The sequence below is a fragment of the Candidatus Methylomirabilota bacterium genome, assembly GCA_036002485.1.
GTDB lineage: Bacteria > Methylomirabilota > Methylomirabilia > Rokubacteriales > CSP1-6 > AR37.
Genome location: DASYTI010000251.1, coordinates 1 through 55,307, shown reverse-complemented (window position 1 = coordinate 55,307; position 55,307 = coordinate 1). Strand labels below are relative to the sequence as shown.

54 protein-coding genes and 2 pseudogenes (1 of these 56 running past the window's edge) are annotated in these 55,307 nt (G+C 68.3%); 28 read left to right on the top strand and 28 right to left on the bottom strand.

What is annotated here, in order from left to right:
• Positions 1 to 554: the 3' portion of a urate hydroxylase PuuD gene (locus VGT00_21775; protein HEV8534060.1), read on the top strand. It extends 148 nt beyond the left edge of the window; 554 of the gene's 702 nt are visible here — the last part of the coding sequence; the start codon falls outside the window, past its left edge; its stop codon occupies positions 552 to 554.
• A gap of 223 nt (positions 555 to 777) precedes the next feature.
• Here the strand turns inward: VGT00_21775 and VGT00_21770 are convergent, their stop codons facing one another.
• Positions 778 to 2,037 carry an anaerobic glycerol-3-phosphate dehydrogenase subunit C gene (locus VGT00_21770; protein ID HEV8534059.1) on the bottom strand — a complete coding sequence of 420 codons (1,260 nt, stop codon included), beginning with the start codon at positions 2,035 to 2,037 and terminating at the stop codon, positions 778 to 780.
• Positions 2,038 to 2,101: 64 nt separating this feature from the next.
• A pseudogene (locus VGT00_21765) lies at positions 2,102 to 2,407 on the bottom strand (rubrerythrin family protein).
• A gap of 330 nt (positions 2,408 to 2,737) precedes the next feature.
• On the opposite strand from VGT00_21765, the gene uvrA reads away from it, so the two are divergent.
• The 5 genes from uvrA to VGT00_21740 all read left to right on the top strand — a co-directional run bounded on the left by uvrA (position 2,738) and on the right by VGT00_21740 (position 8,857).
• Complete coding sequence (uvrA, locus tag VGT00_21760; protein HEV8534058.1) at positions 2,738 to 5,569, top strand: excinuclease ABC subunit UvrA; 2,832 nt, start codon at positions 2,738 to 2,740, stop codon at positions 5,567 to 5,569.
• Positions 5,566 to 6,846: a LytS/YhcK type 5TM receptor domain-containing protein gene (locus VGT00_21755; protein HEV8534057.1), complete on the top strand. Its 1,281-nt coding sequence runs from the start codon at positions 5,566 to 5,568 to the stop codon at positions 6,844 to 6,846. The genes uvrA and VGT00_21755 overlap by 4 nt, the downstream gene beginning before the upstream one ends.
• Positions 6,843 to 7,037 (top strand): hypothetical protein, encoded by a 195-nt coding sequence (locus tag VGT00_21750; GenBank protein ID HEV8534056.1) that lies wholly within the window; start codon positions 6,843 to 6,845, stop codon positions 7,035 to 7,037. Before VGT00_21755 ends, VGT00_21750 begins: the two co-directional genes overlap by 4 nt.
• Positions 7,037 to 8,251, top strand: a complete 1,215-nt coding sequence (locus VGT00_21745) for a hypothetical protein (protein ID HEV8534055.1) — start codon at positions 7,037 to 7,039, stop codon at positions 8,249 to 8,251. The genes VGT00_21750 and VGT00_21745 overlap by 1 nt, the downstream gene beginning before the upstream one ends.
• 102 nt (positions 8,252 to 8,353) lie before the next feature.
• A complete protein-coding gene (locus VGT00_21740; GenBank protein ID HEV8534054.1) occupies positions 8,354 to 8,857 on the top strand; it encodes an OB-fold domain-containing protein in 504 nt (167 codons plus the stop codon).
• Between the two features lie 125 nt (positions 8,858 to 8,982).
• On the opposite strand, the gene VGT00_21735 is transcribed toward VGT00_21740, so the two are convergent.
• The 7 genes from VGT00_21735 to VGT00_21705 all read right to left on the bottom strand — a co-directional run bounded on the left by VGT00_21735 (position 8,983) and on the right by VGT00_21705 (position 15,548).
• Positions 8,983 to 9,510 carry a UGSC family (seleno)protein gene (locus VGT00_21735; protein HEV8534053.1) on the bottom strand — a complete coding sequence of 176 codons (528 nt, stop codon included), beginning with the start codon at positions 9,508 to 9,510 and terminating at the stop codon, positions 8,983 to 8,985.
• 217 nt (positions 9,511 to 9,727) lie between these two features.
• Positions 9,728 to 10,696, bottom strand: coding sequence for a hypothetical protein (locus tag VGT00_21730; protein HEV8534052.1), 969 nt, complete (start codon positions 10,694 to 10,696; stop codon positions 9,728 to 9,730).
• A complete protein-coding gene (locus tag VGT00_21725) occupies positions 10,693 to 11,736 on the bottom strand; it encodes a hypothetical protein (protein HEV8534051.1) in 1,044 nt (347 codons plus the stop codon). Before VGT00_21725 ends, VGT00_21730 begins: the two co-directional genes overlap by 4 nt.
• A gap of 7 nt (positions 11,737 to 11,743) precedes the next feature.
• Positions 11,744 to 12,388: a DUF3047 domain-containing protein gene (locus VGT00_21720; GenBank protein ID HEV8534050.1), complete on the bottom strand. Its 645-nt coding sequence runs from the start codon at positions 12,386 to 12,388 to the stop codon at positions 11,744 to 11,746.
• 14 nt (positions 12,389 to 12,402) lie between these two features.
• Positions 12,403 to 13,812, bottom strand: coding sequence for a VWA domain-containing protein (locus VGT00_21715; GenBank protein HEV8534049.1), 1,410 nt, complete (start codon positions 13,810 to 13,812; stop codon positions 12,403 to 12,405).
• A 271-nt stretch (positions 13,813 to 14,083) separates the two neighbouring features.
• Entirely contained in the window at positions 14,084 to 14,629 is a 546-nt protein-coding gene (locus VGT00_21710) for a hypothetical protein (protein ID HEV8534048.1), read from the bottom strand.
• A 4-nt stretch (positions 14,630 to 14,633) separates the two neighbouring features.
• Positions 14,634 to 15,548, bottom strand: a complete 915-nt coding sequence (locus tag VGT00_21705; GenBank protein HEV8534047.1) for a MoxR family ATPase — start codon at positions 15,546 to 15,548, stop codon at positions 14,634 to 14,636.
• Between the two features lie 112 nt (positions 15,549 to 15,660).
• Here VGT00_21705 and VGT00_21700 point away from each other — a divergent pair, with 112 nt between their 5' ends.
• The 4 genes from VGT00_21700 (at position 15,661) to VGT00_21685 (ending at position 20,187) form a co-directional block, all read left to right on the top strand.
• Positions 15,661 to 15,984 (top strand): PilZ domain-containing protein, encoded by a 324-nt coding sequence (locus VGT00_21700; protein HEV8534046.1) that lies wholly within the window; start codon positions 15,661 to 15,663, stop codon positions 15,982 to 15,984.
• A gap of 523 nt (positions 15,985 to 16,507) precedes the next feature.
• A complete protein-coding gene (locus tag VGT00_21695) occupies positions 16,508 to 17,734 on the top strand; it encodes an ATP-binding protein (GenBank protein ID HEV8534045.1) in 1,227 nt (408 codons plus the stop codon).
• A gap of 97 nt (positions 17,735 to 17,831) precedes the next feature.
• Positions 17,832 to 19,001, top strand: coding sequence for a M20 family metallopeptidase (locus tag VGT00_21690; GenBank protein HEV8534044.1), 1,170 nt, complete (start codon positions 17,832 to 17,834; stop codon positions 18,999 to 19,001).
• Positions 18,991 to 20,187, top strand: coding sequence for a M20 family metallopeptidase (locus VGT00_21685; GenBank protein ID HEV8534043.1), 1,197 nt, complete (start codon positions 18,991 to 18,993; stop codon positions 20,185 to 20,187). The genes VGT00_21690 and VGT00_21685 overlap by 11 nt, the downstream gene beginning before the upstream one ends.
• A gap of 12 nt (positions 20,188 to 20,199) precedes the next feature.
• On the opposite strand, the gene VGT00_21680 is transcribed toward VGT00_21685, so the two are convergent.
• Together VGT00_21680 and VGT00_21675 are read right to left on the bottom strand one after the other, a co-directional pair.
• A complete protein-coding gene (locus VGT00_21680) occupies positions 20,200 to 20,772 on the bottom strand; it encodes a DinB family protein (protein ID HEV8534042.1) in 573 nt (190 codons plus the stop codon).
• The gene (locus VGT00_21675) at positions 20,769 to 22,352 is read right to left on the bottom strand and encodes an FAD-dependent thymidylate synthase (GenBank protein HEV8534041.1); all 1,584 of its coding nucleotides are present in this window, start codon (positions 22,350 to 22,352) and stop codon (positions 20,769 to 20,771) included. Before VGT00_21675 ends, VGT00_21680 begins: the two co-directional genes overlap by 4 nt.
• 86 nt (positions 22,353 to 22,438) lie before the next feature.
• Between VGT00_21675 and VGT00_21670 the strand changes: the two genes are divergently transcribed.
• From VGT00_21670 to VGT00_21650, 5 genes are all read left to right on the top strand, one after another.
• Positions 22,439 to 22,768, top strand: coding sequence for a hypothetical protein (locus tag VGT00_21670; GenBank protein ID HEV8534040.1), 330 nt, complete (start codon positions 22,439 to 22,441; stop codon positions 22,766 to 22,768).
• A 12-nt stretch (positions 22,769 to 22,780) separates the two neighbouring features.
• The gene (locus VGT00_21665; protein ID HEV8534039.1) at positions 22,781 to 22,966 is read left to right on the top strand and encodes a tautomerase family protein; all 186 of its coding nucleotides are present in this window, start codon (positions 22,781 to 22,783) and stop codon (positions 22,964 to 22,966) included.
• Positions 22,967 to 22,976: 10 nt separating this feature from the next.
• Positions 22,977 to 23,966, top strand: a complete 990-nt coding sequence (locus VGT00_21660) for an LLM class flavin-dependent oxidoreductase (protein ID HEV8534038.1) — start codon at positions 22,977 to 22,979, stop codon at positions 23,964 to 23,966.
• 101 nt (positions 23,967 to 24,067) lie between these two features.
• The gene (locus VGT00_21655; GenBank protein HEV8534037.1) at positions 24,068 to 25,420 is read left to right on the top strand and encodes a mandelate racemase; all 1,353 of its coding nucleotides are present in this window, start codon (positions 24,068 to 24,070) and stop codon (positions 25,418 to 25,420) included.
• Positions 25,387 to 26,487, top strand: a complete 1,101-nt coding sequence (locus VGT00_21650) for a hypothetical protein (protein HEV8534036.1) — start codon at positions 25,387 to 25,389, stop codon at positions 26,485 to 26,487. Before VGT00_21655 ends, VGT00_21650 begins: the two co-directional genes overlap by 34 nt.
• 185 nt (positions 26,488 to 26,672) lie before the next feature.
• On the opposite strand, the gene VGT00_21645 is transcribed toward VGT00_21650, so the two are convergent.
• Entirely contained in the window at positions 26,673 to 27,230 is a 558-nt protein-coding gene (locus VGT00_21645) for a hypothetical protein (GenBank protein ID HEV8534035.1), read from the bottom strand.
• Positions 27,231 to 27,562: 332 nt separating this feature from the next.
• Here VGT00_21645 and VGT00_21640 point away from each other — a divergent pair, with 332 nt between their 5' ends.
• Positions 27,563 to 28,555, top strand: a complete 993-nt coding sequence (locus tag VGT00_21640; protein ID HEV8534034.1) for a glycosyltransferase — start codon at positions 27,563 to 27,565, stop codon at positions 28,553 to 28,555.
• Between the two features lie 9 nt (positions 28,556 to 28,564).
• Entirely contained in the window at positions 28,565 to 29,791 is a 1,227-nt protein-coding gene (locus VGT00_21635) for a pyridoxal-phosphate dependent enzyme (GenBank protein HEV8534033.1), read from the top strand.
• On the opposite strand, the gene VGT00_21630 is transcribed toward VGT00_21635, so the two are convergent.
• Genes VGT00_21630 through lgt form a run of 3 tightly spaced genes read right to left on the bottom strand, consistent with a single transcriptional unit; the run spans position 29,788 to position 32,044 of the window.
• Entirely contained in the window at positions 29,788 to 30,477 is a 690-nt protein-coding gene (locus VGT00_21630; protein HEV8534032.1) for a site-specific DNA-methyltransferase, read from the bottom strand. The genes VGT00_21635 and VGT00_21630 overlap by 4 nt on opposite strands.
• Complete coding sequence (locus VGT00_21625; GenBank protein ID HEV8534031.1) at positions 30,474 to 31,253, bottom strand: MBL fold metallo-hydrolase; 780 nt, start codon at positions 31,251 to 31,253, stop codon at positions 30,474 to 30,476. The genes VGT00_21630 and VGT00_21625 overlap by 4 nt, the downstream gene beginning before the upstream one ends.
• 5 nt (positions 31,254 to 31,258) lie before the next feature.
• On the bottom strand, positions 31,259 to 32,044 hold the full coding sequence (lgt, locus tag VGT00_21620; protein HEV8534030.1) for a prolipoprotein diacylglyceryl transferase: 786 nt from the start codon (positions 32,042 to 32,044) through the stop codon (positions 31,259 to 31,261).
• Between the two features lie 142 nt (positions 32,045 to 32,186).
• Here lgt and VGT00_21615 point away from each other — a divergent pair, with 142 nt between their 5' ends.
• The 6 genes from VGT00_21615 to VGT00_21590 all read left to right on the top strand — a co-directional run bounded on the left by VGT00_21615 (position 32,187) and on the right by VGT00_21590 (position 37,021).
• Positions 32,187 to 32,912 (top strand): MotA/TolQ/ExbB proton channel family protein, encoded by a 726-nt coding sequence (locus VGT00_21615; GenBank protein HEV8534029.1) that lies wholly within the window; start codon positions 32,187 to 32,189, stop codon positions 32,910 to 32,912.
• Positions 32,913 to 32,914: 2 nt separating this feature from the next.
• Positions 32,915 to 33,352, top strand: coding sequence for a biopolymer transporter ExbD (locus VGT00_21610; protein ID HEV8534028.1), 438 nt, complete (start codon positions 32,915 to 32,917; stop codon positions 33,350 to 33,352).
• Between the two features lie 71 nt (positions 33,353 to 33,423).
• Positions 33,424 to 34,170: a TonB family protein gene (locus VGT00_21605; GenBank protein ID HEV8534027.1), complete on the top strand. Its 747-nt coding sequence runs from the start codon at positions 33,424 to 33,426 to the stop codon at positions 34,168 to 34,170.
• The gene (tolB, locus tag VGT00_21600; GenBank protein ID HEV8534026.1) at positions 34,170 to 35,510 is read left to right on the top strand and encodes a Tol-Pal system beta propeller repeat protein TolB; all 1,341 of its coding nucleotides are present in this window, start codon (positions 34,170 to 34,172) and stop codon (positions 35,508 to 35,510) included. Before VGT00_21605 ends, tolB begins: the two co-directional genes overlap by 1 nt.
• Before the next feature lie 87 nt (positions 35,511 to 35,597).
• On the top strand, positions 35,598 to 36,164 hold the full coding sequence (pal, locus tag VGT00_21595) for a peptidoglycan-associated lipoprotein Pal (protein HEV8534025.1): 567 nt from the start codon (positions 35,598 to 35,600) through the stop codon (positions 36,162 to 36,164).
• A 17-nt stretch (positions 36,165 to 36,181) separates the two neighbouring features.
• Positions 36,182 to 37,021: a tetratricopeptide repeat protein gene (locus tag VGT00_21590; protein ID HEV8534024.1), complete on the top strand. Its 840-nt coding sequence runs from the start codon at positions 36,182 to 36,184 to the stop codon at positions 37,019 to 37,021.
• A gap of 191 nt (positions 37,022 to 37,212) precedes the next feature.
• On the opposite strand, the gene VGT00_21585 is transcribed toward VGT00_21590, so the two are convergent.
• Positions 37,213 to 37,734, bottom strand: coding sequence for a zf-HC2 domain-containing protein (locus tag VGT00_21585; GenBank protein HEV8534023.1), 522 nt, complete (start codon positions 37,732 to 37,734; stop codon positions 37,213 to 37,215).
• Positions 37,735 to 37,809: 75 nt separating this feature from the next.
• On the opposite strand from VGT00_21585, the gene VGT00_21580 reads away from it, so the two are divergent.
• Positions 37,810 to 38,442 carry an alpha/beta fold hydrolase gene (locus VGT00_21580; protein HEV8534022.1) on the top strand — a complete coding sequence of 211 codons (633 nt, stop codon included), beginning with the start codon at positions 37,810 to 37,812 and terminating at the stop codon, positions 38,440 to 38,442.
• On the opposite strand, the gene VGT00_21575 is transcribed toward VGT00_21580, so the two are convergent.
• On the bottom strand, positions 38,443 to 39,054 hold the full coding sequence (locus VGT00_21575) for a DUF502 domain-containing protein (protein ID HEV8534021.1): 612 nt from the start codon (positions 39,052 to 39,054) through the stop codon (positions 38,443 to 38,445).
• A gap of 9 nt (positions 39,055 to 39,063) precedes the next feature.
• Here VGT00_21575 and VGT00_21570 point away from each other — a divergent pair, with 9 nt between their 5' ends.
• On the top strand, positions 39,064 to 39,822 hold the full coding sequence (locus tag VGT00_21570; protein ID HEV8534020.1) for an SDR family oxidoreductase: 759 nt from the start codon (positions 39,064 to 39,066) through the stop codon (positions 39,820 to 39,822).
• Between the two features lie 138 nt (positions 39,823 to 39,960).
• Here VGT00_21570 and VGT00_21565 read toward each other — a convergent pair whose 3' ends face one another.
• Genes VGT00_21565 through VGT00_21535 form a run of 7 tightly spaced genes read right to left on the bottom strand, consistent with a single transcriptional unit; the run spans position 39,961 to position 47,866 of the window.
• Entirely contained in the window at positions 39,961 to 40,635 is a 675-nt protein-coding gene (locus tag VGT00_21565; GenBank protein HEV8534019.1) for an MBL fold metallo-hydrolase, read from the bottom strand.
• Between the two features lie 8 nt (positions 40,636 to 40,643).
• A complete protein-coding gene (locus VGT00_21560) occupies positions 40,644 to 42,413 on the bottom strand; it encodes a DUF4340 domain-containing protein (protein HEV8534018.1) in 1,770 nt (589 codons plus the stop codon).
• A 9-nt stretch (positions 42,414 to 42,422) separates the two neighbouring features.
• Positions 42,423 to 44,033: a Gldg family protein gene (locus tag VGT00_21555; protein HEV8534017.1), complete on the bottom strand. Its 1,611-nt coding sequence runs from the start codon at positions 44,031 to 44,033 to the stop codon at positions 42,423 to 42,425.
• A gap of 4 nt (positions 44,034 to 44,037) precedes the next feature.
• Positions 44,038 to 44,805 carry an ABC transporter permease gene (locus VGT00_21550; GenBank protein ID HEV8534016.1) on the bottom strand — a complete coding sequence of 256 codons (768 nt, stop codon included), beginning with the start codon at positions 44,803 to 44,805 and terminating at the stop codon, positions 44,038 to 44,040.
• A complete protein-coding gene (locus VGT00_21545; protein ID HEV8534015.1) occupies positions 44,805 to 45,782 on the bottom strand; it encodes an ATP-binding cassette domain-containing protein in 978 nt (325 codons plus the stop codon). The genes VGT00_21550 and VGT00_21545 overlap by 1 nt, the downstream gene beginning before the upstream one ends.
• 49 nt (positions 45,783 to 45,831) lie before the next feature.
• The gene (locus VGT00_21540) at positions 45,832 to 47,478 is read right to left on the bottom strand and encodes a formate--tetrahydrofolate ligase (protein HEV8534014.1); all 1,647 of its coding nucleotides are present in this window, start codon (positions 47,476 to 47,478) and stop codon (positions 45,832 to 45,834) included.
• Positions 47,450 to 47,866, bottom strand: a complete 417-nt coding sequence (locus tag VGT00_21535; GenBank protein ID HEV8534013.1) for a thioesterase family protein — start codon at positions 47,864 to 47,866, stop codon at positions 47,450 to 47,452. Before VGT00_21535 ends, VGT00_21540 begins: the two co-directional genes overlap by 29 nt.
• Positions 47,867 to 48,153: 287 nt before the next feature.
• Here VGT00_21535 and VGT00_21530 point away from each other — a divergent pair, with 287 nt between their 5' ends.
• A complete protein-coding gene (locus VGT00_21530; GenBank protein ID HEV8534012.1) occupies positions 48,154 to 50,412 on the top strand; it encodes a fused MFS/spermidine synthase in 2,259 nt (752 codons plus the stop codon).
• 207 nt (positions 50,413 to 50,619) lie between these two features.
• Here the strand turns inward: VGT00_21530 and VGT00_21525 are convergent, their stop codons facing one another.
• The 3 genes from VGT00_21525 to VGT00_21515 all read right to left on the bottom strand — a co-directional run bounded on the left by VGT00_21525 (position 50,620) and on the right by VGT00_21515 (position 53,404).
• On the bottom strand, positions 50,620 to 51,600 hold the full coding sequence (locus VGT00_21525) for an ATP-binding protein (protein ID HEV8534011.1): 981 nt from the start codon (positions 51,598 to 51,600) through the stop codon (positions 50,620 to 50,622).
• A gap of 4 nt (positions 51,601 to 51,604) precedes the next feature.
• A complete protein-coding gene (locus VGT00_21520) occupies positions 51,605 to 52,132 on the bottom strand; it encodes a bifunctional nuclease family protein (GenBank protein ID HEV8534010.1) in 528 nt (175 codons plus the stop codon).
• Between the two features lie 66 nt (positions 52,133 to 52,198).
• Positions 52,199 to 53,404, bottom strand: a complete 1,206-nt coding sequence (locus VGT00_21515; GenBank protein HEV8534009.1) for an MFS transporter — start codon at positions 53,402 to 53,404, stop codon at positions 52,199 to 52,201.
• A 149-nt stretch (positions 53,405 to 53,553) separates the two neighbouring features.
• On the opposite strand from VGT00_21515, the gene VGT00_21510 reads away from it, so the two are divergent.
• Positions 53,554 to 54,411 (top strand): hypothetical protein, encoded by an 858-nt coding sequence (locus VGT00_21510; GenBank protein HEV8534008.1) that lies wholly within the window; start codon positions 53,554 to 53,556, stop codon positions 54,409 to 54,411.
• A 171-nt stretch (positions 54,412 to 54,582) separates the two neighbouring features.
• A pseudogene (locus VGT00_21505) lies at positions 54,583 to 54,853 on the top strand (hypothetical protein).
• A gap of 86 nt (positions 54,854 to 54,939) precedes the next feature.
• On the opposite strand, the gene VGT00_21500 reads toward VGT00_21505, so the two are convergent.
• The coding region (locus VGT00_21500; GenBank protein HEV8534007.1) for a DUF1841 family protein at positions 54,940 to 55,307 on the bottom strand (368 nt) is incomplete at its 5' end.

Below are 55,307 nucleotides of genomic sequence, written 5' to 3'. Positions count from 1 at the left end.
CGCAGCAGAAGCTGCTGCCCCGCGCCCTTTGGTGGTTCCGCTGGGCCGCCATGTTCACCTTTCTCAGCGGCTGGATCTACTTCCTGCACTACTGGCTGGGCAAGCGCGGCCTCCCCGACCCGCAAACATGGGTCATCCTGGTGGGCGGCCTTCTCGGCACCATCATGTGGGCCAATGTCTGGTTCGTGATCTGGCCCAAGAACAAGATCGTGATTCAGAACGCCATCGACGTGGCCGCCGGTAAGCCCGCCAACCCTGGCGCGGCCGCCGCCGGCGCGCGCGGCGGCCTCGCCTCACGCACCAATGTCGCCTTCTCCATTCCCATGCTCTTCTTCATGGGCTCGGCCAGCCATCTGCCCCTGCCCATGCCCAGCTCGGGCGCGATATTCTGGGCCCTGACCCTCATCGTGATGGCCCTGGTCGAGATCAATGCCCTCACGGGCACGCCGGGCAAAGGCGCCGCCAAGCCCCTCGCCACCGTCAAGGGCACCCTCTGGTTCGGCTTCATCCTCTCCGTCGTCTTCTATCTGCTCTTCGTGGTGCTGGGCAAGTAGGGGACTTCGACCGCACGCACAGGCCGGAGGGGACATAGTCCCCTCCGGCCTTGGTGCGTCAGCCTCTGAGATCCCGGAGCAGCTCGGCCACCGTCGGGGCCACAGTGGGCCCCACGTCGATGCCCATGAAGCGATCGAGGACGGACTGGATCTGGTCCTTCTCGGTGATTTCGATCGCCGCTCTCCTCGCCTGCGGCTCGTCGGCAGCGTCTCAGCTCGAAAATCAAACTTCGAGTCCGTAGGCCTCGGCGAGGATGCGGATCGGATGGCGGGCCTCCACGCCGGTGCCCTGCCTGATCTGGAGGGCGGCGAGCGGGCAGTCGGTGGCCACGCGATCGGCGCGGGCTTCGCGTACGGCCGTGAAGAGCGGCTGGGCCAGCTTCATGGACAGCGCGAAGTACTCCTTCTTCATTCCCCAGGTTCCATCCACGGCCGAGCACTTCTCGATGGTCTCCACGGTGGCCCCGGTGAGACGGAGCACGTCGGCGGACTTGGTGCCCATGTTCTGGGCCTTGAGATGGCAGGGGAGCTGGTAGGCGACCTTGGCGGGCGGATTCGGGAAGCGCGTGTCGAGCTGGCCGGCGGCGTGCAGGCCCGCGAGGTACTCGAAGAGATCGCGCGTGTGGCTCGCGACCAGATTGGCGTCCTCGGAGCCGTCGAGCCAGGGGTACTCCTGCTTCAACATGTAGGAGCAGGTGGGACCCGGCACCACGATGTCGCGCCCCTGCCGCACCTCCTCGGCCAGCGTCTTCACGTTGGCGGCGATGAGAGCCTTGGCCTCCTTGACCGCGCCGCCATCGAGGTACGGCATGCCGCAGCAGCGCTGCGCGGGCAGCGAGACATTCAAGCGGTTCCGCTCGAGCACGCCCACGGCGGCCTTGCCGGTCAGCGGATCATTGAACTCGACAGAGCAGGTGGCGAAGAGGGCCACGCGCCCCCGCGGCGCGAAGGGCGCCGGCTTTCGCCGGTCGAACCAGGCGGAGAACGTTTCGCGATGGAAGGCGGGCAGCTGCCTCTCCCTGTGGATGCCCACCACCGCCTCCATGATCGCGCGATGCGGCGGCAGCGAGGTCGCCCAGTTGGACAGGGGCGCCGTCAGGCTGCCCAGCCGGCCCACGAGTTCGGTATTGCCGAGAAAGCGATCCTGACGCGTCACGCCCTTCTGCCTCGCCTCCGCCGAGCGAGCGCGCAGCATGAGCCGCGGGAAATCGACCTGCCAGCGGTGGGGCGGCGTATACGGGCAGTGGTTGTAGCAGAGCTTGCACTGGTAGCAGAGGTCCACGACCTCCTTGACGTCCTGGGCGGGCAGCTTCTCGACGTCGCCGTCCACCGCCTCGGTGTCGAGCCGCTCGAACAGGACCTTGAACGACGGGCAGAGGGGCAAGCAGCGGCGGCACCCGCTACAGACGTCATAGACGCGGCGCAGCTCCTGGTCGACCGCGTCGAGCTTCCAGAACTCCGGCTGCCTGATGTCGAGGGTCATGCGGGGCGGCCTTTCCTGACGCGGCGGGGCGGCCGCCACCCGACCGCCCCGCGCGTCGGAAGTATCAGATGGCTTCGGCGGGGTCTTTGCCGGCGATCTGCTTGAGTCCCTTGGTGAAGCGGCCGGCGTGCGACCTCTCGGCCTTGGCCAGCGTCTCCAGCCATTCCGCGAGCTCGGGGAAGCCCTCGTCACGCGCCGTCTTGGCCATGCCCGGGTACATCTGCGGGTACTCGTACGTCTCGCCCGCGATGGCCGACTTGAGGTTCGTCTCCGTCTTGCCGATGGGCTCGCCGGTGGCGGGATCGCCCACGTCTTTCAGGAAGTCGAGATGCCCAAAGGCGTGGCCCGTCTCGGCATCCGCGGTGTCCTTGGAGCTTTTAGGAATGGTTCTCATTACGAAGTGGAGCCTACATGCCCGCCCCCGACCTGTCAAGGGCACTGGGTCAATTTGCTTCGCCATACTTCGTTGCGAGCCGATCCGGCAACCCTCAACGTACACCCACGTACGCCTCGGGCTGCCGGGCCCGCTCGCGCGTGGCGGTTCGAGCTGAGGGCCAAGCCCGAGGCGAGGGCTGAGTTGATCTGGCTCGCACCTTGCCCCAGTGCCTGTGCCCAAACTGACCCGCTACGGTCAAGGGGCATCGGGTTGCCGGGTGCAGGCAAGGTCAGGTAGACTTTCCATCTCAGGAGGACGGACCGAATGGCGCAGCCCCTCTGGCTCCGGATCGAGGGAGCCAGGCAGAACAATCTGAAGAACGTCTCCCTGGCTATCCCCCACGACCGCGTCACCGTCATCACGGGCGTCTCGGGCTCGGGCAAGTCCTCCCTGGCCTTTGACACCGTCTTCGCCGAGGGGCAGTGGCGCTACATCGAGTCGCTCTCCGCCTACGCGCGCATGTTCCTCGAGCGTCTCGACCGGCCCGACGTCGACCGGATCGAGCACATTCGCCCCGCCATCGCGCTGGAGCAGAAGAACCCCGTGCGGACCGCGCGCTCCACCGTGGGCACGGCCACCGAGCTTCACGACTACCTGCGTCTGCTCTTCGCCAAGGTCGGCCGCGTCCACTGCCCCCGCTGTGACAGCGAGGCCCGCAGCGATTCGGCGGAGCGCGTGGCCGACGATCTCGTCCGTGACCATCCGGGCGCGCGCGCCATGGTCTGCTTCCCCTTGCCCCTCGAGCCGCGCCCGGACCCGCGCGCCTTCATGGCCGCCCTGCTCCAGCGGGGCTTCGCCCGCATCAAGATCGGCGAGACCGTCGTGGACCTCGCCCAAGCGCAGGGCGAAGCCACCCCCGCCCTCGATGGCCAGCTCGTGCAGGTCGTGCTCGACCGCGTGGTGGTGGGCCCGGAGGCGCGGCGGCGACTGACGGAGTCGCTGGAGACCGCCCTCGCCGAGGGCAACGGCCGGGCCGTCGTGGACGTGGTGGGACGTGGGCCCGTGACGGTCAGCCGGGAGTTCCGCTGCCCGCGGTGCGAGGTCGCCCTGGCCCGGCCGCAACCGTTGCTGTTCTCGTTCAACCACCCGCTGGGAGCCTGCCCGGAGTGCAAGGGCTTCGGCAATATCCTGCGCTATGACGAGGCCCTGGTGGTGCCCGATCCCACCGTGAGCCTGGCCGACGGCGCCGTCGAGCCCTGGTCGCACCCCTCGGGACGCTGGTATCAGAAGCAGCTCCTCAAGCACGCCAAGAAGCGCGGGGTGGACGTCACCCGTCCGTACGCAGATCTCCCCGAAACGGACCGCGAGTGGATCTATGCGGGGGGCGGCGGCCTCACGGGCATCCAGGGATTCTTCGAGGAGGTCGAGTCCTACCGGTACAAGCTGCACGTGCGCGTCTTTCTCTCGCGCTATCGCAGCCAATCGCCCTGCCCGCGCTGCGCGGGGGCCCGCCTCAAGCCCGAGGCGCTCACCGTCCGCGTGGGAGGCGCCACCATCGCGGAGTGGAATGGCAAGACGGTCGAGGAGCTCCACGGCTTCCTCTCCGGCCTGGGCTTCTCGGCGTGGGAGGAGGTGGTGGGGCGAGAGGCCCTCAAGCTCCTGCGCGCCAAGCTGTCGTTCTTGATTCGCGTGGGGCTCGGCTATCTCACCCTCGGCCGACAGACGCGCACGCTCTCCGGAGGGGAAGCGCAGCGCATCAACCTCGCGAACCAGCTGGGCGCCCAGCTCGTGGGGACGCTCTACGTGCTGGACGAGCCCTCCATCGGGCTTCACGCGCGGGATACGGAGCGGCTGGCCGAGCTGTGTCGGGAGCTGGCCCAGGCCGGCAATACCGTTCTCATCGTCGAGCACGACCGCACTTTCATCGAGGGCGCCGACTACCTCGTCGAGATGGGGCCGGGCTCGGGCGAGCGCGGCGGCGAGGTAGTCTTCGCGGGCACCCAGGCCGAGTTCGCCAAGGATCCGCGCTCGCTCACCGCGCGGTACATGACGGGCCGCGACGGCATCCCCCTGCCCCTCTCGCGCCGCGAAGGACGACGAGCGCTCGTCATCCGGGGCGCGCGCCAGCACAACCTGAGAAACCTGACCGTGCGGCTCCCCCTGCACACCCTGACCTGCATCACCGGCGTCTCGGGCTCGGGCAAGTCCACCCTGGTCCACGATACGCTCTACCGCGCCCTCGCCCGCCACTTCAAGGTCGAGCTGGCGCGCGCGGGCACTCACGACGACATCGTGGGCCTCGAGTTCTTGAAGGGCGTGCGCCTCATCGACCAGGAGCCCATTGGCCGGACGCCGCGCTCCAACCCCGTCACCTACGTCAAGGCCTTCGACGAGATCCGGAAGCTGTTTGCCGGGCTCCCGCGGGCCAAGGCGGCCAGCCTCTCCCCCGGCGCTTTTTCCTTCAATGTGCCGGGCGGTCGCTGCGAGGCCTGCCAGGGCGACGGCTTCCAGAAGCTCGAGATGTACTTCTTCGAGGACGTCTACGTCACCTGCCAGGAGTGCGAAGGGCGACGCTATCGTCCGGAAGTCCTCCAGGTCACCTACAAGGGCCGTCATATCAGCCAGGTCCTGCAGCAGACCATCGACGAGGCCGTCGAGTTCTTCGCCGCCCAGCCGGTCCTGGCCCGCCGGCTCAAGGTGTTGCAGGAAGTGGGGCTCGGATATCTGCGCCTGGGCCAGCCCGCCCCCACGCTGTCCGGCGGCGAAGCCCAGCGGCTCAAGATCGCCGCAGAGCTCTCGACGCGCCTGGCCTCGGACTTCCTCTACATCCTCGACGAGCCCACCACCGGCCTGCATCTCGACGACGTCAAGAAGCTGCTCGTGGTCCTGAACCGCCTGGTGGATTCCGGCAGCACCGTCCTCGTGGTCGAGCACCACCTCGACGTCATCAAGACGGCGGACTGGGTCATCGACCTCGGCCCCGATGGGGGCGCCGCGGGGGGCGAGATCGTGGCCGAGGGCACCCCGGAGCAGGTCGCCCAGACCGACGGCTCCTATACGGGCAAGTTCCTGCGCGATCTCCTGCCCCGCTTCGAGTCAAAGCAGAACGGGGCGAAGCCCCGCGAGGGGAAGCGAGGGGTGAGGCGCGAGGCATGAACGTCCACGAGATCTTCGAGGCCATCGGCCTTCTCGTGATCGGCGTCGTCTTCTATTCCTATGTCCGCGGGGTGTTCCAGCGTCAGCCTCCCGCGGTGCGGCGCTGGCGACCGATTGCCCTGGGCACGGGCTTCGGCATTCTGTCCGTGATCCTCATGCGCTCCGGCATCCAGCTCGAGCCCGGGGTCTTCATCGACGCCCGCAACACCTCCATCGCGCTCGTCGGGCTCTTCGAAGGCTGGCCGGCGGTCCTCATCGCGGCCGGCATCACGGCCGCCGCGCGCCTCTGGGTCGGAGGAGCCGGCGCCTGGGCGGGCGTGGTCAGCATCGTCCTCGTGACCGTCTCGGCGGGCCTCGTCCACGCGTGGGCGCGCCACGACGGCGGCGTGGGGCCGAGACATGCCCTCGCCCTCGCCGCCTTGTCGGCCCTCGCGCTGCTTCCGGCCCTGGCCATGCTGGGCCCGCGGGGACTGCAGCTCTTCAGGCAGGTGTGGCTGAGCTACGCCATCCTCGCCGTGCTGAGCGTGGGACTCATGGCCCGGCTCTTCCACGATGTGACGGAACAGCAACGACTCATGGAGGATCAGGAGCGATTCCGCGCCATCATCGACGAGGCGGCGGCCGTAGTGCGCGTGGTAGATGCCGAGACTCTGAAGATTCTCGAGACCAATCGAGCGGAGGTCGAGCTCTCCGGCTATTCGCGCGAGGAGATCATCGGCAAGAGCATCAGGGACTTCTGGCCCGACGGACCCGCCGGCCGACCGGAGCGCGAAGCCATGCTGGCGGAGGCGTTCAAGCAGGGCCGCATGCACGCCCAGAACCTCGGCTACCGGACGCGCGCGGGCGACGTCATTCCCGTCGACATCACCTACCGCTTCGTCGACTATCGCGGGCGGCGGTTCATCATCGCGCTCTTGACCGACGCGCGGCCCCGGCTCCAGGCCGAGTCCGCGCTGCGGGAGGCGGCGGAGCTGCGGGCGGCTCACCTGACGGTGGGCGCGGCCGCCCACGAGATCAACAATCCCCTCTCCATCGTGATGGGATCGCTCCAGCTCATGCTCGAGCGGTTTCCCGAGGGCAGCCAGGAGCAGCGCTGGACGTCCGCCGCCTTCAAGGCCGGCGAGCGCATTCGCGACGCGGTGGCCCGGCTCTCGAGCCTCGTTCGCGTCACCAGCGTCGAGCCGTCCGGATCCCTCGCCCCCATCCTGGACACGGTTCGCTCGAGCGAGCCAGAGAAGGCCGGGACTCCCGCTCCTCCGCCCGTCCAACCCCGGTGACGTCCGGTCCGTTCTACGGCTGGGTGGGCGCGCTCGGCGCGGGATTCATCTATGATCGGACGGGCAGTCACGACCTCGCCTGGTGGCGGGCCGCCGCCCTCAACGTGGTGGCCCTGACTTTGCTCGGCCGGGCCCGGCCGCCTCGGCGCGCGTCAACCACCGGCTGGGAACCTCTGTTCAAGGAGGCGTGATGGCATCGCTCAAGGACAAGTACTGCATCGTGGGAGTGGGAGAGACGGAGTACAGCAGGCATTCGGGCCGGAGCACCCGCGCCATGGCCGTGGAGGCGGCGCGGAAGGCCATGGCCGATGCCGGGCTCGCGGCGGAGGGCGTGGACGGGATGATGTCGTACCAGGGCGGCGACTCGACGCCCGCCAACTGGGTGGCGCCCGATCTCGGCATCCGGCTCAATTTCTACATGGACGTGGTGGGGGGCGGCTCCTCGACGGAGGCCCTGGTGGGACTCGCCATGGGCGCCATCGAGGCCGGCATGTGCAAGACGGTGGCGATCTTCCGGTCCATGAACGGCTACTCGGACTTCCGCATCGGGGGCACGGGGGCCCGGGCGGCCCAGCCCGTCCGGGGCCTCGATCTGGCCCAGGTGCCCTTCGGGATGCGGAGCGCGGGGCAGGCGTTCGCCCCCACCTTCATGCGCCACATGTACGAGTACGGCACGACCTCCGAGCAGGTCGCCCACGTGCGCGTCGCCCACAGCAAGCACGCCTCCCAGAATCCCAAGGCGCTCCTGAAGGAGCGCGTCACCGTCCAGGACGTGCTCGGCTCACGATGGATCTGCAAGCCCCTCCACCTGCTCGACTGCTGCGTGGAGACGGACAACGCCACCTGCGTCATCGTCACCTCGGCCGAGCGCGCGCGCGACCTCAAGCAGAAGCCCGTCTACATCATGGGGGTGGCGGGTCGGGTCAGCAAGGCGCGCACCGACTTCCACTGGGCCACGGGCCCCATCACGCGGGTGGCCGGCTACTACGCCAAGGACATCGTCTTCGGCCAGGCCGGGATCACGCCCGAGGACGTGAACGTCACCGGATCCTACGACGCCTTCACCTTCACGACCATGCTCCAGCTCGAGGAGTACGGGTTCTGCAAGAAGGGCGAGGGCGGACCGTACGTCTCGAGCGGGATCATCGAGCTGGGCGGCCGGCGACCCAACAACACCTCGGGCAGCCACCTCTGCGAAGGCTACACGCATGGCATGAGCATGGTCATCGAGAACGTGCGGCAGCTCCGCGGGTGCGTGGACGACTACTGCCCGGGCGCGGCCGAGGGCAAGCACAGCTACGACTACTCGCCGGGCCGGTGCCGCCAGGTCAAGGACTGCCGGATCACCATGAACCTCGGCTGGGCCATGCCGCCCACCGGCTCCGCCCTCATCATGCACAACTAGATCTCGACCTGCCCACCGCTTCACCTGATCCCTCTCCCCCATCGGGGGAGAGGGGTAGGGTGAGGGGGCGAGGGTCGAGAAAGGACTGGGGGAAGATTTCCGATGCCCAACATCGAATACCGCGGCATGAACCTGGTGATCCCGGAAAATGACTCCGAGTGGCGCGAGCACTTCAAGCTGGCGCGCGGACACAAGCTGATGCTCCGCGCCTGCCAGGCCTGCGGCCTCATGCGCTACCCGCCGACTCACACCTGCCCGTGGTGCATGGCGCTCGAGTGGAACTGGAAAGAGGTGAGCGGCCAGGGTCACATCTACTCGTACGAGGTCGTCCACCACGCCATCCAGCCGGGCTTCAAGGAATGGACGCCCTATGCCGTGGTCCTCGTCGAGCTCGACGAGCAGCGCGGGAAGCCGACGGCAGAGGAGGCGCTTCGCGTGATCGCCAATCTCGTCACCCCGGGCTTCAAGCCGGAGGCCGAGAGCAAAGTCGCCATCGGCAAGCGGGTGCGCGCGGTCTTCCAGGACTTGAGCGAGGACTTCGCCCTGCCCCAGTTCACGCTGACCGACGAGCCGCCCGTGGGCCGCGTCTGGAGCCTGCCGAGCTAGGAGTCTGTCCGAGTAATTCCCATGCTCTCGCGAGCAGGAATGTTCCGCTTCGAGCGCCGGCTTCGCCGGCGCAATCTCTTCGGGGGGAGGCTTCGGAAGGGGGGCGGAGCCCCCCTCCGAGCTCCCTAGCTCTTGGTCAGGCGGGCCACGATCTCGTCGAACGCCTTGTCCGCGAGCACCCTGACCTCATCCCGGGTCAAGGGCTGGATGGGGTGCGGCACCATGATGGTCCGGTAGTCGACCGCGCCCAGCGCGCCCGCCTGGGCGCGCGCGGCCCGGGCGAACTCCGTCGAGATCACCGTGGCCGTGGGCATCCCGTGGTCCTCGAAAAACACGCCGTCGTGCACACTGCACGTTGTGCAGGACCCTCAGTCGGCGAGAGCCTCGATGACGGCGTCGCTCTGCTTGAGGATCTCGGCCCGCAGATCTTCCGGCGCGGGGCGGGCAAACGTCGGCTTCTTCTTCCGGATGACGTCCTTGGGATGGAGGCGCTCGCGCAAGAGCTCCTCGACGCGGTCGAGCAGGTGATCGCCCTTGGCCTTCGAGATATCGAGCAGGGTGATGACCTTGCCCTCGAGGCTGGGCAGACGCGTCGCGGTCTTCCGCGGCACCGCCACGGAGTCGGTGGGATCCAGGAACTCTTCGGCGGCCATGGAGCGTCCTGCCTTTCCGGGCGTGATTTTAATTCAGCCCTCGCCTCGTCGCTGATCCACTCAGCTCTCGCCTCAGGGATTCGCCCTTCGACTCAAACTGCAGCCTGCGGGATCATTTCAGCTCTCGCCTCGCGACGACCAGAGGCCGCCGCTCAGCTCGAACGGCAGGCAGCGTCTCGGCCACGCCCGGGCCAAGTGTAGCGCAAGAGGCGCCGGGTCAGGGACCGAAGATGCGGTCGAGGGTAGCCGGCTCGACGTATTGCTTGAGCCGGGTACCGCCGAAGCGACGCCGCGCCTCGGCGAACAGGATCTCGCCCACCTCGGGCGGCCCTGGCCCGGCGAGGCGCCGGAAGACGTAGAGGACCTCGGTCGGCCTCCCGGCCGGCGCCCCCGCGGATGGCGCGCCGTCCTCCGCGAACACGGTATTGTCGAAGGCAGCCACGAAAGCCAGAGCGCCGCTTCGGTCACTCACCTCGACGGGTCCCTCGACCCGCTCGTCGAAGCGCTCGAGGTCGCATGGGTGATTGCGTGCCTGGCACCAGTCGGGTGTGTAGAGGGTCTGGAGCTTCCGCATGTGCTCGAGCCGGAGGGGCGGCGCCGGGCGGGGCGGATAGACGGCCTGGTGCTTGCGCGTGCGCGGGTCGTAGATGGAGACCTCGAGCGGGTGCACGGCGGAGAAGTGGGGCTGGCTGTGCTGGTAGACGACCTGCCCGTCGGCGAAGACGGCCACGGGCCAGCCGGGAAGGACATCGCGCACGGCCAGACTCTCGGCCACCACTAGGGTGCAGCCGGCCGACGGATTGACGTGAGTCTCGATGAGCAGCATGCGCGCCGCCTTCCGAACGGACAGCGCCGAGCCCAGGCAGGCCGAGGGCGCGGGACGTATGGCCTGCTCGTCTATGGCCGCCTGAGTCCAGCGGCCCGTGACGCGGTCCAGGCGGCCCAGGAAGAGCGGAGGGTCGAGCGCGCTCGTCCCTTGCTCGCGGTAATAGGCAATCACGAAGGCCTGCCGATCGCGAAGGACCGTGTAGCTGGTGACGGAGACCGCCGCGTCCGGTACCGTTTCGGCGGTCACGCGAGCCCCCCTGGCCCGCAGCACGTCCCCGAGCGTCTCCCCCGCCGCGGGCGCCGCGCAGACGAGCGCGGCCACCACCGACCCGAGCCGCGCGAGGGCGTGCCCCCTCACGGCATCCGGACGGCCTTGATGACGAGCCGCGACATCTTCGGAAAGGTCCAGCCCGGGATCACCGCGGTGAAGCGCCCCGCCGTTCCCCCCGCCACCAAGAATTTCAGATTCGCGGGCTCGCGGAACTTCGGGATGAGCGTGTCGTCGGTCTCGGGATGCGGGAACTTGGCGAGCACGTGAGCGGGCAGCCCCTCGCCGCCGTCCACGCCGGGAATGAGGTCGCGCACCCGCTTTCTCAGGCGCTCCCACAGGAACTGCCGCATCTCGGCCTTGCCCCAGCCCTCGCCCGCGATCATCTTCGCGTGCTCGGGGGAAAACACGACGAGGGTGTCGCCGTGGTGGGTGGACCGGTGGTGGGAGATCACGGCCAGCGAGTGGCTGATGGTGATCAGCACATCCTTGGCCCGGCGGCTCTGATGATCATAGACCCCGTGCGGCGCCTCGGCGGCAAAGGCCGCCACCGTGCTCTCGTGGGCGCCGAAGCCGTGCTCGACGGCCAGCGAATCCCAGGGACTCTCCTCCTCGTTCTCGCCCATGCAGTAGGTGTAGCGGCCGGGGTGAGCCATGGTCGACATGCTCATGGTCCGGGCCGAGGCGCCGCCCACATTGGCGACGATGAGCCGCAAGGCCCGGCCGATGGTCGCGTTGGCGCGCCATCCGGGCCCGAAGGCGCCGCGGCCGCAGTTGATGTCGAGAGCGGCGCGCGCCGGCCCATTGACGATGAAGAGCGGCGAGTGGAAATTCGTCGTGGCCGACACCCCGTGGAGATCGAAGGCGTCCTCGCTCATGGCCTCCACCCCCGCGATCACCACGGGCAGATAGTCCGGACGGCAGCCCGCCATCACGGCATTGATGGCGATCTTCTCGACGGTGGCTCGCCCGAAATTGGGCGGCACGAGCGCGATCAGCTCGCCCGGGTCGCGGCCCGAGCCCGCCACCATGGCCTCGACCCGCTCCCGGGTGGGGGGGACGACGGGGAGGCCGTCGGTGACGCCGCGCTCGAAGAGCGCCTCGAAGGGGTCGGGTCCGCTCTCCGTCACGGCTCCCTCAGGGCTTGCAGAGGCGGAAGTTCGTGTAGTCGCCCTGCGCGGTCGACCGGGTGTCGTCGGAATCCGTGAGGACAGCGATGCCCGCGGCCTTGGGGACCTCGGCCTCGTCGAAGTATTTCTTGTAGTCCTCGAGGATATTGACGCGCTCCTCCGTCCACTCGCCCTTCCCCTGCATCCCGCTCCGGATGATCCGGGCCTGGGTCAGCCCGGCGCTCGAGGTCAGACGCGTGCCCGCGGGCACCACGGCGCTCCAGATGTACTTGAGGGACTTCACGGCGAAGGACGAGTACGGGAAAACGGCGTACACGGAGACGGCGCTGTCATTGGTCTTCGACTGGCGCTCGTCCGATCCGGCGGGGAATTCGAGGGGACGCCACGACCACGCGAGAATCGGATACGTCTTGGGATCCCACTCGTATTGCTTGGCCGCCTGAATGCCGATGCCCTTGGCCAGGGCGTGCAGGTAACGGAGGCTGCTCGCTTCCTGGATCGAGTAGACGGGCCGGCCCGATTCCTTGCGCGGCTTCCAGTCCGGCGGGAACTCCCCCACCTTGCCCTTGGCGAAGTCCTCGATGGTCACGCACTCCTGGGCGGCGGCTGACCCCCCCAGGGCGCCGCAGGCCACGAGGGCGGCGAGGAGCATCCGCTTCACGCGGCTCAGCGCCCGCGGCGCCACCAGGAGTGGACGAGGTGATCCACCACCTGCACGAGCTGGCTCACCGTACGGCATTCCTTGACGATGTCGCACGAGGGCGAGTACAGCGGCATCACGCTGTCGCCGATGCCCCAGCCCCATTGACCTTCCGGATTCAGCCAGATCACGCCCTTGACGCGCTCGCGGATCTGCCGGATGGCCCAGGCCTGCGGATCATTGTAGTTGTTGCGCGCGTCTCCCAGGATCAGCACGGTGGTCTTCCGGTCCAGCGACTCGAGCTCTGTGCGCACGAAGCGGCTGAAGGCGTAGCCGAAATCCGAGCGGCAATGGTAGTCCACCGAGGAGGACTTCAGCGCCCACTCGATGGCGTGGTCGACGGGGTAGGTGTTGAAGGCCTGGGTCACCTCGGCGATCTCGGAGACGAAGACATAGGAGCGCACGCGCGAGAAGCACTCCTGCAGACTCCACACGAGCTGGAGCATGAAGCGCGAGGCATTGCGCACGGAGTCCGAGACGTCGCAGAGGGTGATGAGCTTCGGCTTCTCACGATGCCGGCGCCGGAAGCGCACTTCCATGGGTATCCCGCCGTACTGGAGGCTCTTCCTGATCGTGCGCCGCGAGTCGAGCCGTCCCTTCTCCTCCTGCCGCTGCCGGAGGGCGAGGGCGTCCTTGATCCTGCGGGCGAGGCGCGCCACCACCGCCTTCATCTGGGCGATCTCGTCGGGGGAGAGGGCGAAGAGGGGCTTGTCGGTCAGCACCTCGCGCGTGAGGCGCTCCCCCGCGCGGTAGGCGCGCCGCTCGAGCTCTCGCTCCACGTGCTGGCGGATCATCCGGCGGAAGGCCTCCAGCCGGAGGTCGAGATAGTTGCGGATGCGGGCGAGCATGCCCGGATCCATCCCCTTGGCCTCGAGGAGCTGCATGATGCGGGAGAGGTCGCGCTCGATGGCCGCCCAGTCGAACTTGTCGTAGATCTTGCGCGAGAAGTAGCCGATCTGGAGAAAGTACATCAGGCGCTCGAGCCCCGTCCCCTGCCCCTGCCCGCGGATGGCCATTTCCATGTCCGAGCCCTCGCCGCGCAGCATGAGCTCGGTCAGCTCGTCCATGTCCATGTTCTCCTGAGCCATGAGCTGGTCGAGCATCTCCTGGATGCGGGGGTCCTCCGGCCCCAGCGCCTTCTTCAGCCCGGTGCCGAGCGCCTCGAGGTCGAGGAAGTAGAGATCGAAGATCCGGTCGAAGGTGGGCAGATCGCGCGATTCCTTGACGAGCGTGGTGGCGAGCGCCGTCTTGAAGGTGTCGCGATGCTCGAGCCCGATTTCCGAGGAGGCGGCCAACGCGTCGAGCGCCTCGCTCGGCGAGATGCGCAGCTCGGCCCTTCTCAGGTCGCCGATAAATTCCAAAATCCTTTGGTCCATTTAGGTTCTGGGGGGGAGCGCCACCTGCCGCTCCTCCCCCAGACCCCCCCACCAGGCCGCGTGGTGTGGTGCCACGATCGCTCGTTTCATCACGGGAAGGTGATCCAGCACGGGAGGAGCGCCACCTGCCGCTCTCGGTTAAGGGTTGGCTCGGCTCGCTGTCTTGCTGGTCGCCTCGCCTGCGGCTGCGGCTCCTCCCGCGGGCGGCGCCTCACACAGCAATCCCCAGACCCGTCCGATGAGGTAGCGCATTGGGCTTCAGATTGCGGGCTCATCGGGAGAAGGTGACCCAGGAGGACTTGAAGACGTCTTCGCTGCCGTCGCGGGTGATAGGGCAGAGGCGTCCGTCCTCGAGCCGGAGGAGGCCGTGGAATGAGCCCGCGGCGATGATATTCGTCATCTTGAGCTTCCAGCCAAGACCGCCCTCCGTCGCCTCTTCGTCGCGCTCCACCGCGCGCCCGACGTCCGGTACGTCGCCGACGAGGTGGAGCACCCGGACGGGGCCCTCAGCGCAGCGCAGCCCGAGCACCACCTTGTAGGCCGGCCCCTGGCGGAACGTCTCCACCGTCATCTCGCCCGGCTGAAGCAAATGCGCCACGGCCTCCGGCATGACGGCGCGGAAGAAGTCTCGAGGCGCGGAGTGCGTGTAGTAGAAGTGCCACCGTCCCGCCGCCACCATCCACAGCTTGGTGTACTCGCCGAGCGCGGCGGAGATGCAGCGACCGCCCTCGATGAACACGGGGCCCGCCGGCCCGAGCTCGGGCAGGCGGATGCGCGGGCTCGGAAACCAGAGCTCGCGGAACTCGGTCAGGTTCATGGCCTCAGTCGAGGTCGGCCAGGACCTTGTCGAGCGCGCCCTTGACACGCTCGAGATCCTTCTCGTGCTTGACGAGCATGGTCAGGGTGGACTCGACCAGCTCTCGATCGAGACTGTCGGCGTTGAGGATGACGAGCGAGCGCGCCCAGTCGAGGCTCTCGGACACCGAGGGCGCCTTGCGGAGCTCGAGCCCCCGGATGCGCTGGACGGCCGCCACCACCGTCTGGGCGAGGCGCTCCGAGACCTCGGGAACTTTGAGGCGGATGATCGCCAATTCTTCGTCGGGCGGCGGAAAATCGATGAAGAGATGGAGGCACCGTCGCTTGAGCCCGTCGGACAGCTCCCTCGCATTGTTGGAGGTCAGGACGACGAGCGGGATATTGGTCGCCTTGATGGTCCCGAGCTCCGGCACCGACACCTGGAAATCCGAGAGGACTTCCAGCAGGAACGCCTCGAATTCCGGCTCGGCCTTGTCGATCTCGTCGACCAGGAGGACGACGGGCTCGACGGACTCGATGGCCTGCAGGAGCGGCCGCGGGGCGAGGAAGCGATGCGAGAAGAAGGCGTCGTCCTGGCCCGAGATCTTGGCCACGGCTTCGGGCAGCGAGTCCGCGTCGGCGATCAACTGGCCGATGCGCTCGCGCAGGAGCTGGGTGTACAGGAGCTGCTTGGCGTACTTCCACTCATACAGCGCCTTTCCCTCGTCCAGTCCCTCGTAGCACTGGAGCCGGATGAGCCGTCGGGAGGTGATCTCGGCCAGGGTCTTGGCCAGCTCCGTCTTGCCCACGCCCGCCGGGCCTTCGATGAGAACCGGCCGCCCCATCCGCTCGGCCAGGAAGACGACGGTGGAGATTCTCCGGTTGGCGATGTAGCGGGCGTTCTTGAAGTGCTGCTGGACATCCTCCACGGACTGGAACATGTAGTCTCCTGTATGAGTGAATTGGCTCGCAGTGTAGCACACTTGCGGGCCACTGATGCCCCCATCCCGGGCTCCCATGGTGCGAGCTTCTTCGGGGTAGAATGGTGGCTGTATGACCAACCATTCAGCGGAGCTTCGCAGGCATCCGAGGGCTCGCGCGTCATGGCGGGTCGCCGTGGAAATGCCGGGCGGGCGCACCCTCAATCGGGAAACCATCGACGTGGGGCCGCACGGCGTGAAGGTCAGGCTCGACGAGACCGTCGGCGCGGGCAGCCGCGTCCGGCTACGCTTCCAGCCCCCCGACCGTCGGCCGCTCGATCTCGAGTCCATCGTGTGGCGAAACGACAGCGACGGCCCCGTCTTCGTCTTCGTCAATATGCCGGCCGAGGACTTCGAGCGCCTCAAGTCACTGGTAGACAATCACCGCGGCAGTTAATGGTCGCGGCGGCCCGCCCCCGCTTCCAGCGCCAGGTCCCCGCCCCGAGAGGGTCCCTTGCGCTCTTCGGGCAGTCTCCAAGGCATCGTGACCTTGTGTGTCACTTTTGCGGCAAGGTCTGTCATTAGTACATGGTCGCGTGAGAGCGGAGATGCGGCTATGAGGATTTCGTGCTCAGGTTGACAGGTTCCCCGACTCCCACACCCGGGCGGGGAAGCGGCTCCGAACTTGCGCAACCCCTCCCTGCTTTTCGGGGGACCGGGCTTCCTATCGGCGGTACCCCGGTGGGGACGCCGTTGTTGCTGTCCCGCACGCACGCAGATCGTCGGGTTGACAGTGTCCGACATATTCTGTTGGCATGCGAACGCCGCACAGAGAGGGTCCTTCAAATCATCACGCCATCGTCACGGTCCACCACTATCTTCGTGGCACTGGACTTGCTACCATTCTTGTAGCCATGCGCGTCGATCAGCCCTCGGGAATGGTCAGGCACCTCCAGGTCCTCCGAGCCGTGACGGAGGCCGTGAGTCGATCCCTCGATCTCCACGAGGTGCTTCAGAAATCGCTGGCCGCCCTCACCCATGTCACCGGTCATGAGATCGCGAGCCTGCACCTGATCTCTCCAGACGGCCAGAGTCTTCTCCTGCGCGGCGACCGCGGTCTCTCCGACGAGCTGCGTCGGGTCAACCTCGAGCTGCCCATGGGCGACGGCCTGATCGGCCGCGTCGCGCTGTCCGGGCGCGGGCGCCGGGTGGACGACGCGGGCCGCGAGACCGATCTTCTGCCCGCGGCGCGGGCGGCCGTGAGCACGGACGGCATCCGCGGCTTCGTCTGCGTGCCCATCCGGGCCCGCCACCGCATCCTGGGCACGCTGTCCCTCGGCCGCCAGACCGAGGACAGGTTCACGGACGAGGAAATGGCCTTGCTGGAGTGCGTGGCCGACCAGATCGGACTGGCCCTCGACAATGCCCGCCTCTACGGGGAGATCCATCGCCAGCTCGACGATCTCCGCCGGGCCCAGAACGAAGTGGTCAAGGCCGAGCGCCTCTCCGCCGTCAATGGGCTGGCCGCCGGAGTGGCCCACGAGATCAACAATCCGCTGACCATCATCATGGCGCAGCTGCATCTGCTCGCCCAGTCGCCCATCGGCCTCGAGGTCGAGGAGGCCCTGGGGGTCATCGACACGGCGGCCAAGCGGGCCGCCTCCATCGTCCGTGACCTCATCCTCTTCGCCGAGCATCGCCCGCCCCGGCGCCAGCGCTGCCAGATCGCCGAGCAGGTCAAGCAGGTGCTCGCCTTCGAGCAGTCGCGGCTCGAGGCCGACGGCATCCGGGTGCGCACCGACATCGAGCAAGCATCGGAAATCTGGGCGGACGCCAATCACGTACAGGAAGTTCTGCTCCACGTGGTGCAGAACGCCCAGCATGCCATGAAGGCCGCCCATGGCCGAGGCGTGCTGACGATCCGCGTGCGGCCCACGGTCGCCGGCGTCCGCATCACCGTCGCCGACGACGGACCGGGGATCCCCCCCGAGCACCTGCCGCGCATCTTCAATCCCTTCTTCACCACCAAGCAGCCCGGTGACGGGCGCGGCCTGGGTCTGTCCGTGTCCCACAGCATTGTGGGAGAGCACGGGGGGCGCCTCTGGGCGGAGAATCTGCCGGAGGGCGGGGCGATGTTCACCATCGACCTGCCCGTCGGCGAGCCCGAGCCAGCCCGCGAAGCCATCGATTCGCGCACGCATCAGTAGTCTCCCCGTCGCCCTCACCCCGCCCTCTCGACAAGGCCGTATCTGGGAGAGTAGTCTGTGCCCCTGATCTGAACTCTCACACCCCCCGGAGGCCCCGATGAGTTCTGTGAAAGACGCGATTTCCCAGGCGGTGGACCGCCTCGCCGACCAGCTGGAAGCGCTCTCGAAGCAGATCCACGCCAATCCCGAGCTGGGCTACAAGGAGGTCAAGGCCTGCGGCTGGCTCTCGGAGTTTCTGGGCCAGCAGGGCTTCAAGGTCGAGCAGGGCGTGGGCGGGGTCGAGACCGCCTTCCGCGCCACCATCGAGACGGGCGACGGCCCGACGGTGGCCATCATGTGCGAGTACGACGCGCTGCCCGGCATCGGCCACGCCTGCGGCCACAATGTCATCGCCACCTCCGGGGCCGGCGCGGGCGCGGCCCTGGCCGCCGTCAAGAGCCAGCTCCCCAAGGGGCGCATCCACGTGATCGGCACCCCGGCCGAGGAGGGGGGCGGCGGCAAGATCAGGCTCATCAAGGCGGGGCTCTTCAAGGACGTGGACGCGGCCATGATGATCCACGGCTTCGATCGGACGCTCCTGCACCAGGACCTCCTCGGCATCGCACGCGCGACGTTCGAGTTCAGCGGCAAGGCCTCGCACGCCTCGGCCGATCCGTGGGAGGGCATCAACGCCCTGGACGCCTGCGTCCAGACCTACAATTCCGTGGCCATGCTGCGCCAGCAGATACGCCCCGACTGCCGCATTCACGGCATCATCACGAGCGGCGGCATGGCGGCCAATATCATCCCCGAATCCGCTTCGGCGATCTTCTATGTCCGGGCCCCCCGCATCGACACCATGTGGGCGCTCTATCGGCGCGTGGTCGCCTGCGCGGAAGGCGCGGCCAAAGCCGCCGGCTGCCAGCTCGCAGTCACCCAGCACGACAGCGTTTACGAGCCGATGAAGTCAAGCCGCGTCCTCCTCGACCTCTTCGCGGCCAACATGACGTCCGTCGGTCTCACGGAAGGCGCCGCCATCCCCGACCGTAAGGGCTCCTCGGATGTGGGCAATGTCAGTCAGGTCGTGCCGACCATCCAGCCCATGATCGGGATCGCTCCCGAGGGCATGGCCATCCACACCCGCGAGTTTGCCGAGGCCGCCGTCAAGCCGCTGGCGCGTCAAGGCATGGTGGCGGCCGCCAAGACCATGGCCATGACGACCTACGATTTGCTGGCCGACCCCGGACGCGTGAAGGCGGCCAGGGAGGAGTTCGCGCATGGCCGCTGATCCGCTCGACCAGGTCAAGACCAAGGTCGCCGAAGCCGTCGATCGCCTGGCCGACGAGCTCGAGAAGCTCTCGCACCAGATCCACGCCCATCCCGAGCTGTGCTTCAAGGAAGAGAAGGCCTCGGCGTGGCTCACGGCCTTCCTCGAGAAGCAGGGCGCCCGGATGGAGCGCGGCGTGGGCGGTCTGCCCACGGCTTTCCGGGCGACCATCGAGGGCACGGGTCCCGGGCCAACGGTGGCTATCATGGCCGAGTACGATGCCCTGCCGAATATCGGGCACGCCTGCGGACACAACGTCATCGCCACCGCCGGCACGGGCGCGGGCGCGGCCATCGCGGCGGCCCTGGGCAAGCTCCCCTTCGCGGGTCGCGTGCAGGTGATCGGCACGCCTGCCGAGGAAGGCGGCGCGGGCAAGGTCAAGCTCATGGAAGCGGGCGTCTTCAAGGACGTCGACGCTGCCATGATGATCCACGGCCGCTGCGGGACCCAGGTGTGGCGGCCGAGCCTCGGCATCATCAAGGTCAAGTGCGAGTTCTTCGGCAAGGCCTCGCACGCCTCGTCCTGGCCGTGGCGCGGGGTGAATGCCCTCAACGCCATGATCCAGCTCTTCGTCTCTCTCGATCAGATGCGCCAGCAGCTCAAGCCCGACGCGCGCGTGCACGGGGTCATCACCAAGGGCGGGGACCAGGCCAACATCATCCCGGAGCACACGGCCTCCGAGTTCTACCTGCGGGCGCCCGCCAAAGACTACTGCAAGGAGCTCCTGCGGCGGTTCGAAGGCTGCGCGCAGGGGGCGGCCACGGCCACCGGCTGCACGGTCAAGGTGACGGCGGACCCCATCATCCACGACCCGCTCAAGCCGAACTTCGCCATGGCCACGCTCTTCGGCCAGAACCTCGAGCGTATCGACTTCCCCGTCGATCCCGACGACGGCGAGGCGGGCTATGGCTCGACCGACTGCGGCAATGTCAGCCAGGCCCTCCCCACCATTCACCCGTATATCCGCATCTCGCCAGACGGCATCCCGGGGCACTCACGGGAGTTCGCCGAGTGGGCCAAGTCACCGCTGGCCCGCACGGGCATGCTCGCCGGCGCCAAGGCCCTCGCGCTGACGGCCCTGGATCTGCTCGCGAAGCCCGACGAGCTCAAGCGGGCAAAGGAAGAGTTCGCGCAGGCCAAGGGCTGACCAGGCGACGAGTCAGGTACCGCGGAGGGCCTTGAGAACTTTCTTGGCCTGATTCAGGTGATCGAGGACGTGGAGCCGGAAGATGATGGCATAGGCCTTCCAGTCCAGCTCCTCGATCCAGTGCAGCGGCTGCTCGCGTCCGTCGGCTTCCTTGACATTGATGACCATGACCACGGGCGCCCTGGCCTCGGTGGGTCGATCAGGAGCCGTCGCGAGCACCTCGACCGCCTCCGCCTGAACGCGCTTGAGCTCATTGAGCAGATCGGGCCAGGGCCGGCTCATGGGATCAGACGACTGAAGCGCGGCCGGAATGGGACCGTGCGATGGGCGATGCCCGGCCAGGAGCTCGCGCAGCTCGGTGATGCTGGGCCGATGTGTCTCGACGAGATGATCCGCCACCTCCTGGATGGTCCACTCCTCGGGGATGGCCCCTGACCTCGCTTCCTTCTCGCTCACCCCGTCGAGGAATTCCTCGATGGCCGTGAAGGCGGCGGCCACCCGCTCCTGGATCTGGACAGCGCTCCGCCGGCCGCCCTGCTGCTCCAGATACTCCTTGGCCTTGACCTGCTCGGGGCGAAGCGTCATGGCGGATTCCGACGCCGCTCAGACGCGCGTTCGGCGTCGAGACGCCCGTGCTCGGCGTCGGAGAGATCGGCGAAGCGCATGGCCGCGGCGATGGCCCGGTGGCCGGCCTGCTCGTCGATCAGGCGGTACATGGCCTGGCAGATGCGGCGATAGGCGGGATGGCCCTGCGGTGCCGTCCTGAGCTCGATCATGTGCATGGCCTCGCGGGCATTGAGCTCCATGTAGAAGCGCACGCGATAAGCCATGGCCACGGCGTAGGGCGCCACCGCGGCCTGGCCCACTCCCTCCAGGGCCTCGCAGAGCTTGGCCGAGGCATCCATGACACGGGTCCAGTCGCCCAGCGCGCCGGCCTCCTCGATCTCCGGTCCCACCACCCAGCCGTGGCGCACGGAGAGCGGCTGCCACTCCAGCGTCAAGAGCCGGTGGCGCTGCAGATCCCGGAAGGCGCCATAGTCGCCGAGCACGTCGAAGCGATACGCCGTCCGCTCGAAAGCGCGGCCCGGCTTGTGACGGCGATTCTCGCGCGCGCCGACATAGGCGTCGAGGACTCGCCGCCGCTCCTCGGGGCCGAGCTTGCGCGCGAGGAGCAAGAGCTGGTCGTCGGGCAGCGGCGAGGCGGCGTACAGGGCGGCCGCCACGACCTTGACCTCTCCGTCCGGGTCGAAATCGGTCAGGGTCACCTCGCCGCGCGGCTCGATCTCCGCGCCGGCCAGGAGGCGGGCGGCCACGGCGGCGGTCTCCGCGCGCGTCTCGGCCAGATAGCGGCTCCAGAGGGCGCCGCGATCGGGCCGGTCCACGCGGGTGAGGAAAGCGGGAATGACCTTGCGCAGCTCGACGAGCATGAGGGCGGCGTGGTCACGAACCTCCTGGAGCGGGTGCGCGCGCATCCTCAGGAGCAGCGCCTCGTATCCCTGGCCCGTGCCGAAGATGCCGACGTTGGACCGCGTGGCGGCGGGCAGGAGCCCGCGCAGGCTGTCGAGCGCCTTGGCGCGTATGGTCGAGCGCCCGGCGACGTCGCTGTCGCCCGCGGGCCCGGACAGGCGGGCCGCCCAGAATTCGCGCATGGGGTCTATCCAGCGGGCGTAGGTCTCGAAGGCCTGGTCGAGGGTCTCGACGTAGCGCGCGCGGAGCGGATGTCCGTCGAGCTCGGCGGGGACATGGTACTTCCAGTGGCCGCCCGGACGGTCCGTGTAGGGGACATAGCGCGTGGACTGCTCGAGATAGGCCATGAGCCGCCCCCACTCGAGCACCTTGGTCAGGATATTTGACGCGCCCTCGCAGGCGATGTGCACGCCGCCGAGCTGCGCCACCGAGTCGTCGCCGTACTCGGAGAGCATGCGCTCGTAGAGCTCTTCCGCGCGCTTGGTCCCGATAGGCCGCGCGCCGCTACCGCCCTCCAGACCCTCCCCCACGAACTCGTCGAGAAAAAGACGGCGGAGAGACTTGGCCGAGCGCGAGTAGCGGGCGAAGAGGGCGCCTTTGACCACTTCGGGCAGGTTCACGAGGGCGAAGACGGGCCCGTCCAGATTGGTGAAGTAAGGCTCGAGAACCGCCCGCTCCGCGGGGGTGAACGTCTCCACGCTGCCATCCTAGCATGTACCCGCTGTCGCGAGCTTTTCAGCAGCCTGCGTTGACCGGCTCAAAGGACGCGTGTGATAATCCACGCATGCGTCCGCCACGCGCCGTGGTGCTCCTTGCCGTCGTCCCGCTGGCGGTCGGGTGCTTCGCGGTGTCGTTCGGCCGCGAGTTCCCTTCTCCCGAGACCCGCACGATCACCGTCGGGCGCACCGACAAGGTAACCCTCCAGCGCGTGTTCGGCGACCCCTATCAGGTGGGGATCGACAGCGGAGATCCCACGTGGCGCTGGTTCTTCGGTCGCCGCGATTCGGGCTCGGAGGTGACCAAGGACCTCTCCGTGCGCTTCGGGGCCGACGGCACCGTCAAGTCCTACTCGTTCACCTCGAACTTTCCCGAGGACATGAAGCGCCTCAGGTAGACAGGAGCCCCCATGCCCAATATCACCGTGCAGTGGTACGCCGGCCGCACCGACGAGCAGAAGCGCGAGATCACCGCCGCCATCACCGAGGCCATGGTCAAGATCGGCAAGACCACCGCCGATCAGGTGCACGTCGTCTTCCAGGACATCGAGAAGTCGAACTGGGGGGTGAACGGGAAGCTCGCGAGCGACAAGTAGCCACCCGTCGATGGCCAAGCTGAAGGTCGGGTTCATCCCCATCGAGGGGGGCCACTACTACAAGGACGCCCTCGAGGAGGTCGTGCGCGCCGAGGACCTCGGCTTCGACTCGGTGTGGATGGAGGAGCACCATTCCGTCGTCGACCACTACTGGCCCTCGCCCCTGACCGTGCTGGCCGGCTTCGCCACGCGGACCTCTCGCGTGCTCCTGGGCACCGATATCCTCGTGGCTCCGTTCTACCACCCCGTCCGGCTGGCCGAGGACGCGGCCCTGATCGACGTCATGTCCGCCGGCCGCTTCGTGCTGGGCGCGGCCATCGGCTACAAGCCCGATGAGTTCGCCCTCTATGGCGCCGAGCTCGAGAAGCGCGGGGCCCGCTTCGAGGAGCAGCTGGCCATTATCAAGGGTCTGTGGACCCAGGAGTCCATCGCCTTCAAGGGCCGGCACTACCAGGTGGAGGGGACGCTCGAGCCGAAGCCCGTGGCCAAGCCTCACCCGCCCATCTGGATAGGCGGCTGGGGCGATCTCACCCTCAAGCGCGCGGCCACCCTCGCCGACAACTGGATCCCGGGACCGACGGCCGACCTCCCGCGCCTCCTCAAGGGCAAGAAGCAGTTCCTGGCCGAGCGCGCCGCCGCCGGGCGAACGGCCCCCCTCGCCGAGTGGCCGCTCACACGGGACCTCATCATCGCGGACACCGACAGGGAAGCCCGGGAGCTCGCGGAGCGGCACATCATGGTCTCGTACCGGAAGGAGTACGCGGGCGGGTGGAAGCACCCCTTCATCGACGCGTCGATCGCCACCGATCTCGAGGGCCTCATGAAGCACCGCTTCCTGATCGGCGGCCCGGATCAGGTGCGCAAGGCGCTCGAGCCGTTCGTCACCGAGTACGGCCTGACGCACCTCATCTGCCGCCTCTTCTTCCCCGGCATGCCGCACCGCCACATCATGCGCGAGCTCGAGCTCATCACCAAAGAGGTCATGCCAGCATTCCTGTAAGGCTCTCGCTCAAGTCCGCCTCCTTCCACATCCGGAACCTCGACACGAGGCTGCCCTTCCGGTACGGCATCGTCACGCTCACGCGCTTTCCCCTCCTCCACGTGGGCGTCGAGGTGGAGGCCGCCGACGGCCGGCGCGCGCGCGGCTATGCCGCCGACAATCTCCTGCCCAAGTGGTTCGACAAGGATCCGGCCCGGAGCTTCCGGGAGAATGTCCGGGACCAGCTCGTGGCCATCCGCATCGCCCATCAGGCGTACGTGGAGGCGGCCAAGGTGCCCCGGTCCATCTTTCAGATCTGGCTGGACGCCTTTGCGGAATGCCGGCGGAAGGGTCCCGGACGGAATCTGAACGCGCTCACCATCGCCTTCGGCTCGTCCTTCTTCGAGCGCGCCCTCGCCGATGCCGCGGCGCGGCTCGCGGGCGCCGACGCGGTCGCCCTGCTCCGCCACGATCTCCTGGAGATACGGCCCGGGGCCATCCATCGCGAGCTCGAGCAGGAAGACCTCGTGCGCTGGACTCGCGAGACCGCCCCCGCCTCCCTGGCCGTGCGCCACACCGTGGGCCTGCTCGATCCCATCTCGGCGGCCGACGTGCCCGCCGACGGCTGGATCGGCGACGGGCTGCCCCAGACTCTCGAGGAATGCGTCACCACCTACGGGCTCCGGTACTTCAAGATCAAGGTGGGCGGTCGCCTCGACGAGGACGTGGTCCGCCTGAGCTCGGTCGCCTCCACCCTCGACCGCCTGATCGCCGATCCGTACGTGGTCACCCTGGACGGCAACGAGCAGTACAAGACGCTCGCCGACCTCCGGCGACTCCTCGAGACCCTGAGCAAGACGTCCGGGCTCTCACGCTTCCGCAAGGCCATCGCCTTCGTGGAGCAGCCGCTCGAGCGGTCCTTCGCCCTCGACCCCGCCGCCCTCGACGGCCTGCCCAAGCTCGGCGTGCCCCTCGTCATCGACGAGAGCGACGCCGAGGTCGAGTCGTTCAAGATCGCCGTCTCGCTCGGGTACCGGGGCGTCAGCGCCAAGAACTGCAAGGGCATCTTCAAGTCGTTCCTGAACCGCACGCTGATCGAGCGGTGGAATCGGCGACGCAAGCCCGAGGCGGCCCTCTTCATGAGCGCGGAGGACCTCACGAACCTGCCCATGGTGGCGCTCCAGCAGGACCTGGCCACCGTGCGCGCCCTCGGCATCACCCACGTCGAGCGCAACGGCCATCACTACGTCAAGGGACTCGCCCACTGCTCCCGGCGCGAGCGGTATCAGGCCACCCGTCTGCACCGCGACCTGTATCTCGGCGGTGAGGCCCAGGCGCGTCTCCGAGTCGAGGGGGGTGCCCTGAACGTGGGCTCGCTGGGGACGCCGGGCTATGGCGGAGCCTTCGAGCCCGATCTCCCGTCCATGGTGTCTCTCGAGCGATGGAGCTTCGACTCCCTGGAGGCAGAGTCCTGATCGCCTACCGACTCAATCGCTCCTTCGCCTGGAATGTCGCCCATCCTCCCCGGCTGCCCCCGAAACCGCGCACCCTGCGCCCCGCCCCCGTCCACCTCTTCGACAAGACTCTCGAATGTCCGGTGGGGATCGCCGCCGGCCCCCTGCCGAATGCGAAGTGGATGGCCGCCTATGCCCGCCTCGGCTACGGACTCCTGACCTACAACACGGTGCGGACCCGGGAGCACCCGGCGTACCGGGCGCCCAATCTCGTCTTCTGTCGTCTGGGCGATCCCACCACGCTCGAGCCCGCGCCTCGGCACCTCGATCCCGCCGCGGTGACCTGGGTCGTCTCCTTCGGCCTGCCCTCCGCCAAGCCCGACGTGTGGCGAGCGGACGTCAAGCGCGCGCGCGCCGCCCTCGGTCCGAAGCAACTGCTCATCGTCAGCGTGGTGGGCACTCCCGCGCCCGACGGCGACGGCGAGCAGCTGGCCGCCGACTATGCCACGTGCGCGCGGTGGGCGGCCGAAGCCGGCGCCGACGTGGTCGAGCTGCACCTCTCCGCTCCCGATACGACGGCCGAGCGCGCGCAGATGGTCTACGAGGACGCGGCGCTGTCGGCGCACATCGTCCAGCGAGTACGGCGCGCCGTCGGTCTCAAGCCGGTGGTGGCCAAGCTCGGGGCGGCCAGGAGTCCACGCGCATTGCACGACGTGGCCACGGCGACCGCCCGCTGGCTCGACGGCTTCACCCTCGTCAACGGTCTTCAGCGACGCGTCGTCAAGCCAGACGGGACGCCCGCCCTGCCGGGCGAGGGGCGCGAGCTGGCGGGGGTGTCCGGCGCCGCGCTGTGGGAGCACTGTCGCGTGCAGGTCGCCGAGCTCTGCGCCTGGCGGAAAGCGGGCGCCTGGGATCGGGTGGTCCTGGCCGTAGGCGGCATCACCACCGTCGAGCGCGCGCGCGCGAGCCTGGAGTCCGGGGCGAGCGCCGCCCTCCTGGCGACGGCGGCGCTGGTGGATCCACTGCTCGCCGCGCGCTTTCGAGGGGCCCGCGGCGCGGCCGAGGTTGCGCGCCGGCCGCGTCGCTAGCTAGCTCGGAGGGGGGCTCCGCCCCCCTTCCGAAGCCTCCCCCCGACGCAGTGCGAGCCGCAGGACGTCGCGGGGCTGGGGCCCTGCCGTCCGAGGCGAGCAATCTGAGAAGGGCGCCGGCGAAGCCGGCGCTCGAAGCGGAACATTCTTCCTCGCGAGGGCATAGGATTCCTTTGGATAGGCCGCTAGCGGATGCTCCGCGGAGCCGAGCCCTCCAGCTTGAACTCGTCCTTCTCTTCGAGCGGGATCCCGAAGGAGGCAAGCTCGCTCTTCTTCTTCTCGGCGATACGCTGGGAGGCGCGCCGGAGAAGCTCCTCCTGGCTCGGCGGCCTGAAGGCCGCGTCGCCCTCCTTGACCCGGCGCCCGCATCGGTCGAGAAGTTCCGTCAGCTCAGCAATGCCGCCGGGGCCATTGCTCGCCCTGACGGCATCCCAGGCCCTGAGCTTGTCGGCCCCCGCCCCCGTCTTGCGGATCTGTCTCGTCGAGTCCTGAAGGCCGATCAAGCTGCCCGCGAGGTCGAGCGCCTCGTCGAGCCATGCGCGGAAATCCGTCCTGGCCGTCGGGCAGTCGCGCCGGGAGAATTTCTCCGCCGTGTCCTTGAGCTCCTTGAGTCGCTCGGTGGCCTTTTCCACCTTCTCGTCGGCCGGCCATTGCCATGGATCGTCTCGGGCGACCGCCTTGGCCATGGGCCACACGATGGCAGAACCAGACGCGAGAAGGACCAGAGTGGCGGCCAGGGCCATCGAAAATCTTTGGAGGGCACGGACACGGATCACGAAGCGCCTTTCTCGTGTGACGGCGGTGCATGGCGCCCATCACACGGTGGTCTTGCCGTTCTCTTGTACGGTAAGGGCACGGCATGACCGTGTCAAGATTTCGCGGCTCACGAGCTCCGGCGGGATCCACTCAGCCCTCGCCTCATGCTGCCCTGGGCCTTCGGCCCCGGCCAGCATTCAGCTCGGCTCCACTCAGCCCTCGCCTCATGCTGCCCTGGGCCTTCGGCCCCGGCCAGCATTCAGCTCGAACAGCCGGTAGCGTTTCGGCTCGAACTGCGAGGCTGTGCTAGGCTCGCCGCATGCGCTGGCTCATCGTGCTGCCCTTCGAGCGACCGGGGCACTTTGGGGTGGATTTCCGGGACGAGCTCGCGGCCATGGGCCATGAGGTGCGCACCTTCGCCTACCGGCGCGACAATCCGCTCTACAAGAACCGCGGCACCAAAGCGGCCTATCAGCTCTGGATCCTGAGGCGGCTCGAGGGGATCTGCCTCGAGTGGGAGCCCTCGCTGGTCCTCGTCCTCAAGGGCGGGCCCATCACCCCCGGGCTGATCCGCCGGGTCAAGCGGAGTCGGGACGTGCTCTTCCTCAACGTCTTCCCCGACAATCCGCTCTGGATGATCCCCTTCGACGCCATCGAGGCCTATGACGTCTTCTTCACGAAAGAGCGCTACGCCCTCACCTCGCTCGAGCACGTGGGCCTGCGCAATCTGCACTACCTGCCCCTCTACTGCGTGCCCGCCCTGCACCATCCCGTGACGCTCACCGCGGAGGAGCGGCTCCTCTACGCGAGGCCGGTCAGCTTCGTGGGAAGCCGCTATCCGTATCGTGAGCGCCTCATCAAGGAGCTCCTGACCTTCCCCATCAAGCTCTGGGGCCCCGGTTGGCAGCGGTCGGAGTCGCCCGACATCCGCGCCGTGGTGGCGGGCGGTCCGGTCTGGGGGCGGGCCAAGCTCGCGATCTACTCGGGCTCGACGCTCTCGCTGAATCAGCATCACCCCATGAACGACATCGTGGGCGTCAACAATCGCGCCTTCGAGCTGGCGGCCAGCGGCGCCTGCCAGCTCGTGGATCTCAAGGGCGAGCTCCCCGGACTCTTCACCCCTGGGGAAGAGGTGGTGGCCTATCGGGATCTCGACGACCTCAAGGACCAGATCGGCTACTACCTCGCCCACCCCGACGAGGCGCGCGGCATCGGCGACAACGCCATGAAGCGCGCGCTCAAGGACCACACGCTCCGCCATCGCATCGAGGAGATCCTCACGGTGGTCGAGCACCGCTTCGGGAAGCGCTGATGCTGAATCATGACTGATTCGCTGGCCACCGGTCTGCGCTGTATCGAGTGCGGAGGCGCCCACCCGCTCGGCTATACGCTCCAGTGCCCGACCTGCGGGGGCCTGCTCGAGCTCATCTACGATGAGGGGTCGCTCCGGACGATGGGAGCCCGAGCCTTTGCCGGCTCCGGGCTCTGGCGCTACGCGCCCGTGCTGCCCATCATGGATCCGGCCCACCGGGTCTCCCTCGGCGAGGGGCAGACTCCGCTCCTCGAGTGCCCGCGCCTGGCCCGACAGCTCGGCGTCCGGCGCCTCCTCGTCAAGTTCGAGGGCGCCAACCCGACGGGCACGGTCAAGGACCGCAGCTCGGCCACGGCGGTGAGCGCCGCGCTCCAGTTCGGCTTCGGCGTCACCTCGGTGGTCAGCTCCGGCAATGCGGGCTCCTCCATCGCCGCCTACTCGGCCCGCGCGGGGCTGCCCTCGCTGATCTTCTGCTACGAGCGCGCCTCGGCGCCCAAGATGCTTCACATGGCCGCCACGGCCTCGGACCTCGTCATCTACAAGGGCGTCTACGACGACCTCATCACGCTCTGGGATCGGCTCGCGGAGGAGCGGCTCTTCTTCGACGGCGGCGCCTCGCGCAATCCGTACAAGCACGAGGGCAAGAAGACCATCGCCTACGAGATCGCGGAAGGGCTGGGCTGGCACGCCCCCGACCTCGTGGTGGCCCCCGTCGCCGTGGGTGAGACCTTCATCGCCGCCTCCCGAGGCTTTGCCGAGATGGAGCGCCTGGGCCTCATCGCCAAGCGGCCCCTCATGGCCGCCGCTCAGGCGGCGCGGGCCAATGCCGTGGTACGGGCCTGGCGGGACAAGACGGCCATCACCCCGCTCAAGATCGGCTACACGGTAGCCGAGGGACTGGCCGCGGGCGATCCCGGGCGCAAGGGCAGCTGGGTCCTGCGCATTCTGCGCGAGACGGGCGGCGTGGCGGGCCAGGCGGAAGACGAGGAGATTCTGGCCGCCCAGGCCATGCTCGCGCGCACCGAGGGGATATGGGCAGGGCCGACCGGCGTGGCCGCGCTCGCCGTGCTCGGCAATCTCCTCCGCGAGAAGCAGGTCGATCCCGCCTCCACGATTTGCGTCATCCTGAGCGAGACCGGGCTCAAGACCGAAGCGGCGCCGCCGAGCCGCCCGGCCATCGCCTTCGACGAGGCTTCGCTGCGGAGACTCGTGCTGGACAAGCTGAAGCGGAGCTAGCCCCGCACGCGCGCCATCTTCAGACGGCGCGCGGCGAGCTCGGCCATGCGGGGATCGCGCTCGACGCCGATCCAGTCACGGCCCAGGCCGAGCGCCACGTGGCCGACCGTCCCCGCCCCGCAGAAGGGATCGAGGATGGGGCCGCGGCGGCGACTCTGGAGAATGAGCGCCCGCAGCACCGGCGCGGGCGTGGCATCCCAGATGCTGGCCGGATGCGTCCGGGGCAGCGGCAGCATCCAGCACAGGGTGGCTGCGGTGGGACGCACGCGCCGCCCCGCCTTGCGGAAGCGCAGCAGGTAGTTGATCCGGTTGTCCCATCGCTCGCGCGAGCGCGTCTCCGCCCAGATGCCCTTGGACTGGAGCCTCCAGCCCGTGCGCCTGAGCCAGGCCGTGATGAGCGCGTCGAAGCCTACCCATTCGCGGCCGTTGTGGCGATCGCCCAGGACCAGCCAGAGATCTCCATCGGGGGCGAGCACGCGGAGCCACTCGCGGCCGAACCCCACGGCAAGGCGGCGCGCGTAGCGGTCGGCCGTCGGGCGGCCGCCATTGCTGACCCAGTAGGGCGGAGAGGTCAGGATGACGCCGATGCTCGCGGCCGCGATCTGGCCGAGGCGCCGGCTGTCCGCCTGGTACAGGCGCGCCCGCCCGTCAGGACGGGCCCAGGCTCTCGCCGTCGCGCCCTTCACAGCGTATAGGGCTCGAGCTCACGCGCGACCTCGACCTCGCCGGAGAAATGCTTCCGCGCTTCCTCGACCAGCGCCTCGAGCTCATGGTGGTGCCCCGCATCGATATGGGCCAGGATGAGGCGGCGCACCCCCGCGCGCGCGGCGACTCCTCCCGCTTCGGCAGCGGTGGAGTGGGCGCCGAAGCGCCGAGATCGCCGCTCGGAGAATGTGGCCTCGTGGATGAGGGTGTGGGCGTGACGCGCGAGCGTCTCGACGGCGGCGCATGGCTCGGTGTCGGAGGAGTAGACCACGGCCGCGCCGGAGGCCGACGGCGGGAAGCGGACGGCGATATTCGGCATGCTCCCATGGGCATTGGGCGAGGCCGTGATGGTGAGGCCGCCCGCCCCCTCGAGGACAAAGCCCTCCCGCGGCGGCACCGGCTCCCAGACGATGGGGAAGAGACCGGGCCGCTCCAGCAGCCCGAAGACTCCAAGCAGCGAGCGGAGCGCCGTCTCGTGCTCCTCGCGGCACGCGATCCGAAGCGGCGCCGTGCGGCCCGTGAGAAAGAGGGTCTGGACGAGCGAGGGCAGCCCGTAGGCATGGTCGGGATGGATATGCGTCACGACGACCCGTCCGAGGGCGAGGGGATCCACGCCGGCCCGCATGAGCTTCTGGGCGGGGCTGCCCCCGCAGTCCACGAGCACCGGGGGCCGACCGGGCTCCTCGAACACGATGGACGTGGTGTCGCGGTCACGCCCCGGCACGGCGCCCGACGTGCCCAGGAAGACGAAGCGCACGGGGATCAGGCCGAGGCGTGGGCGCGGCGAAGCAGGAGGGGGACGCCGATCACGGCCAGCCCGATCCCCACGAGACTCGCCAGCTGGGCCACCCGGAGCGGCCCGAGCATGAGGGCGTCGGTGCGCAATGCCTCGGTCATGAAACGGCCAAGGGAATACAGGCCGAGATAGGTCAGGAAGAGCGCGCCGGGGGCCCGCTCCAACCGCTTCCGGAACAGGCCGACGAGCAGGATGAAGACGAGGAAGTCCCAGACGGACTCGTAGAGAAACGTCGGATGAAAGAACTCCTCCTGCGCGAACGGGAGCGGGCGGTGGGGCGGGGAGATGTAGAGCTTCCATGGCAGATCCGTCGGCGTGCCGAACGCCTCCTCGTTGAAGAAATTGCCCCAGCGGCCGACGGCCTGCCCCAGGGCCAAGCTCGGCGCGGCGATGTCCATGTACGTGATGGCGGGCAGCCCTTTCCAGAGGGCATAGCTGCCTCCCACGAGCAGCCCACCAAGGACACCGCCGTGTATGGCGAGTCCGCCTTCCCAGACGGCGATGATCTTGGAGGGAAAGCGGCTGTAGTAGTCGAGGTTGAAGGCGACGTAGTAGAGGCGCGCGCCGATGAGGCCGCCGATGAGGGCCAGCTCCGAGGCCTTGAGCAGGTTGTCGGGGTCAAGGCCACGGCGCTGGGCCTCGTGGTGGGCGAGCCAGAGGCCCAGCGCCATCGCGCCCGCCATGAGGATGCCGTACCAGCGGAAGGTCAGGGGGCCGAGCTGGAAGGCGATGGCCCCGGGAGAGTGGAACATACGGCCCTGGTTATACGGCCGGGGGCCGATGCTGTCAAATAAATCGCGGCTTTGTCGGCAAAATCGTTGACACCCTCGGAAGGCGTCCGGTATCATCGAGGGTGCGTCGACGCCTCACTCACCGTCCACAAAGGAGCCCCGATTGCCAGGTACCGCGGGCCTGTCCACCAGCGTCCTCGACCCGATCCTCTCGTCCGGTCCTCTCGCGCGCTTCGTCCTCGGCGTCCTGCTCTTCTTCTCGGTCATCTGCTGGGCGCTCATCGTCGAGAAGTTCTGGGAGTTCCGCGCGATCAAGCGCGAGTCGCGGGCCTTCACGAAGGCCTTTCGCGAGAGCCGCCGCTTCTCGCTGCTCTACACGGCCGCGAAGCGCTTCCGGTGGAGCCCCCTGGCCGCGCTCTACACGGCGGCCGGCCATGAGCTGGCCAGCGTGTACGGCGGGGTGGAGGCGGTGGATGCGGCCCTCGAAGAGGGCGAGGGGTTGCCACGCGAGACGCTGGAGGCCGTCCATCGGGCGATGCGACGGGTGAGCGACGCGGAAGTGGGACGCATGGAGCGCTATCTGCCCTTTCTCGCCACCACGGCGAGCGCGGCGCCCTTCATCGGTCTCTTCGGCACCGTCGTGGGCATCATGAACTCCTTCCACAACATCGGCCAGCAGGGCTCCGCCAACCTCGCCGTGGTCGCCCCGGGCATTTCCGAGGCGTTGATCGCGACGGCGGCGGGCCTCGGCGCGGCCATCCCGGCCGTCATGGCGTATAACTTCTTCGTCAATCGGAGCAAGCGCTGGGCCACGGAGATGGACGGCTTCATGCTCGAGCTCCTGAACGTCCTGGCCAGGCCCACGCCGCAGAAGGCCGTCACGCGCTAGCGATGGCTTTCAACCTCGACAACGGCGAGAGCGAGGGCGGACGGCGGCGGGTCGGCCGGAGCCTCGGCGAGATCAACATCATCCCGCTCGTGGACGTGGTCCTCGTCCTCCTGCTGATCTTCATGCTCACGGCGCCCCTCATGTATCGGGGCATCGACGTCAACCTGCCCAAGACCGCGGGCAAGCCGACGGTGACCGAGGAACGGATGGAGCTGACCCTGACCAGGGAGCAGCAGGTCTACCTGAACGGCAAGCCCCTGCCCATGGGCTCCCTCGAGCAGGCGCTGCGCGACGTCTTCAGGACCCGCACGGACAAGACGCTCTACCTCAAGGCCGACCAGGCGCTGCAGTATGGCTTCGTGATCGAGACCATGGACAAGGTCCGCCGCTCCGGCATCGAGAAGCTCGGCATGGTCACCGAGCCCGCGCCGAGGTCGTGAGCGCGGTGAGCGTGGCCCAGGGCTTGCCGATGGGCTCTCCCTTCGGATCCGCACGCTGGCGAGTGACGCCAATGCGGGAAAGGCCGCGGCTGCCCGCCTCTGCCCTCCTGGTCTCGGTCATCGCCCATGCCGCCCTCGTCGGGCTCCTCGTGGCGCTCTCGTTCTGGGGTCCTTCCTGGCAGACCACACGAGTGCAGGTGGTCAATCTCGTCCCCGCCATCGCCGCCGTCGGCAATCCGGCGGGCAGCGCCGCCGCTCAGCTGCCCACCCGCGCGCTTCCCAAGCCCGCCGCGCGCTCCGTGGAGCCCGAGCCGGAGCCGCGGGCGCGTGAGGCGCCCAAGGCCGCCGAGCCCGCGCTTCCCGCGCGGGCGGTGAACCCCCGGGTGGGCGACCGAGAGCTGCCGACGATGACCACGGACCGTCGGCCGCGGGTCGTGGGTGACTCGGCATCACGGCCTCAGCCGGCCACCGCCCTCGGCCAGGCGACCGGATCGACAGCCGGGGTCGGCTCGCTCACCATCGACGTCACCGACTTCCCGCACGCCTGGTACCTGCGGCAGGTCCTGGCCAAGGTGCAGGCGCGCTGGCAGGACCAGAAGCGCACGAGCGAGCCCGATCAGAAGCCGCTCGTCTGGGTCGAGATCAATCGGGACGGCAGCATTGCCGCACCCAGGATCGAGCGAAGCTCCGGCAATGCCTTCTACGATCAGGCCGCTCTGCGCGCCATCGTCGAGGCGAGTCCCTTCCCGCAGCTGCCGGCGGACTGGACCAAGCCGTCGCTCCGCATCCTCTTCAACTTCGAGCTGAGGCGCGGCTGATGCGGCGACCGCCCGCGCATGCGCTGTCCGCGCTGGCATGCTTCGTGGTGACCCTGACCCTGGCCGTGGCCTTGGTGGCCCCGCCGTCCGCCCGCTCGCAGAGCGCGGACGTGCTGCTCAACGTCATCGCCAGCGGAACCGCCAAGAAGCTCAATATCGCCATCCCTGACTTCGCCCTGGTGGGCGGCGCCGATCCGCAGAGCTGGGCCAGGCGTCTCGCCGAGATCACCGGGGGCGATCTCACCTTCTCGGCGCTGTTCAGCGTCGCCTCGGGGCAGCCGCCCTTGCCGACGGTGGCGGAGAGCCTCAGGCCCAGGCTTCAGGAGTTTGCGGCGGCGGGAGCGCACGCGGCCCTCCAGGGCAGCTTGAGCGTGCGGAGCGACCGGCTCGAAGGCGAGATGCGGCTCTACGATCTGACCTCGCCCGAGTTCCGCCTCATCGGCACCAAGAAGATCCAGGTCCACCCGACCGAGCCCCGCCGGCTCGCCCACAAGATCGCCGACGAGGTCGTGCTCCTCGTCACCGGCGAGGCCGGGGCCGCCGACACCAAGATCGCGTATACGAGCACGCGCTCGGGCGTCAAGGAGCTCTGGGTCATGGACTACGACGGCCAGGGCGCCACCGCCGTCACCGCCAATCGGTCCATCAACATGTCGCCGAACTGGAATCCGGACGCGCGCTCGCTCGCCTTCACGTCGTACATGAACGGCTACCCGTTCCTCTATCGTCTCTTCCCCTTCGAGCGGCGTCCCGTGCAGCTCCTCTCGGGTCACATGGGTCTGAACACGTCGCCCTCGTGGAGCCCGGACGGCCGGCTGGTGGCCATGACCCTCTCGAAGGACGGCAACCCGGAAATCTACCTGCTCAATGTCCAGACGGGCGCCTTCCGCCGGCTGACCACCCATACGGCGATCGACACCGAGCCCACGTGGTCGCCCACGGGGCGCGAGCTCGCCTTCGTGTCCGATCGGTCGGGGGCGGCCCAGCTCTACGTGATGGACGATCAGGGCACCAATATCCGGCGCATCACCTCGAGCGGCTTCAATACCCAGCCGCGCTGGTCTCCCAAGGGCGACACCATCGTGTTCACCTCGCGCCAGGGCAATCACGACATCTGGGCCGTGAGCCCGGACGGCTCGAATCTCCGCCGCCTGACGGCCGGGCCCGGAGACAATGAGAGCGCCGCGTGGGCCCCCAATGGCCGGCACCTGGCATTCCATTCGAACCGTCTCGGGGGGGCCCAGGTCTTCACCATGCTGGCCGACGGGTCGGAGCAGCAAGTCGTCACGGGGGGACCGGGACAGTCATCGAGTCCGGCGTGGTCGCCGCGTCTCCCGTGATCGATGAGTCTTCCGTGATCCGTGATAGGATTGAACCGTTTTTCAAAAGAGAGTTCACCAAAAGCTTGCCAAGGAGGAAGTGACGCTATGGTGCAACGACGCGGTCCCGCGTTCTTGGTGGTGCCACTGCTCCTTCTCACTCTCTTTCTGGCGGGATGTCCGAAGCGGCCCGCCCAGACCAGCGCAGTAGCCCCGGCTCCCACCGCACCGGCGGCCGCTCCGGCCGCGCCGGCGCCGACCCCGGCCCCACTCACGGCGACTCCGCCCGCCCCGGCTCCGGCGGCCCCAGCGCCGAGGCCATCCGAGTTCGCGCTGAACCCCAATCTCAAGACCATCTACTTCGACTTCGACAAGTACGATATCCGATCCAATGACGCCAAGGTGCTCGACGGCAATGCGGCGTGGCTCAAGTCCAATGGCGACAACCTGCTCTTGATCGAGGGGCACTGCGACGAGCGGGGCACCAATGAGTACAACCTGGCCCTCGGTGAGAAGCGCGCCAAGGCGGCCATGAACTACCTCGTGGCGCAGGGTATCCAGGCGAGCCGGATGACCATCATCTCCTACGGCAAGGAGCGCCCGACTTGCACGGAGAAGACCGAGGATTGCTGGGCCAAGAACCGGCGCGACATGTTCCTGACGAAGGGCAAGTAAACCCGGACGGGCAACGCGTGTATCGACGCATCAGGCCAGCGGGGAGCCTCGGGCTCCCCGCTGTTGTTTTCTGGGCGCTTCTGCTCTCGGGCTGCGCCACGGGCGACGAGTCCGTGCAGCACGATCTGGCGCAGCTGCGCCAGGATCTCAGTGCCGTCAACCTGGCCGTGCACCGAAGCAAAGGCGAGACGGAGACGGCGGTGGGCCAGCTCGATCGGCGCACCCGCGAGCAGGCCGCCGAGAACACCAAGCAGCTGCAGACGCTCTCGGCGAGGCTCGACAGCCTCACGGCCGAGCTCAACAGCCTTTCCGCGCGCCTCGATGAGCTCGCTCAGCGACTGGACAATCCTTCCCGGCCGGGGGGCGGCGGATCCCCGCCCCGCCCGGGCCCGCCGCCCGTGCCATCCCCGTCCGGGGGCGGGCGATCGAGCGGCGGACCGAGCTCGGAGGAAAGCTACAAGGCGGCCTATCTCGATTTCTCCAAGGGCAACTACTCGCTGGCCATCGCGAGCTTCCGTGAGTTTGTCCGGCGATTCCCCGATGCCCCGCAGGCCGACAGCGCCCAGTACTGGATCGGCGAGTCCTATGTCGCCTCGGCGCATGCCGCGGCCACCCAGGGGCAGGCCGACAAGGCGAGGGAGGCCCTGCAGCAGGCGGTTCAGGAGTATCGAAGGGTCTTCGTGAACTATCCGCGGGGCACGCAGGTGCCGACGGCGCTCTACAAAGAGGCGCTGGCCCTCGAGGAGCTCAAGCAGGTGAAGCTGGCCCAGGCCCGGTTGCAGTACCTGGTGGACAACTTCCCGCAGTCGCAGGAGGCGCCCCTGGCCCGCGAGCGCCTGAAGAGCCTAGCCGAGTAGGAATCTGTCCAAGTAGTTCCCGTGTCCTCGCGAGCAAGAGTGTTCCGCTTCGAGCGCCAGCTTCGCCGGCGCACTTCTCAGATCGCTCGCCTCGGACGGTGGGGCCCCAGCCCCCCGACGTCCTGCGACTCGCACGACGTCGGAGGGAGGCTTCGGAAGGGGGGCGGAGCCCCCCTCCGAGCATAGCCGCCTCACGGGGCATCACCCTCGGGGTCATAGCTCTGGCTGGAGCCGAAGACCCAGATGACCGTGACGCCTTCCTTCCGATTCGAGTAGACCATCACGCTGCGATCCGCGTCCTCGGTGGTCACATCCTGCACGGTGACCGAGGAGGCGAAGGCGGCATCGTCGGCGGGCCAGAGGGAGAAGCCCACGATCAGGACGGCCAGGAGGGCGCTGCCAAAGGCAAGCCGTGGATGGCCCCAGACGGGCTTCCAGAAGGGCAGCCACCACGATTCGTGGATGGGCTTGGGCTCTTCTCGCAGGATGCGAGCATGGACGGCTGGCCAGAAGTCCGCCCACGCGGGCTCTGCCGGCGCCGTGGCGGCCTGACGGACCATGGCCTTGAGCTTCACCATCCTGTCCAGGGTAGCCCGGCACTCGGCGCAGCGTCCCAGATGAGCCGCCACGATGCGGGCCGCCTGGCCCTCGAGGGCGCCGTCAGCGCGACGCTCGACTCGAGGCCGGACCCACAGACACAAGAAACTTCGCATGATCGGCAGTATACCTCTCCCGTTTGGACGGCAGCCAGCCTTGCATATTCCCCTGCCCAGCCATAAGGTCGGGGCGTGGAAACCCCTGTGGTCGTGGAGGTTCCGGGCGGCCCCGTGCTGGAGGGCCGGCTGGCCCTCCCTGATTCAGGAGCTGCCGGCCTCGTCCTCTGCCACCCACACCCGCTTTACGGCGGCGACATGGACAATCCGGTGATCACCAGGGCGGTCGAGGTCGCCCTGGCCCTGGGAGTGAGCACCCTACGCTTCAATTTCCGCGGGGTGGGTAGCTCGAGCGGCGCCCACGACGAGGGCAGAGGCGAGCAAGAGGACTGCCGAGCCGCCCTCGCCTCGCTCCGCAGCCGTCTCGCACCAGGGGGCCCCGTGGGTCTCCTCGGCTATTCCTTTGGTGCCTGGATAGCCGCGCAGGTGGGGAGCGGCCGCACCGACCTGGCGGGGCTCGCGCTCGTGGCCCCTCCCCTCGCCATGTATAGCTTCGACGGCCTGCCCCAGGGTCGCCCCCTCCTGCTCGTGGCGGGCAGCCGTGATCCCTACTGCCCCGTCGAGGACCTCGTGAAGCTTGCCGAGCGCCTGGACACGGAGCCCCGGATCATCGACGGCGCGGAGCACTTCTTCTTCGGCAAGCTCTTCCCTCTGGGCACGGCCATCGAGGGCTGGCTACGCGAATGGGGGCCAGGCCGGACGGCCTGATCACATCCGGTCGCGGGGCAGTCGCGACGGGGTGGCCGTGCCGGCGGAGAGGATGATGCGGATGCCCTCCTCGACGGTGAGCCCCGTGGTGATGATCTCCTCCCGCGGGAGCACGATCACATCGCCCAGGTAGAGGTTGTTGGTCGGCACGAAGACGGTGGCCATCTCGCGCTTGCCGTCCGGCGTCTCCACGAGAAGCTCAGAGGTGACGAAGCCGAAGACGAACTCGCCCTTGCGCGGATGCTCGGCGAGGACGACCGCCTTGAAGGCCTGACGCTTCTCCGGCGAGAAGGCCTCGAGCAGCTGCTTGATGGACGGATAGATATTGCGGAAGATGGGCACTCGGATGAAGAGGAGCTCGATGCGGGCCAAAATGCGCCGGCCCACGACATTGGTGGCCACCGTGCCCATGAAGAGGATGAGGAGCACCGCGGTCAGGAAGCCCAAGCCGGGGACGCGCTGGCCGAAGAGGCGCTCGTAGCCCGGTGAGAAGAACTTGTCGATGGCGTCCCAGAACACGTACAGAAGCCAGGCGGTGGCCACGGCGGGGACGGTGACGAAGAAACCAGTGATGAAGCGTACCTTGATCCAGTTGCGGAGCGTACCGGACATGGTCAATTCATGACACCACACGGGTCAAGGCATGTCAATAAAACGGCCCGCAAAGTCGCGCTGGTCACGGGCGGCGCCATCCGCCTCGGCCGCGCCATCGCGCTCGAGCTGGCGCGCGGAGGCTTCGACGTCGCCATCAACTACCATCGCTCGGCGGCCGCGGCCCGTCAGACCGTCGCCGACCTCGAGAAGCTACGCGCGCGCGCCGTGCGCATCCGGGCCGACGTGGCGAAGCCGACGGAGGCGCGGCGCCTCGTGGGCGAGACGGTGCGCCGGCTCGGCCGGCTCGACCTCCTGGTCAACAATGCGGGCATATTCCGCCGGACACCGTGGGATACGGTGACCCCGGCCGATTTCGATCGCTTCATCGCGATCAACGTGAAGGGCGCCTTCTTCTGTTCCCAGGCGGCGGCGCGCGCCATGGGCCGGCGCGGGGGCCGCATCATCAATCTGGCCGACGTGGGCGGGCGCCGGGCCTGGGCCGGCTATATCCCCTATGGCATCTCCAAGGCGGGCGTGATCATGCTCACCCGCGGCCTCGCCGTGGCCCTGGCCCCGCGCATCCAAGTCAATGCGGTGGCCCCGGGCGCGGTGCTCCTCCCGGACGGTCTCCCCTCAGAGACCCAGGAGCGGCTCCGGGCCAAGATCCCCATGGGGCGGTTCGGGGATCCCGCGGATGTGGCGGCGGCCGTCCGCTTTTTCGCCACCTGCCCCGACTACATCACCGGCCAAGTCCTGTACGTCGACGGCGGCGCCACCGCGGTCTAGCAGTCCGTTTCGGTAGTCTCCATGCTCTCGCGAGCAGGAATGTTCCATTTCGAGCGCCGACTTCGCCGGCGCGGTTCTCAGATTGCTGCGTCGGGGGGAGGCTTCGGAAGGGGGCGGAGCCCCACTCCGAACTACAGGCTACCGCCCCATCACCCGGAGGAATTCCGTCATTGAGGAGAAGCGCATCATGGGATTGTGGCGCTTCTCGTCGCCGATGGTGGTGACGGTGCCGCCATAGTTGTGGCCGGGGAAGACGACCGTCTCGTCGGGAAGGGCGCCCAGCCGCCGGGTCAGCGAGGTGTACATCTCCTGGGGATCGCTGCCGGGCAGATCGGTGCGGCCGCACGAGCGGATGAAGAGGGTGTCGCCGGAGATCAGACGCCCGTCCACGAGGAAGCACTGCGAACCCGGGGTGTGGCCCGGGGTGTGGACGAAGGTGATCTTCATGCGGCCCACGTCGAGCGTCTCGCCCCCCTCGACCTTGACCAGATCCGAGCCGAATCCCTTGAGGAATTCCCGCTCCGCCGCATGGACGTAGACCTTGGCGGCGGCCTTGCCCAGGAGATCCGCGATGCCCGGAATGTCGTGGCCGAAGAGATGGCCGCCCACATGGTCCTGATGCGTGTGGGTGACCAGAACGCCCTTGAGCCGCATGTCGTCGGAGGCGATCTGGTCCACGATCGCGTCGATCTCCCACGCCGGATCCACGGCCACGCACTCCCGCGTCTCCGGGTCCCCCACCAGGTAGACGAAGTTCTGCATGGGGCCGAGCTCCATTTGCCTGAGGTAGAGCGACGGTGAGCGAGCGGTCATGAGCCTTCCTAGCCCGGGATGTCGGTCGGGGCCTTGCGGATGTCGTCGAGCGCCGTGGTGTCCACCACGTACACGCCGGGCGCGGACTTGCTCTGGACATAGGCGACCTTGTCCTCGGTACGCCCGATGGCGAGCTTGGCCATCTCGCTGCCGTCGCCCTTGAGCACGGTCACTTCCACCTCGGGCTTGTCGAGGCCGAACTTCTGTGCCTGGGAGGCATCCGGCGCCGCGATGTCCTTCCAGCGCAGCGCGCGGAGGGCCAGCAACAGACTCGTGACCTTGAATTCCTTGGCACTACCCTTGCCGCCTTCCACGATCCGCCACGCGTCCTCGCCACGCTTCTCGACCACCAGCCGCTTGTCGCCCGCGACCACGCGGACGCGCTTGACCTCCTTCATGTCGAAGGAGGCGACGACCGTCTTGTCGCGCAGGTCGGCGGACGTCTTCTCGAGGTCGGTCACGGCCTTGGACTCGACCATCACCACCGGTCCCTGCCCCGCTGTGGCGGCCACGCCCGTCGACTCACCCGCCTTGAGATCTTTCGACAGGGCGAGCAGGAAGGTGCGCGGCTCCTTGGCCCCTTCCTCCCAGAGCCGGACGGTGACGGCGGGCTTGCCCAGATAGCGGGGGATGCCGGAGGCGGATTCGTCGAGGAAGCCCGAGGCGCGCAGATCGCGCAGGCGCCACAAGAGCGCATTGACCACGCTCGTATCGGCGGTGAGCGACTCGGGCGCGGTGATCTTCCAGGAGATGCCATCGCGCTCGAGGGTGACCTTGCCCCGGCCATGGTCGAGCTCGACGCGGCTCACCTTGTCATAGGCATAGGCGAAGACGATCTTGTCGCGAGCGGCGGCCACCGTCCGGGGCAGCTTGTCCCAGACCTCTTCGCCGGTCAGCAGCACTTCCGGCTCGCCCTGCCGCACGACATAGACGCCCTTCTTCGCCTTGTCCACCTTGCCGAAGAGCAGGGTCTTCGACGTGCGGTCCTTGTCCTTGCCGAGCCAGATGGTGATGCTCGAGGGCTTGTCGAGGCCATAGGGTCCGAGCGAGCTGGGCTGGCCCACGAACTCCCTGACCTTGGCGGCCGCGAGCTTGTCGAGGGCCTCCGCGACCACATCGGCGTCGGCGGGATAGGGCCCGGGCCTGGCGATCTTCCACTTGCCGCCTTCGAGGGCCTCGAGGGTCATCTTGGAGCCCTCGAGATCCAGATCAACCGTGGTCACGTTCTTGCGGTCGAAGGCAAGCACCGTCTTGTCCCTGAAGTCGGAGACGGGACGCGCGGTGTCGCGGAACACCGATTCCCCCAGGGCGACCACGGCGGGCTTGCTGCCTTCGCGGGCATAGACCCAGACACCGGTCGGGTTCTTGCCGCCCACGGCGAGCGTGAGCGGCGCCTTGCCATCCTTGACCTCGAGGGTGACCTCGGCCGCGGGCGGCTCGAGCCCGAAGTCCGAGAGCTTGGCGGGATTGGGGTCGATCTCGCGGTCGGCGCGCAGGGTGGCCAGGCTCGTCACCACCTCGTCCACGGCACCCCGGTCACCTCGCGCCTTCACGGGCTCGAGCATGTCCCAGCCGTCAGCCGACCGCTTGAGACGTATGGTCTCGCCCTTGCGTTTGATGGTGACCGTCTCCACATCCTTGGGTTCTACTTTCCACAGACGGCCCTTGGCGCCTTCGACCTTTTCCCGCTTCGGGATCAGCCAGTAGTTGTCCACCACGAGGAAACCGCCGAGACCCACAGCGATGACGGCCAGGATGACCAGGGTCTTCCAGCTCATGATCGGGAGCTACTTCTGGCGACGGCGGTGCACGACGACGAAGATGCCGCAGACCATCACCGCGCCGGGCAGCACGAGGAGGGACAGCCACAGCACGGCCTGGGACTGCGCTTCGCTGATGAAGATGGGGTTCTGTCGCGCATCCCGGGGCCGCACCGCGACCTGGTCCGCCTCGTCGGCCAGCCACGAGACGACGTTCATGAAGAAATCGCGGTTTCCCTGAGCGCCCAGGAACTGGTTGCTGGCGAGGTTCGAGGTTCCCACCACGACGATGCGCGCCTTGGACGGCGTCTTGTCCTCGCCCTTGGCGCCCTCGCCCTTGCCGCCTTCGTCCTTGGCGCCTTCGCCCTTGGCGGCGGCGCCCGGTAGCACGTCGAGGGTGACCACGGCCGCGACGGGGACGGGACCCGGCGTGTCGTTGGGATCCGGCTTGACCTCACCACGCTGAAGGGCGACGCGGTCCGTCTCGCCCCAGGACTGCGGGCTCGACCGCGCGAGCACCTGCGGCGCGACGCCCCTGACCTGGGCCTTCGACAGCTGGACCGAGCGGGTGATCGGGAAGAGCGTCATCACGCCGCCCAGGTCCTTGGTGATCGGGTGCGGCTCGTACTGGTTGATCACGGGGACCTCGGGCCCCACGCCGAAGAGACGGCCGATGGGGCTGAGCTCGATGACCACGTCGTTGCCGAGGGTGATCCCGTACTTGGTCAGGTACTTGGCGAGCCCCTCGGCCTGGAACGGATCGGCCATGAAAAAGATCTTGCCCCCCCTGGAGAGATAGGCGTCGAGAGCCTCGAGCTCCTGGGGGAAGAGGTCCGTGCGCGGCCCCGCGATGATCACCACGGAGGCGTCGGCGGGGACCTTGGGATCGCGCGCCAGCACAAGGTCCTTGAGCTCGTAGTTGGCCTTCTCCAGCTCGTCCTTGGCGCGGCTCATGCCCGGACGCTCGGTATTGCCGGTCTCGCGCTCGCCATGTCCCTTGAGCATGTAGACGACGCGCTTGCCCGAGCGCGTGACCTTGACGAGGGCATTGGTGAGCCGCTCCTCGTCGGCCTCGAGCACCTTCTCGGACTTCTCGCCGCTCTGGAGCACCAGGGTGCCATAGCTCTCGACGCCGAGTCGCTTGGCCAGTCCCGGCGCCCGGTCCGGATCATCCATGCGATAGGTGAGCTTGCCCTTGGAGGCTCCGGCGTATTGCTTCAGCAGGTCCTCGGCGACGCGCTTGCCGGGCTGATCCGATCGGAAGAAGGCGATGACCTCGACAGGGGCCTTGAGCCCCTGGAGGATCTTGACCGTCTGGGAGGAAAGGCTGTGGCGCTTGTTCTCGGTCAGGTCCCACCGTGCGCTGTAGCGGACCGAGACGGCATTGGCCATGACCACGATGCCCAGGGCCAGCACGACCAGGAGAGCCGCGCTCGCGCCATAGCGCGTGCCCCGACGGCCCAGGAACGAGGCGCCCTCGCGCCAGTTCGCGGCGCCGGTGGCGATGAAGAGCACTCCCGCGGCGATCATGAGAGCCCAGCGTAGCCTGATCAGCCACGGCACGAAGAGGGCCAGGGCGGCCGCGGCGAGCAGAAATCCCACGGTGGCCGACATGCCCCAGCGCTTGAGCAGGCTCACCGGCCTATCCTCGCCACCGCTGCGAGTCCAGCGAGCGCAGGGCCAGGAAGAGCGCGAACCCGATCACCGACAGGTAGTACACGATGTCCTTGGTCTCGAGGACGCCCTTGGCGAAGCTATCCATGTGCTCGATGATGCCGGCCTGCTGGACGACGGTACGGAGGGTGCCCTGGGTCGTGTCCGAGAACCAGCCGAGCAGCCAGAGTCCGAGGAGGGCCCCGAAGGTGCCGAAGCCCGCCACGATCTGGTTCTCCGTCGTGGACGACACGAAGAGCCCCACCGAGAGGAAAGCGGCCCCGATGAGGAGAAGCCCCAGGTAGCCAGTGGCGACCGCGCCCCATTCCAGCCGCGTGAACCAGGCCACGGTCACCGGGTAGAAGAGGGTGAGGGCCAGGATGAGCATGTAGAGGACGAGGGCGGCGAGAAACTTGCCCAGCAGGATTTCTCCGTCCCGCAGCGGATAGGTCAGGAGGAGCTCCATGTTGCCCGCCCGCCGCTCCTCGGCGATGAGGCGCATGGTCACCATCGGGATGAAGAAGAGCAGGACCACGGCCATGTTGTAGATGAGCGGCCGGAGGATGCTCTCGGTGGCGTTCAGGTTCCCGCCAAACTGCGGCTGCATGGCCGCCCGCATCGACAGCTCGGCGAAGCCCCGGAAGGCGGGCACGAAGAAAAAGGCCGTCACGAAGAGGAAGAAGGTGGCCACGGCATAGGCCACGGGGGAGCCGAAGTAGAGCCGCATCTCCTTCTTGAAGACGGGCAGCCACCCCATCACCGTGTCTCCTCGACCACGGCTTCCTCGATCTGGGGCGCGTGCTCCTCCCCGGCGACGACGCGGATGAACACCTCCTCGAGGGAGAGGCCCGTCTGATGCAGCTCGAGCAGCCCCCAGCCCCGCCCCGTCACCAGGCGGACCAGCTCGCCGCGCACGTCCCGCTCTCGCGGGGACTCGATCAGGAACCGCGCGGCGCCGTCGCGCGCGTCGAGCGCCTCGACCCCGGTGACTCCAGGCAGCCCCTTGAGGGCGGCGATCACGGCCTCGGCGGGGCCGACCACCTGCACCTCGAGCCGCGCGGCGGGAAAGACCTGCTGCACCAGCTCCGCCTGCGTCCCCTGGGCGACGATGCGCCCGCGATTGATGATGATGACGCTGTCGCAGACCATGGAGACTTCCGGCAGGATATGCGTCGACAGGATCACCGTGTGCTGGCCGCCCAGCGACTTGATGAGGGCGCGGATCTCGGCGATCTGTCGCGGGTCGAGGCCGATGGTCGGCTCGTCGAGAATCAGGACCTCGGGGTCGCCCAGGAGCGCCTGAGCGAGGCCGACCCGCTGGCGATAGCCCTTGGAGAGCTTGCCGATGAGCCGGTGCTGCATGTCCGTGACGAAGCAGCGCTCCATCACGTCGGCGACCTTGGCCCGGCGCACGCCGCGCGCGACGCCTTTGGCCTCGGCGACGAAGTCGAGGTAGGCGGCGACGGGCAGGTCCGCGTAGAGGGGAGCGTTCTCCGGGAGATAGCCGATGCGGCGGCGCACCTCGAGAGACTGGGTGAAGACGTCGAAGCCGGCGACCTGGGCCGTGCCGCCCGAGGCCGGCATGAAACATGAGAGGATTCTCATCGTGGTCGACTTGCCCGCGCCGTTCGGCCCGAGAAAGCCCACGATCTGGCCCTTGCCGACGGTGAAGGAGACGTCCTGGATGGCCGTGACCGGCCCATAGCTTTTTGTCAGATGGTCGACCTGAATCATAGACGGGGCCCGCGACGCTCCCGGACCGTCGAAAAGTATAGCACAGCGTTCAGAAGAGGCCCGTGATGCTGCCGTCGGGCGCGACGTCCACGCCTTCGGCGTTCGGCTTGCGCGGCAGGCCGGGCATGGTCGTGATGTCGCCGGCCAGCGCCACCAGAAAGCCCGCCCCCGCCGAGATCCGCAGGTCGTTGATCGTGATCATGAAGCCCCGGGGCCGGTTGAGCAGCGTCGGGTCATCGGAGAGCGACCGCTGCGTCTTGGCCACGCAGACGGGCAGCTTGTCGTAGCCCAGCGCTTCGGCCTGGGCGATCTGGCGATCCACCTTCTTCGGGTATTCGACGCCGTCGGCGCCGTAGATCTGCGTGGCGATGGTCTCGAGCTTGGCCTTGATGGGGGCGTCCAGCGGATAGAGCGGCGTGAAGGCCGAGCGCTCGGAGGCCAGGAGCTTGAGCAGGCCTCTGGCCAGGTCTTCCCCGCCCTCGCCGCCGCGGCCGAACACGTCCGCGACATAGGCGGGGACGCCGAGCCGCTGGCAGAAGTTCAGCACTGTCTGGTGTTCGCGGTCGGTATCGGTGGGGTAGCGGTTGAGCCCGATCAGCACGGGCACCTTGAACTGCCGCACGGAGGCGACATGGGCGTCGAGATTGTCCAGCCCGCGCGCGAGGGCCTCGACGTTTTCCTTGCCCAGGTCCGCTATGGGGACGCCGCCGTGATACTTGAGCGCGCGCGTCGTCGCCACGATCATGGCGCCGTCGGGAACCAGGCCGGCCAGCCGGCACTTGATGTCGAAGAACTTCTCCGCCCCGAGATCGGTGGCGAAGCCCGCCTCGGTGAGGCAGATGTCCCCGAGCTTGAGGGCCAGGCGCGTGGCCACCACCGAGTTGCAGCCGTGCGCGATGTTGGCGAACGGCCCGCCGTGCACGAGGGCGGGCGTTCCCTCCATGGTCTGCACGAGGTTCGGGTGCACGGCGTCCCGCAGGAGGGCGGCCATGGCGCCGGTGACCTTGAGCTCGTCCGCCAGCACGGCGGAGCCGTCGGCCCGGAGGGCGACGAGCATGCGGCCCAGGCGCGTCCGGAGATCGGCAAGGTCCTCGGCCAGACACAAGGCCGCCATGATCTCCGAGGCCGAGGTGATGAGGAAGCCCGCCTCGCGCGGCACGCCGTCCATGCGGCCGCCCAGCCCCACGATCACCTGACGGAGGGCGCGGTCATTGACGTCGAGCACGCGCTTCCACAGCACCTGGCGCACGTCGATGCCCAGGGCATTGCCGTGGTGGAGGTGATTGTCGAGGGCCGCGGCCAGGAGGTTGTGGGCGGAGGTGATGGCGTGGAAGTCGCCCGTGAAATGGAGATTGATCTCCTCCATGGGCACGACCTGCGCGCGCCCCCCGCCCGTGCCGCCGCCCTTCATGCCGAGGGTCGGGCCGATGGATGGCTCGCGCAGCGCGACGACCGGCTTGGCGCCGATCCGCCAGAGGGCCTGGCCCAGGCCGATGGTCATGGTGGTCTTGCCGTCGCCGGCCGGCGTGGGCGTGATCGCGGAGACGACCACGAGCTTGCCGTCGGGCCGGCCGCGGCGGGCCGGCAACGCGGACAGCAAGACCTTGGCCTTGGTGCGGCCATAGGGCATCCACTCCTCGTCGGCGAGCCCGAGCTCGCGGGCGATGTCAGCGATCGATCGGATCGAGGTCGGCATCCGGCATGATCTCCTTGAGCCAGTCGGGAATGGCGATCATCCTGGCCGTGGCGGGATCCCAGCAGGCATGGCGCGTGTGCCCCGTGGCCACGAGCTCACGCGCCTCGTTCTTGATCTCGTAGAAGAACGTGAAGCTCGCGCGCTTGCGCTCGCCCACGCGCGATGTCACTTCCAGCAGGTCGTCGAGCCGGGCCGGCTTGACATAGCGGACGAGCGCCTCCACCACCGGCATGTGGATGCGCTTGTTCACCTGAGACATGGGCAGCCCTCGCTCGCGCAGGTACTCGACCCGGGCGACCTCGAAGTAGGTCAGGTAGTTGCCGTAGTAGACGACCGACATGGTGTCGGTGTCCTTGTAGCGGACGCGAATGCTGGTGACCGACGGCATCGATCGGCCATCGTATCATTGATGCGCGGCCCGATGCACAGACCCTGTGGCGCCGACGTTGACCACGGCCTCCCGTCATCTAGCCTGGATTATTCGCGAGACAACGCCACCCTCACCCAACCCTCTCCCTCTCCGAGGGAGAGGGATTCATTTTTATCCCTCTCCCCCATCGGGGGAGAGGGCCGCAGTTCGAGCTGAAGGGCGAAGCCCTGAGGCGACGGCTGAGTAGATAAGAGGGCGGCCAGGAAGCGGTACATGCGTTCGTGAATAATTCGCGCTAGAGTCACGTGAGCCCTCACGCGATGCGCGCGCTCTTCACGCTCACCGTCTTCCTGAGCTCCTTTCTCCTCTTCCTCGTCCAGCCTCTCGTGGGCAAGATGGTGCTGCCGACCTTCGGCTGGGCGCCCCCGGTGTGGACGGCGTCCCTGGTCTTCTTCCAGACCACCCTCCTCCTCGGCTACGCCTATGCCCACGTGTCGGCGGCGAGGCTCTCCCTGGGGCGACAGGTCGCCCTGCACGTGAGCCTGCTCCTCGTGGCCCTCGCGGCCCTGCCCTTCGGCGCCAGCAATGCCGGCTTCACCCGCATCCAGGCCCTCGCGGCCGTGGAGGCGGCTCCGCCCGCGCTCCTGGTCATGGGCGCCCTCGCGGCGCTGGTGGGCCTCCCCTTCCTGGCGATCTCGGGCAGCACCCCGCTCCTGCAACGCTGGTACATCACGGGCCAGGATCCGGCGACCGCGCGGCCGTATGTCCTCTACAGCGTGAGCAACCTCGCCTCGCTCTGCGCGCTCCTCGCCTACCCGTTCCTGCTCGAGCCGCGCCTCCGGCTCGCCGAGCAGAGCTGGATCTGGGCCGGCGGCTATGCCGCGCTCTGCGCGCTCGTGATCGGCTGCGGCGTCTCTGTCTTCCGGTCCCATCGGCGATCGCGTGGCTCGTCACCGCGGGAGACCTTCGCGGAGGTGGCGGCCGCGCCCGATCTGGCCGCCGCACCCATCGTCATCGACCCTCCCGACGGCCGTCGCGTGCTGCGCTGGCTTGCGCTCGCCGCGGTACCCTCGAGCCTGCTCCTGGGGGTCACGAGCTACCTCACGACCAATGTCGCGCCCATCCCGCTGCTGTGGGTGGTGCCCCTCGCCCTCTATCTGCTGAGCTTCGTCCTGGCCTTCTCGCCGCGCCGGCTTGTGCCCACGCCATCGCTCTCGCGGCTCCTTCCCCTCCTCCTCGTGCCCGTGGCGCTGCTCCTCGTCCTCGAGCAGCCCCAGCCCGAGTTCGCGGCGCTCCATCTGGCTGCCTTCTTCCTCGCCGCCTGGATGTGCCACGCTTACCTGTACGACCAGAGACCCGAGCCCGCGCGGCTGACCGTCTTCTATCTCTGGGTGACCACGGGTGGGGTCATCGGGGGCGTGCTCGCCGGGCTCATCGCCCCCATCGTCTTCAATACGCTCCTCGAGTATCCGCTGGCCCTGGCCGCCGCCGGCGCCCTCATGGTGCCGCGCCATCCGGAAACGCGCGCGGGCCACTCGGATCTCCTCTACGGCATCGCCATCGGCGTCGTCACCTTCGCGCTCATCGCTCTCGCGCGCGATGTCCTGGGTCTCGATGCGGGCCCGGTCAGAACGGCGGCCACGGTGGGGATCCCGGTGCTGCTCTGCTTCCTCGCCTCGGACAGGCCGGCACGGTTCGCGCTCTCGCTTGGCGCGCTCTTCCTCGTCTCGGCCTGGGCGGAGCCCCAGCTTGCCGGGAAGCTCGCCCTCACGGAGCGGAGCTTCTTTGCCGTCCATCGGGTCATGCTCACGGACCACGGCCGGTTCCGTCGGCTCCTCCACGGCACCACGGTGCACGGGATGCAGGACACCCAGAATCCGGACCGGCCGCTGACCTACTACCATCCGACCGGCCCCCTGGGCCAGGTCTTCGCGGCGCTCGCGGCCCGCGGGAATGCGCCCCGCGTGGCCGCCGTCGGCCTGGGCGTGGGATCTCTCGCCGCCTATGGTCAGCCTGGCCAGCGGGTGACCTTCTTCGAGATCGATCCGGCCGTGCGGCGCATCGCGAACGATCCGCGGCTCTTCACCTTCCTCTCGAACAGCCGGGGAGAGGTAGACATCGTCCTGGGCGACGCGCGCCTGACCCTCGCGCGTCAGCCCGACGGCGCCTTCAGTCTCATCGTGCTCGATGCCTTCAGCTCGGATTCGATCCCGCTCCACCTCCTCACGCGGGAGGCCATGGCCGGCTACGTCGCGAAGCTGGCGCCGGGCGGCATCCTCGCCTATCACATCTCCAATCGCTACCTCACGCTCGAGCCAGTGGTGGCAGCGGCCGCCGCGGACCTCGGTCTCGGGGCCTGGATACAGGAGAATGATCCGACGGCTGAGGAGCGGGCACAGGGCAAGGCGACGTCGACATGGATGATAGTGGCCCGCGACAGCCGAGACGTGGCGACGCTGATCGCTCCGCCGTCGCGCTGGCGATCATCGAGGCCTCTGGCGGGCTCGCGCGCGTGGACCGACGACTTTTCCAACGTCATCGGCGCCTTCAGATTCGAGCGTTAGCCTGGGCTATTCGCGAGACAACGCCACCCTGATCTACTCAGCCCTCGCCTCAGGGCTGCGCCCTTCAGCTCGAACTGCGGCCCTCTCCCTCGGAGAGGGAGAGGGATTCATTTTGATCCCTCGCCCCCGGAGGGGGAGAGGGCAGGGTGAGGGGGAGGCCCGGATGCGGTACCCGCGCTCGTGAATAGTTCGGGTTAGCCGCCTGCCTCAGAGGTACTGGCCGTAGCGGATTTTTTCGACCATCTCCCGGATGCGACGGTAAGCGTCGATCTGCTGCAGGATATCGTGCGTGGTCACGAGACCCGGGTCCTGCCCCTGCCCGGCCGCGTGCACCTTCTGCTCGAGGGCGCGGCGGGCGATCTCCGAGAGCTCGGCGCCGCTCATCCCGCCCATGGGGGGCAGCACGGAGCGGTAGTCGAGGTCGGCGAAGAGCGGGCGGCCGGCGGCCGCCTCGGTGCGTAGGCGCGTCAGCTCCAGGATTTCCTGCTGGGCGACCCCGTCGGGCAGCGCCACTTCGACGAGGCGGTCGAGGCGCCCGGGGGCCACCAGCGAGGCGTCGACGGAGTCCGTCCGGCTCGTGGAGCCCACCACGATGAGCCGCGAAAAGTCCTCGAGCCCGTCGAGCTTCTCGCAGAGCGCCGCGACCACCCGCGCGCTCGCCTCCCGCGCCTGGGCGGGCGGGAGCAGATGCTCGAGGGAGAGGGCATTGGCCTCGTCGAGGAAGACCACGCCCTTGCCCTGCTCCCGGGCCACCGTGAGGATCTCCGGCAGGAGCTCTCCCGTGGCGGGGCCAAACTTGGAGGTGAGGTTCATGAGCTTCAGATGGTAGAAAACGGCGCCTGTCTCGGTGGCCAGCGCGCGCGCGAGGAGGGACTTGCCGGTGCCGGGTGGCCCGAAGAGCAGCACGCCCTTGGGAGGTGTGATGCCCCACTGACGATAAAGCTCGGGGTCGGTCAGGGCCGTGCCCAGGCTTCGCACGATGCCCTTGGCCTCCCGCAGCCCGCCGATCTGCTCGAAGGTGGTGTCGGGACGCAGGCGCACCTCCACCCGACCGGTCAGATCGCCGAACTTCTCTCCGAGCTTGGCGAAGACGTCTTCGATGCGCCGCTGGATGGCCCACTGCTGGCTGTCCGGTTCGAGCTTCGAGGGGACGGCCCCGCCGCCGCTGCTCGCTTCTTCAGGAGCCATCCGGCTAGATCCGCTGTCCCGGCGGGGCGGGTGGCGTCAGCAGCCGCTCCGACTTGTCGAACACGCGCTCCTCGGCGAAGACGGGCGCCTTCGCGCGGATGGCCAGCGCGATGGCGTCGGAGGGGCGCGAGTCGAGCTGCATCTCTTTGCCGCTGGCATCGAGATAGACGGTGGCGTAGTAGATGTCGTCGCGCAGGTCCGTGATGATCACCTTGGTGACGGTGACCCGGAGCCGACCGAACAGGGTGAGGAAGAGGTCGTGGGTGAGCGGGCGCGGGGGCACGCGATTCTCCAGAGGAACGGCGATGCCGTTCGCCTCGGCGAGCCCGATGGCCATGGCGAATCGCCGACGGTCACGCTTGCCCTGGAGGACGACATGGGGCTGGCCGCTCCCGGGGCTGACGAACAGGCCGACCACGCTCACTTCCTGGGGAGTGGCGGGCGGCGGCTGCGCCCGCGGGACTTCCACGGTGAGAACGACGACAACGAGGATCAGCACTGCGTGTCTCACGACGGCGGCCAGCACGGTCATCGTGATCCTCCAGTCTTCGCGCGCTGCTCGCGCGCCAGAGCAGTATCGGCGGCGGCCCGGAGCAAGTCAACCGGCGACGGGGACGCGCGCGGCGCGCCCCTCGCGGAGCCGGTGGCTCAACACGAAGCCCGCGGTCAGCAGGAGCGTGACCACGCCCCACATCACCGCATAGCCGAACCCATGCGCGACGTACCCGAAGATCATGGAGCCCAGCGTCTGGCCGATGAGCATGACGCCGCTGAAGATGCCCACCGCCCCGCCGCGATGCCGTTCGGGGGTGACGTCCATCAGAAGAGCCGAAAGCGCGGGGTAGAGGAAGCCGTGTCCGCCCCCCGCCAGCAGCCCCGCCAGGACGAGGAAGGGCACGATGGGCACGGCCATGTGCGGTCGCACCTGGAGGGCCAGGAGCGCGAGAATGGCCACGGAGGCGGCCTGGATGAACATGGACGGGATGATGGTGGCTCGGCGGCCTTGCGTGTCGATGAGATTGCCCCCGGCCACGCGCACCCCCATGGCCGCCACCGCGTAGGCCGTGTAGTAGAGCGCGACGCTCCTGACTCCGAGCGATTCGCCAAAGGTCGGCAGGAAGGTGAACATCGCCCCGATCCCCAGCCCGAAGAAGAAGGCGAGGGCCATGTGCACGCGCAGCACGTCCTTGAGCGCTTCGCGGAACATCTCGAAGCCGGGGCCGCGCCCCATGTCCGGCGGATGGATGCCGTGGGTGCGGGCCACGAGGAGGGCGGCCACGCCGCTCAGGAGCACGGCCAGGAGGAAGAGCCAGCGGAATCCCAGATTGTTGACCACGATCTCGCCCGCCACCGGCGCCAGGGCGGTGCCGAGAAAGCCCGAGAGACCGTAGATGCCGAGCGCCCAACCTCGGCGCTCCACGGGCACCAGACCCACGACGTGGACGTAGTTCGCCACGAAGAAGGTCGAGAAGCCGAGGCCCTGGAGCACGCGCAAGAGGGCCAGGACGGGCAGCGACTGCGTGAAGATGAAGGAGGCCGAGGAAACCATCAGGAGCACCACGCCCAGAATCATGAAGGCGCGGCGCCCCACGCGATCGAGCCAGAGTCCGACGACGGGCTGGCAGAGGATGCCGATGGCGCTGTAGGCGCCCTGCACGATGCCGATCTCCGCCTCGGTACCGCCGAGCCGGTGGATGTAGAGCGGGAGCAGGATGAAGCAGTTGAGGCTGGACATGAAGAAGAAGCTGGTGAGCGCGGCCTGGGCGAACGGCCCGCCGAGGAGAAACTCCGAGTCGCGAATCACGAATTGAATTTCGAGCCGAAACGCTCCCGACGAGCCGAACGCGAGGAGAGCGGTGAGGCGAGGGCTGAATATTGCGGCCTGCTTTCTCCACGTCGTAGAATGGCCGCCGTCATGATTCGCGTCGAGTGTAGCACGCGCTCCGCATAGCCTTGGCGCCGGACACCATCGCGCGCGCCTTCGAGCAGGCCCTGCACCTCCACGGCCCCGGCCCCGGCCGCCTCGAGGCGCCGCGGCTGCTTCAGAGCTGGCCGGGCATCGTGCACGGCGGCTGCCTCGTGGCCCTCGTGGATGCCGCCGCCGCGCGTCTCGGGCGGCCGCTCGGGCCGCGCCGGCTCGAAGGCCGACTCACCGCCTCGGTGCCAACCGAATCAGCCCTGGAGATCGCCGCGGATCATGCCGATGGCACGGCCGCTCTCACCATCTCGCAGGGTGGCCACATCCTGACGAGCGGCACCGTGGCCGCTCTCGAGACTGAGCGCCTCGCTGCCCCCTGGTGGGGAGGCACTCAAGGCGTGACGCTGCCGATGTCGGAGGACTGCCTGGCCTGCGGCGCGCGGAATCCCCTCGGGCTCCAGGTGGCGCTCGCCTTCGATGATGAGGGCGTGTGGGCTCGGCTCGAGCCGCGCCGGCCCTGGCGGCTCCATGATGAGCGACTGCACCCCGCGCTCGTCCCCGTGCTGCTCGACGAGGTCGCCTGGTGGCTCGGCGCGCTCGTCATGAAGGAAGGGGGGCTCACGAATCGTCTCGCCATCAGCATCCTCGAGCCCGAGCTACCCGGCGACGCCGCCGTGGTGGCGGCGGGGCGCTTCGACCGCGTCGCGCCCGTGGACCGCAAGCGCACGTTCTGGCGGAGCGAGCTCGCGCTCGGGACCTCGGCCGGCAAGGTCCTCGCCACCGCGTCCATCATCTTCCGCGGTGGCGCCGAGTACTCTACGAGCCAGATGCCCTACTTCCGCTCACGCGCGCCCGTCGATACCTTCCGCCGCATGTTCCCGAACTATCTCTGATTCGGCGGACCTCCACGCGCCGGGCTGCCTTCAGCGACGACTACGGCGTGCTCTTCCGTCATCCACCACGGCTGTCCTAGTACGGATCGTTGCACCGAGCCTCGAGACATCGACCCGAGTCCGCTTTGACCGCGCCGCCGGCAGAGGGACGGAACTCGATCCCGACAAGCTGTGACCTCGCATGCGACACCGCGCTTCTGGGCGGCGTATCGCGAGCTTCCACCTGAGATCAGGGAAGCCGCTCGGAAGGCGTATCAGCTGTTCCGCGAGAACGCTCGGTACCCAAGCCTTCAGTTCAAGAAGGTTCACGATCGCGATCCTATCTACTCCGTTCGCGTGACCCTGGGATACCGCGCTCCTTGGGCTTCTGGACGATAACGAGATCAATTGGTTCTGGATCGGCACGCACGCTGGGTACGACCGTCTCCTCGAAAACCTGTAGCTGCGTGCCCGTCGGCCCAACGGTCAGGCTGAGCGGCCGGCGCCGAGCTGGCCAGCTAGAGCCTGTTGTTGGACGGCCGCTTGCGCTCAAGATTGCTCACCGTAACCCGTACGCCACGCAGCCGCCGTCAGGTGCTGCAGCTCGCGCGAATAGGCCTCAGGATTGTGAATTCGCTTTGACTTCACGATGTCGAATATTTCCGCTGCCACGACGGAGCCGATCGCGTGTAACGCTTCGTGGCGTCGAAGCCCGTCGGCCATCAATCGATTCATCGCATCGGTGGCGGCTGGATGGCGCTCGGCGAGCTGGGTTTCTACAACGACGTGAATGGCCGCATGCAACTGAGGACTTCCGGTGTCGTGCTTAGCGCTCTGGTGGAACCGCCGTACGGCGGCAAGACGGTTTGCTTCCGTCGTAGCCAGCCATTCAACTGGGTCAGGTGCGACCTCTGGGT

What these genes read in the sequence shown, in the direction of transcription:
- VGT00_21755 (HEV8534057.1), top strand. Translation starts at nt 5,566, where the DNA reads ATGAACGTCCACGAGATCTTCGAGGCCATCGGCCTTCTCGTGATCGGC.
- VGT00_21690 (HEV8534044.1), top strand. Translation starts at nt 17,832, where the DNA reads ATGAGTTCTGTGAAAGACGCGATTTCCCAGGCGGTGGACCGCCTCGCC.
- VGT00_21740 (HEV8534054.1), top strand. Translation starts at nt 8,354, where the DNA reads ATGCCCAACATCGAATACCGCGGCATGAACCTGGTGATCCCGGAAAAT.
- VGT00_21570 (HEV8534020.1), top strand. Translation starts at nt 39,064, where the DNA reads ATGACACCACACGGGTCAAGGCATGTCAATAAAACGGCCCGCAAAGTC.
- VGT00_21635 (HEV8534033.1), top strand. Translation starts at nt 28,565, where the DNA reads ATGACTGATTCGCTGGCCACCGGTCTGCGCTGTATCGAGTGCGGAGGC.
- VGT00_21645 (HEV8534035.1), bottom strand. Translation starts at nt 27,230, where the DNA reads ATGGCCCTGGCCGCCACTCTGGTCCTTCTCGCGTCTGGTTCTGCCATC.
- tolB (HEV8534026.1), top strand. Translation starts at nt 34,170, where the DNA reads ATGCGGCGACCGCCCGCGCATGCGCTGTCCGCGCTGGCATGCTTCGTG.
- lgt (HEV8534030.1), bottom strand. Translation starts at nt 32,044, where the DNA reads ATGTTCCACTCTCCCGGGGCCATCGCCTTCCAGCTCGGCCCCCTGACC.
- VGT00_21585 (HEV8534023.1), bottom strand. Translation starts at nt 37,734, where the DNA reads ATGCGAAGTTTCTTGTGTCTGTGGGTCCGGCCTCGAGTCGAGCGTCGC.
- VGT00_21665 (HEV8534039.1), top strand. Translation starts at nt 22,781, where the DNA reads ATGCCCAATATCACCGTGCAGTGGTACGCCGGCCGCACCGACGAGCAG.
- VGT00_21575 (HEV8534021.1), bottom strand. Translation starts at nt 39,054, where the DNA reads ATGTCCGGTACGCTCCGCAACTGGATCAAGGTACGCTTCATCACTGGT.
- VGT00_21680 (HEV8534042.1), bottom strand. Translation starts at nt 20,772, where the DNA reads ATGACGCTTCGCCCCGAGCAGGTCAAGGCCAAGGAGTATCTGGAGCAG.
- VGT00_21545 (HEV8534015.1), bottom strand. Translation starts at nt 45,782, where the DNA reads ATGATTCAGGTCGACCATCTGACAAAAAGCTATGGGCCGGTCACGGCC.
- VGT00_21710 (HEV8534048.1), bottom strand. Translation starts at nt 14,629, where the DNA reads ATGAACCTGACCGAGTTCCGCGAGCTCTGGTTTCCGAGCCCGCGCATC.
- VGT00_21705 (HEV8534047.1), bottom strand. Translation starts at nt 15,548, where the DNA reads ATGTTCCAGTCCGTGGAGGATGTCCAGCAGCACTTCAAGAACGCCCGC.
- VGT00_21640 (HEV8534034.1), top strand. Translation starts at nt 27,563, where the DNA reads ATGCGCTGGCTCATCGTGCTGCCCTTCGAGCGACCGGGGCACTTTGGG.
- VGT00_21650 (HEV8534036.1), top strand. Translation starts at nt 25,387, where the DNA reads ATGGAGCTTCGACTCCCTGGAGGCAGAGTCCTGATCGCCTACCGACTC.
- VGT00_21550 (HEV8534016.1), bottom strand. Translation starts at nt 44,805, where the DNA reads ATGGGGTGGCTGCCCGTCTTCAAGAAGGAGATGCGGCTCTACTTCGGC.
- VGT00_21535 (HEV8534013.1), bottom strand. Translation starts at nt 47,866, where the DNA reads ATGCCGTCGGTCACCAGCATTCGCGTCCGCTACAAGGACACCGACACC.
- VGT00_21520 (HEV8534010.1), bottom strand. Translation starts at nt 52,132, where the DNA reads ATGACCGTGCTGGCCGCCGTCGTGAGACACGCAGTGCTGATCCTCGTT.
- VGT00_21605 (HEV8534027.1), top strand. Translation starts at nt 33,424, where the DNA reads ATGCGGGAAAGGCCGCGGCTGCCCGCCTCTGCCCTCCTGGTCTCGGTC.
- VGT00_21660 (HEV8534038.1), top strand. Translation starts at nt 22,977, where the DNA reads ATGGCCAAGCTGAAGGTCGGGTTCATCCCCATCGAGGGGGGCCACTAC.
- VGT00_21685 (HEV8534043.1), top strand. Translation starts at nt 18,991, where the DNA reads ATGGCCGCTGATCCGCTCGACCAGGTCAAGACCAAGGTCGCCGAAGCC.
- VGT00_21715 (HEV8534049.1), bottom strand. Translation starts at nt 13,812, where the DNA reads ATGGACCAAAGGATTTTGGAATTTATCGGCGACCTGAGAAGGGCCGAG.
- VGT00_21720 (HEV8534050.1), bottom strand. Translation starts at nt 12,388, where the DNA reads ATGCTCCTCGCCGCCCTCGTGGCCTGCGGCGCCCTGGGGGGGTCAGCC.
- VGT00_21560 (HEV8534018.1), bottom strand. Translation starts at nt 42,413, where the DNA reads ATGAGCTGGAAGACCCTGGTCATCCTGGCCGTCATCGCTGTGGGTCTC.
- VGT00_21700 (HEV8534046.1), top strand. Translation starts at nt 15,661, where the DNA reads ATGACCAACCATTCAGCGGAGCTTCGCAGGCATCCGAGGGCTCGCGCG.
- pal (HEV8534025.1), top strand. Translation starts at nt 35,598, where the DNA reads ATGGTGCAACGACGCGGTCCCGCGTTCTTGGTGGTGCCACTGCTCCTT.
- VGT00_21525 (HEV8534011.1), bottom strand. Translation starts at nt 51,600, where the DNA reads ATGGCTCCTGAAGAAGCGAGCAGCGGCGGCGGGGCCGTCCCCTCGAAG.
- VGT00_21670 (HEV8534040.1), top strand. Translation starts at nt 22,439, where the DNA reads ATGCGTCCGCCACGCGCCGTGGTGCTCCTTGCCGTCGTCCCGCTGGCG.
- VGT00_21540 (HEV8534014.1), bottom strand. Translation starts at nt 47,478, where the DNA reads ATGCCGACCTCGATCCGATCGATCGCTGACATCGCCCGCGAGCTCGGG.
- VGT00_21565 (HEV8534019.1), bottom strand. Translation starts at nt 40,635, where the DNA reads ATGACCGCTCGCTCACCGTCGCTCTACCTCAGGCAAATGGAGCTCGGC.
- uvrA (HEV8534058.1), top strand. Translation starts at nt 2,738, where the DNA reads ATGGCGCAGCCCCTCTGGCTCCGGATCGAGGGAGCCAGGCAGAACAAT.
- VGT00_21610 (HEV8534028.1), top strand. Translation starts at nt 32,915, where the DNA reads ATGGCTTTCAACCTCGACAACGGCGAGAGCGAGGGCGGACGGCGGCGG.
- VGT00_21745 (HEV8534055.1), top strand. Translation starts at nt 7,037, where the DNA reads ATGGCATCGCTCAAGGACAAGTACTGCATCGTGGGAGTGGGAGAGACG.
- VGT00_21770 (HEV8534059.1), bottom strand. Translation starts at nt 2,037, where the DNA reads ATGACCCTCGACATCAGGCAGCCGGAGTTCTGGAAGCTCGACGCGGTC.